This window comes from Pseudomonas silensiensis (assembly GCF_050434865.1).
In the GTDB taxonomy this organism is placed as follows: Bacteria; Pseudomonadota; Gammaproteobacteria; order Pseudomonadales; family Pseudomonadaceae; genus Aquipseudomonas; species Aquipseudomonas fluorescens_W.
On record NZ_JBNDJH010000026.1, the window covers coordinates 1 to 57,671 of the forward strand.

The 57,671-nt window shown below is 56.2% G+C and carries 39 protein-coding genes, 1 other RNA gene and 2 pseudogenes; 26 read left to right on the plus strand and 16 right to left on the minus strand.

Features of this window, described 5'->3' with window-relative positions:
- Nucleotides 1–306: 306 nt before the first annotated feature.
- The 3 genes from QF010_RS27875 to QF010_RS27885 are packed head-to-tail and all read right to left on the minus strand — an operon-like array spanning nt 307 to nt 2,459.
- Complete coding sequence (locus QF010_RS27875) at nt 307–621, minus strand: RnfH family protein (protein WP_429534339.1); 315 nt, start codon at nt 619–621, stop codon at nt 307–309.
- On the minus strand, nt 614–1,048 hold the full coding sequence (locus tag QF010_RS27880) for a type II toxin-antitoxin system RatA family toxin (RefSeq protein ID WP_033058141.1): 435 nt from the start codon (nt 1,046–1,048) through the stop codon (nt 614–616). The genes QF010_RS27875 and QF010_RS27880 overlap by 8 nt, the downstream gene beginning before the upstream one ends.
- 7 nt (nt 1,049–1,055) lie before the next feature.
- A complete protein-coding gene (locus QF010_RS27885; RefSeq protein ID WP_429534340.1) occupies nt 1,056–2,459 on the minus strand; it encodes a sodium-dependent transporter in 1,404 nt (467 codons plus the stop codon).
- 118 nt (nt 2,460–2,577) lie between these two features.
- On the opposite strand from QF010_RS27885, the gene smpB reads away from it, so the two are divergent.
- Complete coding sequence (gene smpB, locus QF010_RS27890; RefSeq protein WP_008149046.1) at nt 2,578–3,060, plus strand: SsrA-binding protein SmpB; 483 nt, start codon at nt 2,578–2,580, stop codon at nt 3,058–3,060.
- A gap of 116 nt (nt 3,061–3,176) precedes the next feature.
- On the opposite strand, the gene QF010_RS27895 is transcribed toward smpB, so the two are convergent.
- Nucleotides 3,177–3,944: a GntR family transcriptional regulator gene (locus tag QF010_RS27895; RefSeq protein ID WP_008149047.1), complete on the minus strand. Its 768-nt coding sequence runs from the start codon at nt 3,942–3,944 to the stop codon at nt 3,177–3,179.
- Between the two features lie 262 nt (nt 3,945–4,206).
- On the opposite strand from QF010_RS27895, the gene QF010_RS27900 reads away from it, so the two are divergent.
- From QF010_RS27900 to QF010_RS27940, 9 genes are all read left to right on the plus strand, one after another.
- Nucleotides 4,207–5,898 (plus strand): lactate permease LctP family transporter, encoded by a 1,692-nt coding sequence (locus tag QF010_RS27900; protein ID WP_429534341.1) that lies wholly within the window; start codon nt 4,207–4,209, stop codon nt 5,896–5,898.
- 151 nt (nt 5,899–6,049) lie between these two features.
- Complete coding sequence (locus QF010_RS27905; RefSeq protein ID WP_429534342.1) at nt 6,050–6,874, plus strand: (Fe-S)-binding protein; 825 nt, start codon at nt 6,050–6,052, stop codon at nt 6,872–6,874.
- Entirely contained in the window at nt 6,871–8,325 is a 1,455-nt protein-coding gene (locus QF010_RS27910) for a LutB/LldF family L-lactate oxidation iron-sulfur protein (protein WP_033058150.1), read from the plus strand. The genes QF010_RS27905 and QF010_RS27910 overlap by 4 nt, the downstream gene beginning before the upstream one ends.
- Nucleotides 8,325–8,996 (plus strand): LutC/YkgG family protein, encoded by a 672-nt coding sequence (locus QF010_RS27915; protein ID WP_033058152.1) that lies wholly within the window; start codon nt 8,325–8,327, stop codon nt 8,994–8,996. Before QF010_RS27910 ends, QF010_RS27915 begins: the two co-directional genes overlap by 1 nt.
- On the plus strand, nt 8,993–11,812 hold the full coding sequence (locus QF010_RS27920; protein ID WP_429534343.1) for an FAD-binding and (Fe-S)-binding domain-containing protein: 2,820 nt from the start codon (nt 8,993–8,995) through the stop codon (nt 11,810–11,812). Before QF010_RS27915 ends, QF010_RS27920 begins: the two co-directional genes overlap by 4 nt.
- Before the next feature lie 119 nt (nt 11,813–11,931).
- Nucleotides 11,932–12,204 (plus strand): hypothetical protein, encoded by a 273-nt coding sequence (locus tag QF010_RS27925; RefSeq protein ID WP_033058154.1) that lies wholly within the window; start codon nt 11,932–11,934, stop codon nt 12,202–12,204.
- Nucleotides 12,205–12,501: 297 nt separating this feature from the next.
- Nucleotides 12,502–12,780 carry a hypothetical protein gene (locus QF010_RS27930; RefSeq protein WP_429534344.1) on the plus strand — a complete coding sequence of 93 codons (279 nt, stop codon included), beginning with the start codon at nt 12,502–12,504 and terminating at the stop codon, nt 12,778–12,780.
- Between the two features lie 95 nt (nt 12,781–12,875).
- Nucleotides 12,876–13,269, plus strand: a transfer-messenger RNA (tmRNA) gene (ssrA, locus tag QF010_RS27935).
- 185 nt (nt 13,270–13,454) lie between these two features.
- Nucleotides 13,455–14,711: an integrase domain-containing protein gene (locus QF010_RS27940; RefSeq protein WP_429534345.1), complete on the plus strand. Its 1,257-nt coding sequence runs from the start codon at nt 13,455–13,457 to the stop codon at nt 14,709–14,711.
- A gap of 166 nt (nt 14,712–14,877) precedes the next feature.
- On the opposite strand, the gene QF010_RS27945 is transcribed toward QF010_RS27940, so the two are convergent.
- From QF010_RS27945 to QF010_RS27965, 5 genes are all read right to left on the minus strand, one after another.
- Nucleotides 14,878–15,147: a hypothetical protein gene (locus QF010_RS27945; protein ID WP_429534346.1), complete on the minus strand. Its 270-nt coding sequence runs from the start codon at nt 15,145–15,147 to the stop codon at nt 14,878–14,880.
- Nucleotides 15,144–16,124, minus strand: coding sequence for an integrase domain-containing protein (locus QF010_RS27950; protein WP_429534347.1), 981 nt, complete (start codon nt 16,122–16,124; stop codon nt 15,144–15,146). The genes QF010_RS27945 and QF010_RS27950 overlap by 4 nt, the downstream gene beginning before the upstream one ends.
- On the minus strand, nt 16,108–16,461 hold the full coding sequence (locus tag QF010_RS27955) for a hypothetical protein (RefSeq protein WP_429534348.1): 354 nt from the start codon (nt 16,459–16,461) through the stop codon (nt 16,108–16,110). The genes QF010_RS27950 and QF010_RS27955 overlap by 17 nt, the downstream gene beginning before the upstream one ends.
- The gene (locus QF010_RS27960) at nt 16,454–17,845 is read right to left on the minus strand and encodes a YfjI family protein (RefSeq protein WP_429534349.1); all 1,392 of its coding nucleotides are present in this window, start codon (nt 17,843–17,845) and stop codon (nt 16,454–16,456) included. Before QF010_RS27960 ends, QF010_RS27955 begins: the two co-directional genes overlap by 8 nt.
- 1,067 nt (nt 17,846–18,912) lie before the next feature.
- Complete coding sequence (locus QF010_RS27965) at nt 18,913–19,449, minus strand: LasR-specific antiactivator QslA (protein ID WP_429534401.1); 537 nt, start codon at nt 19,447–19,449, stop codon at nt 18,913–18,915.
- A 972-nt stretch (nt 19,450–20,421) separates the two neighbouring features.
- On the opposite strand from QF010_RS27965, the gene QF010_RS27970 reads away from it, so the two are divergent.
- From QF010_RS27970 to rimJ, 10 genes and pseudogenes are all read left to right on the plus strand, one after another.
- A complete protein-coding gene (locus tag QF010_RS27970; protein ID WP_429534350.1) occupies nt 20,422–21,963 on the plus strand; it encodes a type I restriction-modification system subunit M in 1,542 nt (513 codons plus the stop codon).
- Nucleotides 21,960–23,189 (plus strand): restriction endonuclease subunit S, encoded by a 1,230-nt coding sequence (locus tag QF010_RS27975; protein ID WP_429534351.1) that lies wholly within the window; start codon nt 21,960–21,962, stop codon nt 23,187–23,189. The genes QF010_RS27970 and QF010_RS27975 overlap by 4 nt, the downstream gene beginning before the upstream one ends.
- Nucleotide 23,190: 1 nt before the next feature.
- Nucleotides 23,191–24,366 carry an anticodon nuclease gene (locus tag QF010_RS27980; protein WP_429534352.1) on the plus strand — a complete coding sequence of 392 codons (1,176 nt, stop codon included), beginning with the start codon at nt 23,191–23,193 and terminating at the stop codon, nt 24,364–24,366.
- Complete coding sequence (locus QF010_RS27985; RefSeq protein WP_429534353.1) at nt 24,359–27,463, plus strand: type I restriction endonuclease subunit R; 3,105 nt, start codon at nt 24,359–24,361, stop codon at nt 27,461–27,463. The genes QF010_RS27980 and QF010_RS27985 overlap by 8 nt, the downstream gene beginning before the upstream one ends.
- A gap of 536 nt (nt 27,464–27,999) precedes the next feature.
- Nucleotides 28,000–28,113, plus strand: a pseudogene (locus tag QF010_RS27990) (hydrolase); the annotation flags it as partial.
- Between the two features lie 64 nt (nt 28,114–28,177).
- Nucleotides 28,178–29,584 carry a DUF2252 domain-containing protein gene (locus QF010_RS27995; protein ID WP_429534354.1) on the plus strand — a complete coding sequence of 469 codons (1,407 nt, stop codon included), beginning with the start codon at nt 28,178–28,180 and terminating at the stop codon, nt 29,582–29,584.
- Between the two features lie 385 nt (nt 29,585–29,969).
- Nucleotides 29,970–30,404 (plus strand): hypothetical protein, encoded by a 435-nt coding sequence (locus tag QF010_RS28000; RefSeq protein ID WP_429534355.1) that lies wholly within the window; start codon nt 29,970–29,972, stop codon nt 30,402–30,404.
- Nucleotides 30,401–31,858, plus strand: a complete 1,458-nt coding sequence (locus QF010_RS28005) for an ATPase domain-containing protein (protein WP_033058161.1) — start codon at nt 30,401–30,403, stop codon at nt 31,856–31,858. Before QF010_RS28000 ends, QF010_RS28005 begins: the two co-directional genes overlap by 4 nt.
- A 9-nt stretch (nt 31,859–31,867) precedes the next feature.
- A complete protein-coding gene (locus QF010_RS28010; protein ID WP_033058162.1) occupies nt 31,868–32,890 on the plus strand; it encodes a sensor histidine kinase in 1,023 nt (340 codons plus the stop codon).
- A gap of 57 nt (nt 32,891–32,947) precedes the next feature.
- Complete coding sequence (rimJ, locus tag QF010_RS28015; protein WP_033058164.1) at nt 32,948–33,514, plus strand: ribosomal protein S5-alanine N-acetyltransferase; 567 nt, start codon at nt 32,948–32,950, stop codon at nt 33,512–33,514.
- On the opposite strand, the gene QF010_RS28020 is transcribed toward rimJ, so the two are convergent.
- The 3 genes from QF010_RS28020 to pmrG form a co-directional block, all read right to left on the minus strand.
- Complete coding sequence (locus QF010_RS28020; protein ID WP_429534356.1) at nt 33,511–34,578, minus strand: metallophosphoesterase; 1,068 nt, start codon at nt 34,576–34,578, stop codon at nt 33,511–33,513. The two genes, rimJ and QF010_RS28020, sit on opposite strands and share 4 nt — an antisense overlap.
- A 247-nt stretch (nt 34,579–34,825) precedes the next feature.
- Nucleotides 34,826–35,659 carry a phosphatase PAP2 family protein gene (locus QF010_RS28025; protein ID WP_429534357.1) on the minus strand — a complete coding sequence of 278 codons (834 nt, stop codon included), beginning with the start codon at nt 35,657–35,659 and terminating at the stop codon, nt 34,826–34,828.
- A 26-nt stretch (nt 35,660–35,685) separates the two neighbouring features.
- Nucleotides 35,686–36,357: a lipopolysaccharide core heptose(II)-phosphate phosphatase PmrG gene (gene pmrG, locus QF010_RS28030; protein ID WP_429534358.1), complete on the minus strand. Its 672-nt coding sequence runs from the start codon at nt 36,355–36,357 to the stop codon at nt 35,686–35,688.
- 394 nt (nt 36,358–36,751) lie between these two features.
- Here pmrG and QF010_RS28035 point away from each other — a divergent pair.
- The 6 genes and pseudogenes from QF010_RS28035 to QF010_RS28060 all read left to right on the plus strand — a co-directional run.
- Nucleotides 36,752–37,678: pseudogene (locus tag QF010_RS28035) on the plus strand (methyl-accepting chemotaxis protein); the annotation flags it as partial.
- A 144-nt stretch (nt 37,679–37,822) separates the two neighbouring features.
- The gene (locus QF010_RS28040; protein WP_429534402.1) at nt 37,823–38,536 is read left to right on the plus strand and encodes a methyl-accepting chemotaxis protein; all 714 of its coding nucleotides are present in this window, start codon (nt 37,823–37,825) and stop codon (nt 38,534–38,536) included.
- Between the two features lie 193 nt (nt 38,537–38,729).
- The gene (locus QF010_RS28045) at nt 38,730–42,059 is read left to right on the plus strand and encodes a Tc toxin subunit A (protein WP_429534359.1); all 3,330 of its coding nucleotides are present in this window, start codon (nt 38,730–38,732) and stop codon (nt 42,057–42,059) included.
- Between the two features lie 26 nt (nt 42,060–42,085).
- A complete protein-coding gene (locus tag QF010_RS28050) occupies nt 42,086–45,976 on the plus strand; it encodes a Tc toxin subunit A-related protein (protein ID WP_429534360.1) in 3,891 nt (1,296 codons plus the stop codon).
- On the plus strand, nt 45,973–50,514 hold the full coding sequence (locus QF010_RS28055; protein ID WP_429534361.1) for a SpvB/TcaC N-terminal domain-containing protein: 4,542 nt from the start codon (nt 45,973–45,975) through the stop codon (nt 50,512–50,514). The genes QF010_RS28050 and QF010_RS28055 overlap by 4 nt, the downstream gene beginning before the upstream one ends.
- Complete coding sequence (locus QF010_RS28060) at nt 50,511–53,294, plus strand: RHS repeat-associated core domain-containing protein (protein WP_429534362.1); 2,784 nt, start codon at nt 50,511–50,513, stop codon at nt 53,292–53,294. The genes QF010_RS28055 and QF010_RS28060 overlap by 4 nt, the downstream gene beginning before the upstream one ends.
- 42 nt (nt 53,295–53,336) lie before the next feature.
- On the opposite strand, the gene QF010_RS28065 is transcribed toward QF010_RS28060, so the two are convergent.
- From QF010_RS28065 to QF010_RS28080, 4 genes are all read right to left on the minus strand, one after another.
- Complete coding sequence (locus QF010_RS28065) at nt 53,337–53,705, minus strand: glyoxalase superfamily protein (protein WP_033058177.1); 369 nt, start codon at nt 53,703–53,705, stop codon at nt 53,337–53,339.
- 120 nt (nt 53,706–53,825) lie between these two features.
- On the minus strand, nt 53,826–55,283 hold the full coding sequence (locus tag QF010_RS28070) for a D-aminoacylase (protein WP_429534363.1): 1,458 nt from the start codon (nt 55,281–55,283) through the stop codon (nt 53,826–53,828).
- Nucleotide 55,284: 1 nt separating this feature from the next.
- On the minus strand, nt 55,285–56,145 hold the full coding sequence (locus tag QF010_RS28075) for a MurR/RpiR family transcriptional regulator (RefSeq protein ID WP_429534364.1): 861 nt from the start codon (nt 56,143–56,145) through the stop codon (nt 55,285–55,287).
- A gap of 15 nt (nt 56,146–56,160) precedes the next feature.
- On the minus strand, nt 56,161–57,510 hold the full coding sequence (locus QF010_RS28080) for a GntT/GntP/DsdX family permease (protein ID WP_429534365.1): 1,350 nt from the start codon (nt 57,508–57,510) through the stop codon (nt 56,161–56,163).
- Between the last annotated feature and the right edge of the window lie 161 nt (nt 57,511–57,671).

Here is a 57,671-nt window from a genome sequence, read left to right on the forward strand (position 1 = left end):
GCGGCCAGTACGACCCACATCCGAACGCTTGAACGTACAGCTTTAGCACCGGCTTTTGCGACGTCACTGACTGATGACAGTAAACGGCAAACGGCCCGACTGCGAACCTGGCAATAAAATCAGCTTCAGAAGCTGAGGGTTTTTTCAGGACAGTCGGGAGCGGCTACTCATCGAGGGCCGAGCGTTGTGGCGCAACGCTCACAATGAGCCCGGATACATTAGCGCAAGCCAGCTTTACCGAAAACAGCCCATGAGGTTGCAGGAGATGGGCTGACCATACATTTTATTGTCCAGCGTTTGAGCGAATCAATGATTCCGGGTTTTGGCCTCAGCAGCCTTGGCTGCGCGCAACCGACGAACTTCTTTTGGATCAGCCAGCAATGGCCGGTATATCTCGATACGATCTCCAGCCTGGACAGGATGCTTGTCCGGATCAGCGATCACTTTACCGAAGATCCCCACCGCGCAACTGGCCAGATCCAACTCGGAAAACGCCTCGCCGATGCCTGACTTCAGCAAAGCCACCCGCACGGTTGTTCCTGCCGGTACCGACACCGACAGGAGCACCTGACGATCAATGGCGGCATACACCACCTCAACGTCGATCACGGCCTCAACCATGCATCTGCTTGGCGCGCTGGCAGAAGGCATCCACCAGCGTATTGGCCGCCTGATTGAACAACGGCCCCAAGGTTGCGCGGACAATCGGCCCGGCGTAATCGAACGACAGGTCCAGGCTGATCTTGCAGGCTTTCTCGCCCAACGGCTTGAACACCCAGACGCCATGCAATTGATTGAACGGGCCTTCCTCGAGGTTCATCTCGATCGAATGCCCAGGCACCAGCGTGTTGCGCGTTACGAAATGCTGGCTGAGACCGCCCTTGGCCACGCCGACGCTAGCGCGCATATGCTCAGGAGAACTCTCCAGGACTTCGGCCGATGAGCACCACGGCAGAAATTCCGGGTAACGCGCCACGTCGTTGACAAGGTCATACAGCGCTTGTGCCGGATACGGCAGCAGGGCCGAACGTTGAATGTGTGTCGTCATGTCAGCGTCACTTCCACAGCTGGGCGGCAAACACTACGAGAATGCCGATGGGCGCCACATAGCGCATCAAGAACAGGGACAAGGCGAACAATACGGGGCTGCGGATCGACAACTCGTCGCGTACCGCTTCACGCCCCATCACCCAGCCAGCAAACACCACGAAACACAAACCACCGAGTGGCAACATGATCCGCGAGGTGAAGAAATCGATCACACCAAAGAAGTCCAGGCCACCGGCCGCACCCCATTGATAGAGGTGGAACATCCCGCCTTCGTTCACGAAAAACTTGGCTTCCTTCCAGATATTGAAGGAAAACACCGTGCCCAGACCGACAAACCAGCAGATAAATGCCAGCCAGAAGGTGACCCACGCGCGGCTGACTTTCGTGCGTTCAACCAGGTAAGCCACCATCGGCTCAAGCAAGGAAATCGCCGAGCTCCAGGCTGCAATCGCTACCAGCACGAAGAACACTACGCCCATCAACTGACCAAACGCTACGTTACCAAAGGCAAATGGCAGGCTGACGAACATCAGGCCAGGGCCCTCGCTCGGGTTCAGGCCCGCGGCAAACACGATCGGAAACAATGCCAGACCAGCGACCAGGGAAACGAAGGTATCGAGCAGCGCCACGCCGACGATGGTGCCGGAAATCGATGAATTCTTCGGCATGTAGGCGCCGTAAATCATGATCGAACCGACGCCCACGCTCAGGGAAAAAAACGCGTGCCCCATGGCAGGCAGCAAACCGTCGAGGACTTTTTCCGGGTGGAAGTCGAACATGAAGTGCACGCCTTCCATGAAATGGCCGGTGGTCATGCTGTAACCCAGCAGCACCAGAATCATCACAAAAAGTAGCGGCATCATGATGCGCAGACTGCGTTCAAGCCCGGCAACTACACCTTTTGCAATGACTACAGCCGACAGCAGCATGAAAATCGTGTGCCAAAGTGTCAGCCTCCAGGGGTCGGCGATCACATTGCCAAAGTACGCGCCGACCTGATCCGGCGTCACCCCCTGGAAGTCGCCACGGCCCATGTCGATGATGTAATCCAGCGACCAGCCGCCGACCACACTATAGAAAGACAGGATCAACAACGCCGTGATCATCCCGGCAAATGCGCCCCAGGACCACTTCGTCGAATGCCCGGCTTCCAGTGCCAATACCTTCAAGGCGTTGGCCGGGCTCTGCCGTGCACGGCGACCGATCAGGGTTTCGGCCAGCATGACCGGCACACCGATCAGCGCGATACAGGCCAGGAACATCAGCACGAAGGCGCCGCCACCATAGACGCCGACCATGTACGGGAATTTCCAGATACTACCCAGGCCCACGGCCGAACCGGTCGCGGCGAGTATGAAGACCCAGCGGCTAGCCCAACTGCCGTGGACAGAAACCTTGTCTGTCGACATCGTTATCACGTCCAAGCGTTCAAAAAAGAGGCCGCATTGTCCGGGATTCAATCAACCTGCTCAAGCACGTAGCGATACCGTAGCCGACTCGCGTGCAACTCCCTATAATGCCGCCCCTATGGCTAAACAGAAGAAACACCCAACAGGGACCATCGCGCAGAATAAAAAGGCGCGACACGATTACTTCATCGAGCATAAGTTCGAGGCTGGTCTGGTCCTGGCCGGCTGGGAAGTAAAAAGTCTGCGGGCAAGCAAGCTGCAACTGGTCGACAGTTACGTGCTGCTCAAGGATGGCGAAGCCTGGCTGCTCGGCAGCCACATTACGCCGCTGATGACCGCCAGCACCCACGTCATCGCTGATCCGACCCGCACCCGAAAATTGCTGCTCAACCGGCGCGAGCTGGAAAAGCTGGCCACGGCCGTGCAGCAAAAAGGTTACGCCTGCGTGTGCCTGTCCTGGTATTGGAGCAAGCACATGGTCAAGTGCGAGATCGCTCTGGGCAAGGGCAAGAAGGAATACGACAAGCGTGATACCGAACGCGAACGCGACGCCGGCCGCGAGTTGCAGCGTGCGGTGCGCAACAAGGGCAAGGAAGATTAATCTTTCGGCCTGAGTGTTGTGGCGCTAGCGAAAAGATCGCAGCCTGCGGCAGCTCCTACATAGATCGCGTATCCATGTAGGAGCTGCCGCAGGCTGCGATCTTTTGCTTTAAATAATCACATCCCTTTGCGCCGCTCCGCCCGAGCCATGCGCTGTACTTCCTGACGCACTTCTTCCAGCACTTCCTGCACATACAAGATATGTCGGCTGGAGACTTCCCGCGCCTGCTCGGCCCTTCCTTCGATAATCGCCAGGTACAACTCACGATGCTGGGTAATCAGCATGTCGCGGGTTTCCGTACGCTGCTTGTACATCCCGCCGATGTTGGTCACCACGTTACGCTTGAGCAGATCGAACAACCCACGAATGGTGTGCAGCAACACCGCGTTGTGACTGGCTTCAGCAATTGCCAGGTGGAATTTCGCATCCGCCGCCCCCTCTTCCGCCCGACTGACCTCGTCGTGACGCGTATAGCAGTCCTGCAATTCGTTGAAGGCCGCGGTCAATCGCTCGCGATCAACGTCCGTCGCACGCATGGCGGCGTAATAGGCGCAGGAGGCTTCCAGGGTATGACGAAACTCCAGCAGATCGCGCTGCGCTTCAGGGTTGCTTTCCAGCAGATGCAGCAACGGATCACTGAAGGTTGACCCCAGCGACTCCACCACATAATTGCCACCGCCCTGGCGACTGACCAGCAAGCCCTTGGCCGCCAGTTTCTGAATCGCTTCGCGCAACGAAGGGCGTGACACGCCGAACTGCTCGGCCAACGCACGTTCAGCCGGCAAACGCTCACCCGCCTTCAGCGTGCCCTCGAGAATCATCCCCTCGAGCTGCTCGACAATATCGTCAGACAAACGGCGCTGACGAATTTGATCAAACCCCATAACTCATTTCTCCACGATCCCGACGGCTCGCCGGGGTCTCTATTCTGGCCTATCAGGGCTGTGTCAGCACCTGCCAGACGGCATTTGGTCGAGCGGACCAGATGACTTCTGCACCACGCATTCGACAAAAGTTCTAGGACGACAAATTGACACATCGCCTACAACGCTTTTACCCTAGCCAACAGCGATTGTAAATTGGTATTACCAATTATCCAAGAACGCTGACCAGTGCCTGACCAACAACAATTAGGGGCCACCCCATATGCAAACCTGGCAACAGCTCTATTCTCCGCTCGGCAGTCTCGGCGTGTCCGCGCTCGCGGCCGTTATCCCCATCGTGTTTTTCTTCCTGGCATTGGCCGTGTTCCGACTCAAAGGACACGTGGCCGGCAGTATCACGCTGGCCTTGTCCATTGCCGTGGCGATCTTCGCCTTCCAGATGCCGGTCGACATGGCCTTCGCTGCCGCCGGGTATGGTTTCGCCTACGGTCTGTGGCCGATTGCCTGGATCATCGTGGCAGCGGTGTTCCTCTACAAACTGACGGTCAAGAGTGGTCAGTTCGAAGTGATCCGCAGCTCGGTACTGTCGATTACCGACGACCAGCGCCTGCAAGTGCTGCTGATCGGCTTCTGCTTCGGTGCCTTCCTGGAAGGTGCCGCCGGTTTTGGTGCGCCGGTCGCGATTACTGCCGCCCTGCTGGTAGGGCTGGGCTTTAACCCGCTGTACGCCGCAGGCCTGTGCCTGATCGCCAACACCGCGCCGGTTGCCTTCGGTGCCTTGGGGATTCCGATCATCGTCGCCGGGCAAGTGACCGGTATCGACGCGTTCAAGATCGGCGCCATGGCCGGTCGGCAACTGCCATTGTTGTCGGTGTTCGTGCCGTTCTGGCTGGTGTTCATGATGGATGGCCTGCGTGGAGTTCGGGAAACCTGGCCTGCCGCACTGGTGGCCGGTTTGAGCTTTGCCGTCACCCAATACTTCACTTCGAACTTCATTGGCCCGGAGCTGCCGGACATCACCTCGGCGCTGGTCAGCCTGGTTTCTCTGACCCTGTTCCTGAAAGTCTGGCAGCCAAAACGCGCCGCAGGCGCACACATCGTCGGCGCCGTCTCGGCTTCCGTGGTGGCCAGCACCGGTGGTTTCGGCCAGAAGCGCACCACCGTGGCTTCGCCTTACAGCTTGGGGGAAATTTTCAAAGCCTGGTCGCCGTTTCTAATCCTCACCGTGCTGGTCACGATCTGGACGCTGAAACCGTTCAAGGCCATGTTCGCTGCAGGTGGCTCGATGTATAGCTGGGTGTTCAACTTCGCTATCCCGCACCTGGATCAAATGGTGATCAAGATCGCACCGATCGTGACCGCACCGACGGCGATGCCAGCGGTGTTCAAACTCGACCCGATTTCCGCGACCGGCACGGCGATTTTCTTCTCCGCGCTGATCTCGATGCTGGTACTGAAGATCAATGTCAAAACTGGTCTGACCACTTTGAGAGAGACCTTCTACGAGCTGCGCTGGCCGATTCTGTCCATCGGTATGGTGCTCGCCTTTGCCTTCGTCACTAACTACTCGGGCATGTCCTCGACCATGGCGCTGGTTCTGGCAGGCACCGGTGCCGCATTCCCGTTCTTCTCGCCGTTCCTCGGCTGGCTGGGTGTGTTCCTGACCGGTTCCGATACCTCGTCCAACGCACTGTTCAGTTCGCTGCAAGCAACCACTGCACACCAGATCGGTGTGAACGATGTGTTGCTGGTTGCGGCGAACACCAGCGGTGGCGTGACCGGCAAGATGATCTCGCCACAATCGATCGCCGTCGCCTGCGCCGCGACCGGGCTGGTGGGCAAGGAATCGGATCTGTTCCGTTTCACCCTCAAGCACAGCCTGTTCTTTGCAACGATCGTCGGCTTGATCACTTTGGCTCAGGCCTACTGGTTCACCGGCATGCTGGTGCACTAAGTACTACACGAAAAAAAGCAAAAACCGACGCCGGACCACGATTCCGGCGTCAGCTATTCACTACCCGGTCTGTAAGGCTGCTGAAAGTTTGCCTCTCTATATTCAGCAGCCTCAGCGGACGGATAACCGGGCCCACCCGGAGACACGCCTGATGAGCGAGCTTTTTTACAACGCCGTGCCGAACGCGACCCGAGTCGCCCCGCCACTGCCCGAGCCTCGGCAATACCCCAGCAAAAAACCGTCACGGGTCTACCTGTTCGGAACCTGCGTGGTGGATTTGTTCTACCCTGAAGCCGGGATGGACGCGATTCACTTGCTGGAACGCGAAGGCATTCGTGTCGAGTATCCGCAGGGGCAAAGCTGCTGCGGGCAACCAGCCTACACCTCGGGTTACACCGAGCAGGCGAGGACCGTGGCACGCTCGCAACTGGCGCTGTTTGCCGGGGACTATCCGGTGGTGGTGCCGTCGGGATCGTGTGCCGGAATGTTGCGCGAACACTATGCCGACTTGTTCAAGGACGAGCCGGACACGCTGAAACAGGTTCAGGCGCTGGCTGCCCGGACTTATGAACTGGCCGAGTTTCTGTTGTTTGTCTGCAAGGTGCAGCTCAAGGACAGTGGCGAGCCAGTCAAAGTAGCGTTGCACACGTCGTGCTCGGCACGCCGTGAGATGAACACCCACTTGCATGGCCGCGAGTTGTTGGCGCAGCTGAGCAACGTGGAGCGAGTCGACCACAGCCATGAAAGTGAATGCTGTGGCTTCGGTGGGACTTTCAGCGTCCGTATGCCAGACATTTCCGGCGCGATGGTGGCTGACAAGACCCGCTCATTGAAGGAATCCGGCGCGCACAAGGTACTGAGTGCCGACTGCGGTTGCCTGATGAACATCAACGGCTCGCTGGAGAAACAGAAGGAAGCGTTGCGCGGCCAACACCTGGCCAGCTTCCTTTGGCAGCGAACCGGAGGTGTTCTATGAACGCTTCCGCGATTATTCCTACGGTTGCCGTAGAAGAAGATTTCCGCACCCGTGCTCACAAGGCGCTGGGTGACAAGCAACTGCGAAATAACTTTCGCACGGCGATGGATTCGCTGATGACAAAACGGGCAGCGTCCTTCAGCGATGCCCACGAAAGAGAACATTTGCGAGTGCTGGGCAATGCGGTCCGTGCCCGTGCTCTATCCAAGTTGCCCGACCTGCTCGAGCAGCTTGAACAGAACCTGACCCGCAACGGTGTGACAGTGCACTGGGCGGAAACGGTGGACGAGGCCAATGGCATCGTCCTCTCGATCATCCGCGCTCACGAGGGGCGGCAAGTGATCAAGGGCAAATCGATGGTCAGCGAAGAGATGGAAATGAATCACTTCCTCGCTGAACAGGGCATTGAATGCCTGGAATCGGACATGGGCGAGTACATCGTCCAGCTCGACCACGAGAAGCCTTCACACATTATTATGCCGGCGATCCACAAGAATGCCGGTCAGGTCGCGTCCTTGTTCCACGACAAACTTGGCGTGGAATACACCAAGGACGTTGACCAACTCATTCAGATCGGTCGCAAGGTCTTGCGGCAGAAATTCTTCGAAGCGGACATCGGCGTCTCCGGCGTCAACTTCGCCGTGGCCGAAACCGGCACCTTGCTGTTGGTGGAAAACGAAGGCAACGGGCGCATGACCACCACGGTGCCACCGGTGCACATCGCCGTCACCGGCATCGAAAAAGTCGTGGAAAACCTGCGCGATGTGGTGCCACTGCTGTCACTGCTGACCCGCTCAGCCCTCGGCCAACCGATTACCACTTACGTCAACATGATCTCCGGCCCGCGCAAGGAACATGAGCTCGACGGCCCTCAGGAAGTGCACCTGGTATTGCTCGACAACGGTCGCAGCCAGGCCTTCGCCGACAGCGAATTACGCCAGACCCTGAACTGCATCCGCTGCGGCGCCTGTATGAATCATTGCCCGGTCTACACCCGAATCGGCGGCCACGCCTATGGGGAGGTTTACCCTGGGCCTATCGGAAAAATCATCACCCCGCACATGGTCGGCCTGGCGAAAGTCCCGGACCACCCGAGCGCCTCGTCGCTGTGTGGCGCCTGCGGTGAAGTCTGTCCGGTAAAAATTCCGATTCCGGCGCTGCTGCGGCGCCTGCGGGAAGAGAACGTCAAAGCCCCTGACAGTCCCCATCAAGTGATGCGCGGCCAAGGCAGCAAGTATTCGCGCAAGGAACGCTTTATCTGGAACGCCTGGGCCAGGCTCAACAGTTCACCAACGCTCTATCGTCTGTTCGGCTTTTTCGCCACGCGCCTGCGTGCGCTGACGCCGAGCAACGTCGGTCCCTGGACGCAAAATCACAGCGCACCGAAACCCGCTGCCCGCTCACTGCATGACATGGCCCGCGAGCATCTGGGCAAACAGGGAGATCGTTGATGAGCGCCAAGCAAAATATCCTCGCCAAATTGCGTAAAAGTCTGACAGGCACCACGCCGGTGCCTGACGAGTTCGACGTCGAACTGGTGACAGCGCCCTACACGTACACCGCCGAGCAACGCATCCCGCAGCTGCGCAAACTGATGGAAGCGGTACACACCGAAATCCATCTGACGTCTGGCGAAGGTTGGCCTTCGTTGCTTGCTCAGTTGTTGCGGGACCGTCAGCTGCCGAGTTTGTTGATCGCACCGACTACACCGCACGGGCAACGCGTCACTCAGCACTGGGCGAAAAATCCTGGCTTGCCAACACTCAAAGCCTACGACCGTCCGGTTGAAGAATGGAAGACTGAATTGTTCAACGACACGCCGGCCAGCCTGACCGGCACACTGGGCGCAATCGCCGCGACAGGTAGTCTGATTCTCTGGCCGACGCGGGAAGAACCACGCTTGATGAGCCTGGTGCCGCCGGTGCATTTCGCCCTGCTCAAGGCCAGTCAAATCCGCGACAACTTCTATCAAGTGCAGCAGGAGTTCGAGTGGGCACAAGGCATGCCGACCAATGCCCTGCTGGTGTCCGGTCCTTCAAAAACCGCTGACATCGAGCAGGTCCTGGCTTACGGCGCTCACGGTCCGAAAGACCTCGTGGTCATGATCCTGGAGGACCAATGAATCTACCCGCGGCTTTCCTGCGAGATGCGCAGCAACTGATTCCCCAGGAGCGACGTTTCGACGACCCGCTGTCGACCTTGGCCTTCGGCACCGACGCCAGTTTCTACCGGCTGATTCCGAAACTGGTGATTCGTGTCGAATCGGAAGATGAAGTCGTCGCGCTGCTCAAACTGGCACAACGGGATAAAGTCCCGGTGACCTTCCGCGCCGCCGGCACCAGCCTGTCAGGCCAGGCCATCAGTGACTCGGTGTTGATCGTCCTCGGGGATAACTGGAACGGTCGCGAGATCCGTGGGCAAGGTACGCAAATCCGTCTGCAACCGGGTGTGATCGGTGCACAGGCCAACGCATGGCTGGCACCGTTTGGGCGCAAGATCGGCCCGGATCCGGCGTCGATCAATGCCTGTAAAATCGGCGGCATCGTCGCCAACAATGCCAGCGGCATGTGCTGCGGCACGGCGCAAAACACCTATCACACGTTGGCTGGCATTCGTCTGGTGCTGGCCGACGGCAGCCGTCTCGATACCGAAGATGCGGCGAGTGTTGTGGCGTTTCGTGAGAGCCACGCTTCGCTGCTTGAACGCCTGGCAACGTTGGGCCGCGAGACCCGCGCCAATGCCGAACTGGCTGCAAGAATTCGCCACAAATACCGTCTGAAAAATACCACCGGGCTGTCACTGAATGCGCTGGTGGATTTCGACGAGCCTGTGGATATCTTGAGCCACTTGCTGGTGGGCTCCGAAGGCACCCTCGGTTTCATCAGCGCGGTCACTTACGACACGGTGATTGACCATCCGAACAAGGCCTCGGCACTGATCGTGTTTCCGGACGTGGAGACCTGCTGCAACGCCGTGACTGTGCTGAAAAGCCAGCCGGTGTCGGCCGTCGAACTGCTGGACCGACGCAGTCTGCGTTCAGTGCAGGACAAACCCGGCATGCCGGCTTTCGTACAACAGCTGTCGAACAATGCCTGTGCGCTGCTGATCGAATCCCGCGCCGCATCGTCCACGTTGTTACAGGAACAACTGGCGCACATCATGGCGTCGTTGACTTCTTTCCCGGTGGAAAAACAAGTCGACTTCACCGAAGACCCGGTGGAAAACGCTCGGCTCTGGGCGATCCGTAAAGACACCTTCCCTGCCGTCGGCGCCGTGCGCAAAACCGGCACCACGGTGATCATCGAAGACGTGACCTTCCCGGTGGAACAACTGGCCATCGGCGTAAACCGCTTGATCGAGCTGTTCGACAAACATCACTACGACGAAGCGATCCTTTTCGGACACGCGCTGGAAGGCAATCTGCATTTCGTCTTCACTCAAGGCTTCAACAACCCGGAAGAAGTCGCACGCTATCAGGCGTTCATGGACGACGTGGCGCAGTTGGTGGCGGTGGAGTTCGGCGGCTCGCTGAAAGCCGAACACGGCACCGGCCGCAACATGGCGCCCTTTGTCGAACTGGAGTGGGGCAGCGATGCCTACCAGTTGATGTGGCAACTAAAACGTCTGCTCGACCCCAACGGCATTCTCAACCCGAACGTGGTGCTCAGCGAGGATCCGCAAATCCACCTCAAGCACCTGAAGCCGTTGCCGGCCGCCGATGAGATTGTGGATAAGTGCATCGAGTGCGGCTTCTGCGAACCGGTCTGCCCGTCTAAAGGCCTTACCCTGAGCCCGCGCCAGCGCATCGTGATCTGGCGTGACATTCAGGCGAAGAAACGCGCTGGCGTAGACACCACCGAACTCGAAGCCGCTTACGAATACCAAGGCATCGATACCTGCGCCGCCACCGGCCTCTGTGCGCAGCGTTGCCCTGTAGGAATCAACACCGGCGAACTGGTGAAAAAGCTCCGCAGCCGCAAGGCAACTCATACAAAAACCGCCAATTGGCTGGAAGGCAATTTCGCCACCGCGCTGCAAGGTGCACGTTTCACCTTGCACGTGGCCAACGGTGCGCGAATGCTGCTGGGGGCGCCACGATTGGCAAAGCTTTCAGCAACATTGACGCGCCTATCCAAAGGTCAGGTCCCGCAGTGGACCAACGCCATGCCGCAACCGGAAAAAGCCATTCGCTTCAGCCCGACGGTGTCGGACGAACGCCCTCGAGTGGTGTACCTCGCGGCCTGCGTATCGCGGGCAATGGGCCCGGCAGCGGGTGATAAAGAGCAAATGTCGCTGTACGACAAAACCCGTGGGCTGCTGGAAAAAGCCGGCTACCAAGTGGTCTTCCCGGACAACCTGGACAACCTCTGCTGCGGGCAACCGTTCGCCTCCAAGGGCTACGCCGAACAGGCCGAACACAAACGCCAGGAACTGATCGGTGCCTTGCTGCACGCCAGTCGCGGTGGGCTCGATCCGATTTATTGCGACACCAGTCCGTGTACGTTAAGACTGGTTCAGGACCTGGGCGATGTGCGACTGGACCTGTACGACCCGGTGCGTTTCATTCGTACACATCTGATGGATCGTCTGGATTTCACGCCGCAGGAAGCGCCAATCGCAGTGCACGTCACCTGTAGCACCCAGCACCTTGGGGAAAGTCAGGCGCTGATCGATCTGGCGCGCAAGTGCAGCAAAAACGTGGTTATCCCTGAAGGCATTCATTGCTGTGGGTTTGCCGGCGACAAGGGCTTCACCACGCCTGAACTGAATGCTCATTCGCTGCGCACGCTCAAGGATGCGGTTCAGCAGTGTAGCGAGGGGATTTCTACCAGCCGTACGTGTGAGATCGGTCTGACGCAACACGGTGGAATTGATTATCACGGGCTAGTCTATTTGGTGGATCGGGTAACGCAGGCGAGGGTTATGCAAGAAAAATAGAACCCTGATGCGCTGCCATAGTCCACAGAATTAGCCCGGCCGTTACCGGGCTTTACCCAAACTCGGCAGCCCGTCCTGATGGCCAGCGATGCCTGGACCCTCAGTTCAAGGAGATACTCATGAAACGTTCTGTACTGTTAGGTCTGTTCGTTACTGTCTCGCTGATGGCGTCCACCTCGTTTGCCGCTGAAGACCTCTGTGCGGTCAACTTGAAAACCATCGAAAATGCCAAGGCACAGACTCCTCCGGAGATGACTGATCAGGTAATGGACAGCGTCAAAAAAGCCAAAGCCGATCAGGCAAAAGGCACCAAGGAAGGGACTGATGACTGCATCGCCGAGACCGAACAAACTATCCAGCAAATCAAGAACGCGAACAAAGGTGCGAAGTAATCCAGCACTTGGCCAACCTTCGGGTTGGGCTTGTGGCCCCCGGTGGCACCCAATATGAAGCAAACCAAAACCCGCCAATCGCGGGTTTTGTTGCATCTGCGGTTGGCCATGTGTGCCCACTTTTAATGCCATTGTTTCTATCAAACAATTTTTTCATAGCCCTTCTGCCAAAACCGAATTCTTGCGTCGTGCCGTAGTCTTTTAAGTAGGCCTCTTCAATCGTGGCTTATTTTCCGACCTCGGCCGAGCCGCCCGCACATACGGCAGCACCGAGACCATCAGCTCAAGGTGATATCCATGAAACGTACCGCACTCGCTGGTCTGTTCATCTCTGCTGCAATGTTGGCCTCCCCCGTATTTGCTGCGGACAACGACCTTTGTACGAGCAAGCTGCAAGAGCTCAAAAACAAAGTGACGTCATTGCCGGTGACCTCCAGCAACACCGCCATGGAGGTCAAAAGACTGATGTCCAGCGCCGAAGCTTCAAAAGCCTCCGGCGACGACAAAAAATGCGTCACCGAGGCCACCCAGGGATTGTCTCTCGCTAACAACCTGAGCAATCAACCCGCCCCATAATCTGCTGGAGCCAACCTTCGGGTTGGCCTTCTGAGGCGTGTTGGCGTACACTGCGCGTGCTTGTTGCTCACTTTGATTCACAGAGCAACAGGCTCGGGGCCGTTTAGGATTCGACGCCGGTTGCGAAACTTTAGGTGCATGCCGAGTTGGTAACAGAACTCGTAAATCCACTGTTGCAACTTTCTATAGTTGCCAATGACGAAACCTACGGGGAATACGCTCTCGCTGCGTAAGCAGCCTTAGCCCTTCCCTCCTGGTACCTTCGGGTCCAGCAATCATCAGGGGATGTCTGTAAACCCAAAGTGATTGTCATATAGAACAGAATCGCCGTGCAGTACGTTGTGGACGAAGCGGCTAAAACTTACACAACTCGCCCAAAGCACCCTGCCCGTCGGGTCGCTGAGGGTTAACTTAATAGACACGGCTACGCATGTAGTACCGACAGCGGAGTACTGGCGGACGGGGGTTCAAATCCCCCCGGCTCCACCACTCATACATCTAAAGACGTCCACGGACGTCTTTTTTTGTGCCTGAAATCCAGCAAATACAAGGGATTCAGCGCTTATGAGAGCTTTGGAGAGTTTCCGAGTTCCAGCCCGTTTGGTATCCCAGGTGGTATCCCGAACTGCCAAATGCTATTTTCAGGATACCAAAACGGTGCTGGAGGTAGCCCCATGCCTACTAACGCAACCCGCCTCTCCGATCGCCAGCTCAAGGCAGTCAAGGCAACTGGTAAAGATTTCGTCCTCAGCGACGGCGATGGCTTACAGCTTCGAGTCCGCGCGAGCGGCTCAATGATGTGGAATTTCAATTACCGAGAACCCCTGACCAGAAGCCGTATCAATATGGTTCTTGGTCCATACCCCGATCTTTCGCTAGCCAACGCCCGGAAGAAAGCCGCAGAGGCGCGTGAACTGCTCGCTTTGGGCACTGATCCCAAAACCCAGCGTGATGAGGTAAGGCAAGCCAAACTTGCTGAGACTGAACACACTTTCGAGAAGGTGGCCACCGCCTGGTTCGAGCTGAAGAAAGACTCAGTAACCAAAGCCTACGCAGAAGACATTTGGAGATCGCTGACGCTTCATGTTTTCCCAAGCATGAAAACAACGCCGCTCTCTCAAATCACTGCTCCAATGGTTATCAAGATCCTTCGCCCAATCGAGGCCAAAGGGAGCCTCGAAACCGTGAAACGATTGAGCCAACGACTCAACGAGATCATGACCTACGGGGTCAACTCCGGGCTGATATTTGCGAACCCCCTCAATGGAATTCGGGCGGTGTTCAAGAAACCCAAGAAAGAGAACATGGCTGCGCTTCCACCTGAGGAGCTTCCCGAGCTCATGATGGAAATCGCGAACGCCAGCATCAAGCGCACGACCCGCTGCCTAATAGAATGGCAGTTGCACACGATGACCCGCCCTGCCGAAGCAGCTACCACACGATGGGCAGATATCGACTTCGACAAGCGCATTTGGACCATTCCGCCAGAGCGCATGAAAAAGCGTCGGCCGCACACAATCCCTCTTACCGATCAGGCACTTTCGTTACTGGAGACGCTCAAGCAACTCAGCGGTAACAGAGAGTACGTGTTCCCCTCAGATAGAAATCCCCGCACCCATGCCAATAGCCAGACCGCCAACATGGCGTTGAAGCGCATGGGCTTTCAGGACCGTCTAGTCAGCCACGGCTTGCGCTCGATGGCGAGCACCATCCTGAATGAGCATGGCTGGGATCCGGAGCTGATTGAGGTCGCACTGGCGCATGTCGACAAGGACGAAGTTCGTAGCGCCTACAACCGGACGGATTACATCGAACGCCGGCGTCCGATGATGGCTTGGTGGAGTGAACATATCCAGAAGGCGGCCACCGGCAGCCTGTCGGCATCGGCCATCAATCAAACTAGAGATCGCAACGTCGTACCGATTCGCTGAATATCCAAAAGGGATGCGACACCGGCTACGATCCGTGTCGTGTAGTAGGGCGAAAGGAGTGACGACAGTTGCCAGATCTCTGGTATGCCTGCGCTTTTTCAGCCAAGCCCCTGAGTATGGGAAGGCTCCGCATTCCCATACTCAGGGGCTTACGCTTAAAGATCTATTAGGCAACCACGACTTTTGCCTTTCTACGACGGATCAACCCTGCTGTTAACTCGTAGTAGTAGATGGTAGCTGGAGCTGAGCACCGCAAATAGTGCTCCAGAAACCATCTCACGTGCTTTTCTCTCCAGGACCAGGGAGTCGCGCCCCCCCAGCGTTCACGAATCACCTTGTGCATCCTTTCTGCTTGCCTGATATGCCGCTGCCGCGTGGCATGCGCACCTTTGAGCACAGGACGCAGAAACAACGCTATGTCGAACTCGGACGTCATCGCCGACCTCCGATGTAAGCACTCACCACATCAATGCGGTTATGTCCCAATTCGTGGCTGATCTGCTGTCGTGCACGCTGATCAAGCTCTCGATCTTCTCGATGAACACGGCCATCATTAACGGGTGCAGGAAAGCCTGTCAGTTGCTCATAGCGCTCACAGGCGTAAGCCGCCCGCAGTTCATGAAAACCTTTCAAACCCTGTTCATGCAGGAGGTCTCGTGCCGGCCGCACGTTTTTTTGCATAAAGTCTTTGTAGCTTTCATCGGGTGCCAACAAATTTCGACTGCCACTGGGTGAAGCCTCACTGGCCCTGTCGAGGGCGCCACGAACTTGATCCGTGACCGCAATCCAACGCGGTGCCGATGCGCCTGATCGACCGCCTTTGGTGCCGTCCTGGATATTGATCTTGCCCAGTTGCCGAGCCTCACGTTGCAGCCGGGGCAAGTCCGCCAAGATCGCTTCACGCAGACGCATGCCGGTCTCCCGAGCAAGGAGCACAATGGCACTCACCCTCGATTGCTGACGATCTGACAGCGCCCGCGCGATCAACTCGACCTGGGCACGGTCTTGGCCATGCGGAGCCTCACTACGCACGCTTGAGCGCTGCAAGCCCAGCGCCTTACTCGGACTCGGGATTTTGACGTACTGATCACCGCGCAGCGCGGCCATCGTTCGGTTCACGCTGGACAGTCGGTTCTGCGCGGTGGCAATGCCGACGTTGCCCTGATCAACCTGTTCCCGCACGTGGACGGCGTACCGCATGAGGATCTCGCGGTCTATCTGGCGCGCGTCGTTGACCCTCGGTCCTTCATCGGATCGACACCAATGCACAAACGCCTGCCAGCGATCACTATGGGCTTTGACGGTCGCAAAATGGCCATCGCCAAACAGATCTTTCAGTGCTTGCGGTCCGGCATAGCTGAGCTGGCGACCGAAGCCGAAATTGCGTCCAGCTCGCTTACCGATGCGAGCCATTTTTCTGTTCCTGATCGACTGCAGCGAGCTCATGTAAAAGGGCTCGCCAGTGTGCACTCACGATAGCGAACTGGGCCCAATCAGTCGGGCGGAAACACAGCGTGTTGTCGGCGACGTAGAGATGCGCGCCTTCCTCTTTCAACCACTGAAGGATGGCTGTCGTCGAGGTGATAGTTTTACGGAGGGTGGCGACATCGGCGACACCGGCGACAACCCCTGCCTTGTCTGCCTTTGAGGGTGGCGACAAAGTGGCGACACTCGCGGCGACAAACCGCGCTTTCGGCTCCTTTTGACGCTGAGCCAGATGGTTGCGCAGCGCTTCATCAAGATTAAACATGGCACACCTCGAAGGTGTGGCCATCGGTGATCAACCACTGATGATCAATCAACTCGACCAGCAGCTTGGCGGCATGACGACTGCTCTTGCGGGCAAAGCGGGGACCGTTGCGATTCAATTCACGAATACTGAAACGCTTCCAATCTTTGACCTGTAGCCATCGCAGCAGCCGGTCTGCCTCCTCTTTTACTCGACACACTGGCTCCTGCTCTGTCAGGCGCTGGATCTCGGTGAGGTAGTAGCCGACTAAAGCGGAGGCCCGCTGGATATGGTCGACCTCCACGACGCTGCTCTCCTCCACAACTGCAAGAATGCCGGCGACGCGCAGCAGGTTATCGGCGGCCTTTGATCCGCTGGGCCGTACGCCGGCCAGCTCGCCAAACTCCCCCAGTTGAGCTTCGATAGCATCATGCAAATCAATCCAGCGACGACGCGCCAGCGGACTGAGGCTCAGCTTTGACAGTTGCAAGGCTCCGTCAGCGGAAAGTGACCAAGGCTGATAAAACAGTGCCGAAAGGCGGTGATGATAACGCTTGAGGGCGGCGTCTTTGGACAAGTCGACAGCCTGGTAGCTACGTTGCCCGGCTAGACTGGTGGGCCAGGTCATCAAGCAGCGCCCTAGAATGCCTTGCCCCTGCAGCAACGGATCACTGAGTAACTGCATGGCCAAATACGGTTGCAGCATCAGGTGCAGGCTCAGGCGTCGGTCATAGGCTCGTAGGCTTTCGCCTGCCATAGAGCGAGCACGATCAATCGGACTGCCGTCCCAGAGTGACGACAAAGTCGTGACCGCTTTCAAACGGTTGTCCCGACTCATGGTGCTGCTGCCGAGGAATTGTCCCCCTTCATCGCAGAACAACCCCATGCTCGGCAGGTCATGGCAGAGCCCTTTGATCAGCGCTTCAATAGTTGGGTCCGTGGTAATCAGCCTGGGTGCAGAGGGCTCCGCTTCGAGCGGTACACCGTTCGCGGAGTCGGGATCGGCAGGGTTGATACGCTGCATCTGGCGCTGTGCGGCGCGGTACCGGGAGAGCTGTTCGCGGTAGCGCTGCCACTGCTCGCGCTCCCATTGGCGTGCTGGCAGCAATGCAGATCGGTCTGCCGCAGTCTTGCGATCACCGGACGCTGCCACCGTGATCAGGTACAGCGAGAGGGGATAATTTCTCCCGTCGAGTTGTAAGCCCGCATGACATTGGGTGGCCAGGGCCGAGGCGGCCAACGCCGACTGAGCGGCCAGCGCCTGGGGTACGCCGATGACCTCGGCCATGCGCTCCACCGCAGGTCCAAGAAGCCCACCCAGTGCATGCACCGGATAAGGTTGGGCCACGGAATTCGCCTCAATCAGCGGTCGCGGTAGTTCAAGCTTCGGATCTAACTGCTGCATGGGTCCTCTCCTCGGTAGTTGCTGGCTGTCCTCACATACTCCCGCCACGCTTGTTGAGTGTTATCAGGGATCAAGGCCCCTGCGACCTGTGAGGTGTTCACTGACGCGGAACGTACGGCTCCTTACGACCGGGAGCGAGGGCATGCCCCCATGAATCTGGCCTCCTTAGACGCATCCGAAGATACGGGCGGGTGGAGGCTGTGCCGACTGACGAGTTCGGCACCTAGAGATCCTGGGTGGGAGAAGGCAAAACATCGACACCTGGGGCATGCCTGACTGTCAGTCAGGTGCAGCCTTTCCATGGGCTGCGGCACCGGTGCCTGTGTCATTGCGGCTGGCGACGAATCGGATTTGTCGGGCCGATTGTCACGAGGAGAGTTGCGGCAATGCCCCGTACGACTTGGCTTGCAGCAGTGGTACGAGCGCCCGTCTCTTTCCATGAGAAAGAGACGGGCGCAGTATGGCGCCGCGAAATGTGCCGAAAGGTAAGGTTGCTGCAGCGCAGCGAGGAAGGTCCATCGTCTGCCGCAGTGGACAGATAAGTCGAGTAGGCATCCATCACTTTTGGGGAGTGACCGTGCGAGCTGCCGGACGCTAATCGCACTTCGGGAAAACCACCACGCAAGTGGCGTAGCCTTGAAGGTTCTGGCTACCTGGGCTGGTGCTGTCAACGACAGCGATCCGTGCGCCAATTGTTATACCCACTCCAAAAGGCGGTCAAGCGTCATGGCCAAAGCGTGCAAAAAGTGGCGACTGTCGCCACTTTTGTCGCCATGCTCCAGACCACGTTCTACATGCGTTGTCGCCGCTGTCGCCGCTGTCGCCATCTATAGCCATGTCCCTAAGACAAGCTCGGCTCTGACGTCGAAACTGCGTTGCACTCGATAGAGATCGAGGGCAATTACTGACGGGGAAAGGAAAGCGTGGTGCTAATCAGATATGAAATGAGGCGGTGGATAGCGGTGGCCTCGAGAAAAAACGAGTGAACCCTCCGACCGGCGCGATCAAAGATCGCTAGATCGGAGGGTTTGGCGGGAAAAGCAAAGTCTCAAACGTCAATTACAGACTCAGGCATCGAGGCTGGTTGATTGGGAGGTGACGGCTTCACGCCGCATGATCAGCGTCTGCTGCAACCGCAGCAGAAAACCTGCTTCAAATGCTTCCTGGGGATCACCTGGACGATGATGCTTTCGGTTCTGCGCCAGTGCCCACCATAGCGGTAGTGATGAGCCGTCAAGCCAAGTCTCCGCACAACGAACGCCGTCCTCAATCATAGGGCCGAATTCATTGCCCCATGGGGTTCGGATGCCGGGATGGCCTTCAGCGGACGGGACAGAGCAGTACTCACCAATCTGATGATGAACGCGCTGAGCAGGAATCCCTGTCAGATATCGGAACGCCTTATCAAACAACACGGCGGCATCATCCAGCAGCTCCACTGCCAGCTCAACGTCCTGCGGAAAATGAAGCAGAATACTCTGTGCTCCATTAAGCCGAAGAGTGGCAGCCTGCCGTAGTTTAATCGCGGCATCTTCGGGGGTAAGCGATGCAGTATCGATGGTGTTGGGTTTGGGAAGGCTGATTAGAAGCGAGAGATCAAACATCACGGAACCCTCCGGAATAGTTTGCACCTTGAATCAAATCGCCAGGGTGGCGCACGAGCTTAAAAAGGGGGGCATGCCATTTTCCTTATCTCCTCGGACAAGTAAAAACTGCCATCAACCGTTGTCACGCGATTGGGTGGCAGACCGTACGGGGGTGACAAACCGGCGTCCGAGGGTACCGGCCAGGCGTAAGCCTGCCCCGCACGATCCGCCATAGAAAAGCAGCAGCTAAGCCTGTGTTAGCACTTGCTAGTAGCTATGGCGCCATGCGCCTCGAACAATTCAGGTTGTCACACCCAGTCGCGGGATTGACCACGACGGAGCAAAGCGTAAATGTGATGCCGCGACAACACAAGCATGAGTGTCAATAAGCTCCGCATTCGAATGTGCGCTCCGGGCAGAAACTCACGCTCGGCCGAATTCAGTGGCTATTGCCAGTCAGATATCACGCAAGCCTTCTTCTTTCCGAAGCCGTCCACAGTGATAGAATCGGTGACGCTACCCGGCATCTGGGCGTAGTGAAGGACGCAAGTACCGCGAGCTGGAGCACCATGGCACACCAGCGCACAGAATCGAGCGACCGTGGAAAATTCAGCGCGCCGTGACTGATGGATCAGTGCACGCGGGTGGAGCCGACGACGATATTGAAAGCGGGAGCGTACAAAAGTGAATCCAGCGAGGGGGTATCGTACGCCAAGAAGGCCGCACCTCGACAAGAAACGCTTACCGCCAGTAACCAGCAAAGCAATGGAGCCGGGGCGAAATCGCCAAAGATGCATTGCTTTGCCAGTGCAATTGATGAACGGGCTGTTAACGGGCGCGTAGAAGCTTAAGATGCGCCGCTAATGACTACGCCACGGCACATCCGCTCGATACACCGCAGCGCCAGCTAACCAAGCCCACCAACACCACCCAGTCACTTCCACTCACGATGGAGGGACCAAGTAAACCGAAGGGATTAGGCACAACAGTATGACAAGCACCCAACAACGCGCCGCACTGCAACGCCAGATTTGGCAAATTGCCAACGATGTTCGTGGCGCAGTCGATGGCTGGGACTTCAAGCAGTATGTGCTCGGCACCTTGTTCTACCGTTTCATCAGCGAAAACTTTGCCAGCTACATCGAAGGCGGTGACGACAGTATCAACTACGCAGAGCTGCCAGATAGCGTCATCACGCCGGACATCAAAGACGACGCTATCAAAACCAAGGGCTACTTCATATATCCCAGTCAGGTGTTCGCCAAGGTGGCTGCCAGTGCCCACAGCAACGAGAGCCTGAATGTCGAACTGGCTGCCATCTTTGCCGCCATTGAAAGCTCGGCCAACGGCTACCCTTCCGAGCGCGATATCAGAGGTCTGTTTACCGACTTCGATACCACCAGTAACCGTCTGGGCAACACCGTCAAAGACAAAAATACGCGCCTCGCCGCCGTGCTTAAAGGCGTGGCTGGGCTGGACTTTGGTAGATTTGATGCCAGTCACATCGATCTGTTTGGCGATGCCTACGAATTTCTCATCTCCAACTACGCCGCTAACGCCGGCAAGTCCGGTGGTGAGTTTTTCACACCGCAGCATGTGTCCAAGCTGATCGCCCAGCTTGCCATGCACAAGCAAACCACGGTCAACAAGATTTACGATCCGGCCTGTGGTTCGGGCTCACTGCTGCTGCAAGCAAAGAAGCACTTCGATGCACACATCATTGAAGACGGTTTTTTTGGCCAGGAACTCAACCACACCACGTATAACTTGGCGCGGATGAACATGTTCCTGCACAACGTTAACTACGACAAATTCAATATCCAGCTGGGCGACACTCTGTCCGAGCCACACTTTGGCGATGACAAACCTTTTGATGCCATCGTCTCCAATCCACCATACTCGGTGAAGTGGAAGGGGGCGGGGGACCCCACCTTGATCAACGACGACCGCTTTGCCCCGGCTGGCGTGCTCGCGCCCAAATCCAAAGCCGACTTCGCCTTTGTGCTGCACGCACTCAGCTACCTGTCGGCCAAAGGCCGTGCTGCCATCGTTTGCTTTCCCGGCATATTCTACAGGGGCGGAGCCGAGCAGAAAATCCGCCAGTACCTGGTGGACAACAACTATGTAGAAAGCGTGATCTCGCTCGCACCCAATTTGTTCTATGGCACCACCATCGCAGTGAACATTCTGGTGCTGTCCAAACATAAGACCGACACCACCACCCAGTTCATTGACGCCAGCGGCCTATTCAAGAAAGAAACCAACAACAACATGCTGCTGGACACGCACATCAACCAGATCATGCAGGTGTTCGATAGCAAGGCGAACGTGGATCACTTTGCGCTGTCCATCCCTTTTGAGCAGGTGGCTGCCAACAGCTACAACCTGTCTGTCAGCAGCTACATCGATGCCAAGGACAACCGTGAGGTGGTGGAGATTGCTCAGCTCAACGCCACCCTGAAAGCCACGATTGCCAAGATCGATCTACTGCGAGCGGAGATTGATGCCATCGTCTCGGAGATCGAGGCATGAGCAGCGTGAATTTCATGGAAAAACTGCTGGATGGTGTGGCAGTGGAGTGGGTGACTCTTGGATCTGTGGCGGATATTGGTACCGGAAGCTCAAACCGTCAGGATGAAAGCGAAAACGGAATCTACCCGTTCTATGTTCGCTCAAAGAAAATCTTAAAGTCAGATATTTTTGAATTTAATGAGGTGGCAATAATCATTCCTGGCGAGGGCGGGATTGGCGATATATTTCACTATGTAGAAGGAAAGTACGCTCTACACCAGAGGGCTTACAGGATTCATGTTAAATCAGATGTCGTGAGTACTAAGTTTTTGTTCCACTTCATGTCCTCTAGGTTTAAGCAGTACATTTTGACGAAAAGCGTGGGAGCAACTGCTTCCTCGATTAGAAAGCCCATGCTTGAAGAATTCCAAATACCCATCCCCTGCCCAGGAACGCCGGATAAATCGCTTGAAATCCAAGCCGAGATCGTCCGCATATTGGACGCTTTTTCCGAGCTGACCACCGAAGTAAAAGCCGAGCTAACCGCCGAGCTGACTACTCGCAAAAAACAATACGAGCACTACCGCGATGAGTTGATGAGTTTCAAAGACGGGGAAGTGGAGTGGAGGGCGCTGGGAGAGATTGGCGAATTTATTCGTGGAAAGCGTTTTACCAAAGCTGATTTTGTTGAAGATGGTATCAGCGCTATCCATTACGGAGAGATATATACGCGTTACGGCGCTTTTACGACGCAAGCTTTTTCTCAGGTTAGAAATGATATGGCTGGGTCACTGCGCTATGCAGAGCCAGGCGACGTAGTGATAACCGACGTAGGCGAGACAGTTGAGGATGTCGGTAAGGCCGTTGCATGGCTCGGAGAAGAAAAGGTCGCAATTCACGATCATTGCTATGCTTTTCGACATTCAATGGATCCGAGATTTGTTTCCTACTGCATGAATACGTCATCTTTCGTTGCTGACAAGGCAAAATATATCGCCAGAACCAAAGTAAACACACTGCTGATTAATGGGTTTTCAAAAATTAAAATTCCTGTTCCGTATCCAGCGGATCCAGAGAGATCCCTTGCAGAACAGGTTCGCATCGTTTCTATTCTTGATAGATTCGACGCGCTCACTAACTCTCTCGCTGAGCTTTTTCCGCGTGAAATTGGTTTACACCAAAAACATTACGAGCATTACCGTGACTTGCTGTTGAATTTCCCCAGACTAGAAAAGGTAGTGGCATAACATGAGCAAGGAGCTAACGGAAATCGCCCGACAGCTACAAAATACCAAAAAAAAGGTGCAGCTGATCTACGCCTTTAATGGGACAGGTAAAACGCGTCTGTCGCGTGATTTCAAGCAGCTAATTGCTCCAAAAGAGAACGGTAATGAAGACGGCGATGAGACTGAGCAAGCCGGGTTGTCGCGCAACAAAATTTTGTATTACAACGCATTTACTGAAGACCTGTTCTACTGGGACAACGACTTGGCCGATGACCTCGATCCGAAGCTGAAAATTCAGCCTAACTCCTTTACGGATTGGGTGTTGATTGACCAGGGTCAAGATCAGAATATCATCACGACCTTTCAGCGTTACACCAACGACAAGCTCACACCAAGGTTCAATGCGGAAAGAAAAGAGCAAGACAAAGACGGTAAAGATTTTACCGTCAGAGCCTTCTCGGAGGTCACTTTCTCGATGGAGCGCGGTGATGCGACGCACTCGGGAAATCTGAAAATCTCCAAGGGTGAAGAAAGCAACTTCATCTGGAGTATTTTCTACACGCTGCTTGAGCAGGTGATTGGCGTACTCAATGTAGCTGAACCGGCTGATCGAGAAACCGACCAGTTCAATCAACTGGAATATGTATTTATTGATGATCCGGTCAGTTCGCTGGATGAGAACCACCTGATTCAGCTGGCGGTAAACCTAGGGCAACTAATCAATTCGAGTGCGTCGGGTGTGAAATTTGTTGTATCTACACATAGCGCGCTGTTTTACAACGTGCTTTACAATGAAGTTGGTGCCAAAAGCGGATATATTCTAAGTCGCCTGGACGATGGCACCTTTGAGCATGAAGAAAAGCAAGGTGATTCAAACAAAAGTTTTTCTTATCACCTACACATTAAGAACATTATCGAGCAGGCTATCGCTACCAATAGCGTGCAGCGCTACCATTTTGCACTGCTACGCAACTTGTATGAAAAAACCGCCAACTTTCTAGGATATCGGAGATGGTCTGACCTGTTGCCGGAAGACAAGAAAGCGTACGCCAGCCGGATTATGAATTTTTATCCTCACAATACTTTGTCAAACGAAGAGATTGCAGAACCAACACCGCCCGAGAGAGAGATGGTTGGTCTACTGCTTAGGAACCTGAATACTTATGGCTATTGGCAGCAGGAGCCACAAAATGGTTGATTACGCCAAGCCCATAGCTGAGTCCAGCAACTTCATTGTTTTAGATAAGTACAGCAAGGAATGGCAGGTTGCCGAGAGCTACCAAAGCGAAGGTGATCTGGAGCGCGAGTTCATTCAGGATTTGGTCGATCAGGGCTATGAATACCTAAGCGGCCTGAACACGCCGGAGGCTTTGTTGTCCAACGTGCGCGTGCAACTTCAAACTCTGAATACTATAGAGTTTTCTGATAGCGAGTGGTCGCGCTTTGTCGAGACCTGGCTAGACAAGCCCAGCGATGGCATTGTCGAAAAAACCCGGAAGATTCATGACGATTACATTCATGACTTTGTATTTGACGACGGCCGAATCCAGAACATCTACCTGCTGGACAAGAAAAACATTACCCGCAACAAGGTGCAGGTAATCAAGCAGTTTGAGCAAAAGGGCAGCCACGCCAATCGCTACGATGTAACCATTCTAGTGAACGGCCTGCCGTTAGTTCAAGTGGAGCTGAAAAAACGAGGTGTTGCGATTCGCGAAGCTTTCAACCAGGTACACCGCTACAGCAAGGAGAGCTTTAACAGCGAGCACTCTTTATTTAAATATATGCAGCTTTTTGTGGTCTCTAACGGCACCGATAGCCGATACTTTGCTAACACTACCCAACGCAACAAGAACAGCTTCGACTTCACTATGAATTGGGCGAGAGCGGATAACAGCCTGATTAAGGACCTTAAAGATTTTACCGCCACTTTCTTTCAGAAACGCACCCTTCTCAATGTGTTGCTACACTACTCGGTATTTGATGTTAGCAATACATTGCTTGTGATGCGCCCTTACCAGATCGCCGCTACGGAGCGCATTCTGTGGAAGATTAACAGCTCGTATCAGGCAAAGAACTGGAGTAATACCGAAAGCGGCGGCTTCATTTGGCATACCACCGGCTCGGGAAAGACCCTGACCAGCTTTAAGGTTGCGCGACTCGCTACTGAGCTGGACTTCATTGACAAAGTGTTTTTCGTGGTGGACCGCAAGGATCTTGATTACCAGACCATGAAGGAATACCAACGCTTCTCACCGGAAAGCGTGAATGGTTCTGACAGCACGGCTGGCCTCAAGCGTAATCTGGATAAGGACGACAACAAAATCATCGTCACCACTATCCAGAAGCTCAACAACCTTATGAAGAGTGAGCCCGACCTAGCTATCTACGGCAAGCAAGTTGTCTTCATTTTTGATGAGTGCCACCGCAGCCAGTTTGGTGAAGCGCAGAAAAACCTAAAGAAACGGTTCAAGAAGTTCTATCAGTTTGGTTTTACTGGTACACCAATATTTACAGGCTATAATGCTTTGGGCGCGGAAGATACCGCGAGTGTATTTGGCCGTGAATTGCATTCGTATGTAATCACCGATGCAATTCGCGATGAAAAAGTGCTTAAATTCAAAGTCGACTACAATGATGTGCGACCGCAGTTCAAGGCTATTGAAACTGAGCAGGATGAGAAAAAGCTTAGTGCGGCTGAAAATAAGCATGCTTTGCTACACCCCGACCGTATCCGCGAAATAGCCCAGTACATACTGAATAATTTCCGACAGAAAACCCATCGCCTGCAAGCGGGCAATAAAGGTTTTAACGCCATGTTCGCAGTAAGCAGCGTGGACGCTGCAAAACTGTACTATGATTCTTTCAGGGACCTACAGAAGGGCAACGACAGGCCATTGAAGGTAGCCACCATCTTCTCGTATGCGGCCAACGAGGAGCAGGACGCGGTCGGCGAGATTCAGGACGAAAGCTTCGATGTTTCTGCTATGAACAGCAGCGCCAAAGAATTTTTGGGCGCTGCCATTGCAAACTACAACGCAATGTTCAAAACTAACTTCAGCGTGGACAGCAATGGCTTCCAGAACTACTACCGCGATCTGGCTAAACAAGTCAAAGCCAAGGAGATCGACCTGCTCATTGTGGTGGGCATGTTCCTGACCGGCTTTGATGCCCCCGCGCTGAACACCTTGTTTGTCGACAAGAACTTGCGCTACCACGGCTTGATGCAAGCCTACTCACGTACCAACCGCATTTTCGACGCCACCAAAACCTTCGGCAACATCGTCACCTTCCGCGACCTGGAGCAGGCGACCATAGACGCCATTACCCTGTTTGGTGATAAAAATACCAAGAATGTAGTCCTAGAGAAGAGCTATACGGAATACATGGAAGGTTTTACCGATGTAGTGACCGGTGAGGCGCGGCGTGGGTTTGTGGACGTAGTTCGAGAGTTAGAGCAGCGCTTTCCTGATCCTTCTGCCATTGAAAAAGAATCGGATAAAAAAGCTTTCGCAAAACTGTTTGGCGAGTATTTGCGCGTTGAAAGCGTACTGCAAAACTACGATGAATTTGCCAGCCTGAAGGCCTTACAAACCGTAGATATGAATGATCCGGTGTTGGTTGAAGCATTCAAAGCTCAGCATTACTTAAGCGATGATGATCTAACTGCATTGAAATCGATTAGGATACCAGCTGAACGGAAAATCCAGGACTACCGTTCAACCTATAACGATGTTCGTGATTGGTTGCGCCGGGAAAAATCTTCCGCCGAAAGGGAAAAGTCCTCCGTCGATTGGGATGACGTGGTCTTTGAGGTAGACCTGCTCAAATCGCAAGAAATCAATCTGGACTACATTCTAGAACTGATTTTTGAGAACAATAAAAAAGCCAAAAACAAAGCATCACTGGTTGAAGACGTGCGTAGGGTTATTCGTGCCAGTCTAGAAAATCGTGCCAAAGAAGGCTTGCTGGTCGACTTTATTAACCAAACAGACCTAGACCAAATTGGTGACAAGGCTAGTGTGATTGACGCCTTCTTCACCTTTGCCCAAGCGGAACAACAGAGTGAGGCAGAAGAGCTAATCAGCGCAGAGAGTTTGAATGCAGAGGCGGCTAGGCGCTATATCACCACTTCATTAAAGCGGGAGTTTGCCAGTGACAGCGGCACTGAGCTCAATGCTCTTCTCCCCAAGATGAGTCCGCTGAACCCGCAATACCTGAAAAAAAAGCAGGCTGTCTTCCAGAAAATCGCTGCTTTTGTTGAGAAATTTAAAGGCGTGGGTGGTCAGGTCTAACAAGATCATTCCGTCCGCCTGTAGAACTCCAAGGCGGCCGTGTGGCCAACCCCAAAGCTGCTGACGTCCGCCCCGGACCGTGTTGTTTTGTGCGGCGTCAGATTCGCCTGCATTTGGCCGGTTTCTGCCAGACACCACCTTCAGCCTCTTATCAAGCGTAACCTGGGTCCCGACAGCGACAGAAAAGTCACCCCTGATAATAGGATAAGCAAGGGTGCAAAATCGAAAAAAAACGACGGGCCAGAGCATGGCTATCTCGTGAGGTATTCCAATCGGTATTCCAATCAAAATTAAAAAAGAAAGTTAACGATAACAATCAACAATATAGATTATGAATTCAGATTACCCCGGCCCAAATACGAAGCAAAACAAAACCCGCCAAGTGCGGGTTTTGTTGCATCTGGGGGATCGACAATCGATAACCCACCGCGCCCCTCTGTGGGAGCGGGCTTGCCCGCGAAGAGGCCAGCCAGATCAATACAAATACCCAGCAGCCACAGAAGCCTCCGTCGCCGCGACCTTCCCCGGAGCCTCGCATGCGCCAAGCCCTCCTCATCCTCGACGTCCAGCCCGGTTTCGCCCCACCTCAATGGCTCACCGAAGGTGTCCAGACACTCATCGGCACGATGCCCAGCGTGATTTCCAGCGAAGGCGACCCAAAGCCCTTCTACACTCATCTCTCACACGTCTGAAACACTCACCAAACGAGCCCACATGACCACCCTCAAAGACCGTTTGAAGCAAGGCAAGGATGCTCGCAAGAACTGCTCCCGCGGTTCGCAGGCGTCCATGGGGAAAATAAATCGCGACCCGCTGCCGCTGATCAAAACGTCCAGTGAAGGCCGGATCAAGTCGCTGGTCGAATTGCGCTACGGCCGCATGCTGGTTTCGCCCTTCACCTTCTATCGCGGCAATGCGCTGCTACACGCCCACGACTTGGCCGCAACATCCAGCATGGGTCTGGTATCGCCCATCTGCGGTGACAGTCACTTGATGAACTTCGGCGGTTTTGCAACGCCGGAACGCAATCTGCTGTTCAGCGTCAACGATTTCGACGAAGCCCATCCCGGCCCTTGGGAGTGGGACTTGAAACGGCTGGTGGCAAGTTTCGTGGTGGCGGCGCGCGACCTTCGTCATGGCGACACGGTCGAAGAAACGGTCTGCCGCCAGGTGGTCGGCGCCTACCAACAGACCATGCTCGAATGCGCCGAGCAAAGCGCCTTGGAAACCTGGTACGAGTCCATCAGTTACAGCGATCTGCGGCAGCAGGCAAGCAAAGCGACCCTGGAGCATGTGGAGCGCGCCATCGAAAAAGCCGAGCGGCGTACCCATGCTGAACTGCTGCCGAAAATCAGTGAACGTGACGCACATGGCCGACTGATCATTCGCGATGACCTGCCGGAAATTTTCCATTTACACGAAAACACCACGTTGCTGGATGCCGACGACGACTGGCTGCGCTTGTCGAACTGGCGTGCGCTTTACGACGCGTTCATGCGCGACTATCCCGGCACGCTGCAAGCCGACCGTCGCGAGCTGTTGTCGCGTTTTCATGCCCACGACATGGCGTTCAAAGTGGTCGGTGTGGGCAGCGTCGGGACTCGGTGCCTGGTGGCCCTGCTGACTGACGATCAGGAGTTCCCGCTGTTCCTGCAGTTCAAGGAGGCACGTCGTTCGGTGCTTGCCGATTATGTGAAGACTAAATCGCGGGTGCGGCATAACGGTCAGCGCGTGGTCGATGGCCAACGGTTGATGCAATCGGCCAGTGACCTGTTCCTCGGCTGGACCACCAGCCCCAGCGGGCGACACTTCTATGTGCGCCAGTTGCGCGACATGAAAGTCTCGGCTGAGCTCGAGACGTTCGATGCGGACACCTTCGCCGCCTACGGACGCGTTTGTGGTCGCGCGTTGGCCCGCGCACACGCCAAATCGTCGGGAAACGCCGCACACATCAGCGGCTACATCGGCAAGAGCGATGCGCTGGCCGACGCGTTGTTCAAGTATGCGCAAAGCTATACCGCGCAGAATGAGCGCGACTTCGAACAATTCCAGCAGGCCTGCCGCAAGGGCCGTTTGCGGGCGCGCTCGGAAGCGGACTTTGCGGCGGATCACTTGCCTTAGGCATGTCTCAGGGCGTGAAGCGGGGGGCACTCATCGACATGAATTTTTCTTCACCCCACGACCTTTCACCAACGGGTACATTGCGCTCGCTCATTCAAGAAACTACGGTTTGCCCGCCCTCCCGCGGGCTTTTTTTTGCCTGCTGTTTTGTTGTCAGTGGGTTTAAAACGGTACTACGGGCGCTCCAAACGATACAAAGCGGATTCCATATTGGCCAAAAAAGGCGATGTTTGCTTGTTTGTGCAGCTAACCGGAAGGACTTTATAGAGCCATGCACTAGAAAGAGTCGGGGTTTCGGGCCCTGTCGCAATCCCCTGACGCAAACCACTTCCAACACCGCCATTGGGTGTACCATCAAACACTGTCCTTCAGATATCAGTTAGCCATGTCCACGCTAAGCGATGAGAGCCGCCAGATCGTAGCTTCTCTGGCGCACCGCGTTGGCCCCAACGCTGACATTGCAACAGTCGCGCAAGCGATCGCATCAATATTGCAGGATATGGACGCAGCCCTCACGCCCATCATCGGCCAACAAGGGGTTGCCGCGCTTTATCGCCGCAGCCTTCACCTGTGCGCCTCCAACCATCCGCGCCTGGTCGGCACCTATGACAGTGTGCTGGCCTCCCTGGATCTGACTGCCCTCAAGTCCGTACTCGTCGAGCAAAGCGAAGCCGATGCGTTGTTTTTCGGTGAAGTAATGCTGACCACGTTTTACGAGCTGCTGACCACGCTGATCGGGCCCTCGCTCACCGCACGTTTGCTTCGTGGCGTGTGGGAACCTTCTTTGAGCGACACCCCATCGCAGGAACTTTCGCCATGAGCACCAAAGTGACTATCAACCGCCTGGCCACCGGCGTGCCAGGACTGGACGAGGTGCTGGGCGGAGGATTGCCGGAGTTTTCGTTCAACCTGATCGCAGGTCCCCCTGGCTGTGGCAAAACCACCCTGGCGCATCAGATGATGTTCGCCCTGGCGACGCCCGAGCGCCCGGCACTGTTTTTTACGGTACTCGGCGAGCCGCCTCTGAAGATGCTGCGCTATCAGCAGCAATTCGACTTTTTCGACAGCGAAGCGATCAACCAGTCGATCCGCTACATCAACCTGGCTGACGACACCCTGGCCGGGAATCTGGACGAAGTGCTGCGGCGCATCGTCAGCGAGGTGGAGGCTCACTCCCCCTCACTGGTGTTCGTCGACTCGTTCCGTTCGGTGGTCCTGGCGAGCCAGACCCAGGACAACCCCAACAACAACCTGCCGCAGTTCGTTCAGCAACTGGGTATGTTGATGACCACCTGGCAGGCCACGACCTTCCTGATCGGCGAATATTTCACCGAAACCGACACCAACCCGATTTTCACCGTGGCCGATGGCCTGATCTGGCTGCGCCAGAGCGTTCAACGCAATTCCATGGTGCGCAAGATGGAAATCATGAAGATGCGCGGCCAGCCGACATTGCCGGGCCTGCACACCTTCCGCATTGCGACGTCGGGGATCAAGGTCTTTGCGCCTGCGCCACTCAATCCGGTTGAAGCGCCGCTGGAGTTCCCGATCAAGCGCCTGAAAATGGGCGTGCCACAGCTCGACGAGATGCTTGGCGGCGGCCTGCCCCGTGGTTATTCCTTGCTGGTGGCCGGGCCGTCGGGCTCGGGCAAAAGTATTCTGGCAGCGACCTTCCTCGCCGAAGGCGCGCGCAATGGCGAAACCGGTGTGATCGCGGTGTTTGAACAACGGCCCAATCACTCCCAGAACGCCACCCTTGCGGGCCTGATCCAGAGCGGACAGGTCGGTCTGGTGGACAGCCGCGCCCCGGACCTGTCCATCGACGAGATCGTGCAATTGCTGCTCAGCGAGATCAGCCGACTGAAAGCCACCCGTGTGGTGATCGATTCGTTGTCGGGCTTCGAACTGGCGCTGGCGCCGACCTTTCGCGAAGACTTTCGCGAGTCGCTGTCGCGCATGGTCACTGCTTTGACGAGCGCCGGGGTCAGCGTGTTGATGACCTCAGAACTGGAAGACCGCTACACCGATCTGCGTTTCAGCCCTTACGGCACGGCATTTCTCACCGACGCCATCATCGTTCAACGCTACATTGAAGTGCAGAGCCGTTTGCTGCGCATCATGGCCGTGGTCAAGGTGCGGGCCAGCGCCCACTCCGATGAATTGCGCCTGTATCGCATCGACGATAACGGCCTGCAGATCGGCGAGATGTTGCCGGATCAGGAAGGCTTACTCGGCGGCCGGCCAACCCGGCAGCTCAGCAAAGACAAGGTATGAATCAGGACCATGACTGAGGCCAATGGCACGAACGCGCAAACGATGGCCACGGCCGCTCGTGAGTTGTTCCTGCTCGGCCAGAAAACCGTAGAAGCGCGCGCAGTGCTGGCGGCACTGCAAAAAGAGTTGAGCGATACCAATAATCGGCTGGTGGACGCCCAGCAAATCGAACAATTGGTCGAAGCCAATCAGCAATTGGTACTGGCCATTCTCCTGGCGCAAACGGATGCGGAAAAACCCCATCGTTCACAGGAAGAACAGAAGCTGTTCCTTGAGATGCGCGAGGCTAACGCGCAATTGGTGATCGCGGCCCTCAGCGCACAAAACCTGCAAGCCTCGGCAGAACACACGCTGGCGCAGCAACGCAACATCCTCACGCTGGTCGCCCATGAACTTCGCAACCCGCTGACGCCCATCAGCATGATCGCCGGTCGACTGGTGCGGGTGCCCAGTGAAGAGCTGCCGCGCATGCAGGCGCTGATCGAAGGCCAGGTGCAGCACATGTCGCGGCTGGTGGATGACTTGCTCGACGTGTCCCGCGCCAGTACCGGCAAGCTGCGCCTCGATTGCCGGATTGTGGACATGGTGCAGATCATCCATCAGGCCATCGAAGTGTGCAGCCCGGTGATGACGGCTCACCATTTGCACTTCACCACTGAACTTCCCACGTGCGCGCTGGCGGTGAACGGAGACCCGGTGCGGCTCACGCAGATCCTTGGCAACCTGCTGGGTAATGCGGCCAAGTACACACCGGAGGGAGGCAATGTCACGCTTTCGGTCACGACCAAGGACGACGTGCTGCAGATGAGCATTTGCGATGACGGCATCGGAATTTCCACCCAGGCCCTGCCGTTTATCTTCGAGCCGTTTGTGCAAGACGTTCACGCCATCGGCTTCAACGGTGCGGGCCTTGGCATTGGCCTGACGGTGGTGCGCGAGCTGGTCGAAGCCCATGGCGGCACGGTGATCGGCATGAGCGATGGCGACGGCAAAGGCAGCACCTTTATCGTGACATTGCCGCTGGCGATTTGAGTTTTCCCGCTGGCCACGCAATGCTTGCGCGACGATCCCTGTGAACCGGAGCGCCCTATGCCTCTGCTATCCCTGCCCTGCAAACGCTTGACGCTGGCGGTGCTCGCCCCTGAACAGGCGGCGCTGGAAAGCGACTTCTACCGGCGCAACCTGAGGCATCTCGCCCGGTGGTCGCCGATTCGCCCCGTCGATTATCACAGCCCTGAACGCATCCGCCCGCGCCTTGAGGTGCAAGCCAGCGCTTTCCAGGCCGGTCTGGCGGTGCATTTCGCGTTGCTGGATCCGGACAACGGCCAGATGATCGGCGCCTGCAACTTCAGCGGCATCACTCGCGGGGCGTTTCAGGCCTGCTATCTCGGTTACCACATCGACGAATCTCATCAGGGCCAGGGCTTGATGCAGGAAGCCCTGGAAGCGGGAATCGGCTACATGTTCGATGAGCAGAAACTGCACCGGATCATGGCCAATTACATCCCTGGCAATGAACGCAGTGCGCGGCTGCTGGAGCGCCTGGGATTTGAACGCGAGGGCTACGCCAAGGCCTACCTGAGTATCGCAGGGCGTTGGCAGGATCATGTGTTGACGGCGTTGATCAACCCTGCGCCAAGTGCCGAGTACCACTAAGCGCTCATGGTGTTATTGACGACCACCTTTTGCGCACCATCGGGCAACAGGCAGCCTTTGGCCATCCACTGACAATCCCGGTCCCAACGATAACCGGTTTCCAGGTTGCCTCGATCGTCATAGTAGGCCAGCCGCAATTGGCCGGGATTCAGATCAAGTTTGGCAAAACCGGCGTGTCCGGTGGCAAACGAGGTGTCCTGCGATCCGGCGCCAACGGCGTAGAGTTTCTGGCCCCCGGCCCCGGAAATCACCCAGGCTGGCTCGGCGGCGCGTAGCAGCAGTTGCTGGTTGTGGTCGTGCCCGGCCAGGAACATGTCGACCTTGTTGCGCTCCAGTGCGGGCAACAACAGGTTGACCAGTTCACCGTCCTCACCATGCTGGCCATGATTGCGGACCGGGTGATGGGCCGCCGCGATGCGCCATACAGGTGCCGGTCCCGGTTGCTGGAAGGCTTGGTCAAGCAAGTCGATCTGACGCTGAAAGGTTTCCCGTGGCGCCGAGGTGTCGAGGAACACCATTCGCACTAACGGGCGACCATCGACGCTGCCGAAATCCTTGACGTAGAAGTTGCCCGGCATCTGCCAGCGACCCGAGCCCTTGCGCTGCCGGCCATATTCGAGTTCGACCTTTTGCGACGTGGGGTAATCGTGATTGCCCAACACGGCGTAGAACGGCACATGACTCAGCCACTGGCCCCAATAGACGCGCTCGAATTTCATTTGCCAGCCGAGGTCGTGGGTACTGGTCAGCGGTTTGCCATAGAAGTTGTCGCCCAACAACACAACCATATCCAGCCGCCCGTCTCTGGCCGCGACTCGCTCCATGGCCTGCCCCACTCGCCACTGTTGCAGATCGCCGCTGCCCTGGTCGCCCAAGGCAATCATCGACACGGCGGAAGGATCCAGACCGCTCAACGGAACAAACGGCGCCGGCGGTGTAAACATCCAGTACCCGACCATCGCTGCACCAATCACCAGGATGACCGCGACGATGCTTAGCCTGCGAACAGCTTTTCCGGGCACAAAACGTTTTACAGCCGGCGATGGAATTGGAGGGCGTTTCAATCAAGGGCTCACTTGGCATGGCCAGCCAGGCACTAAGGGGAAGCAATGGTTGCTATTAATAGATCACACCAGTTGTTCACACTTTGTTAAGAATTCGCCCCGTATACCTTTTTTTTGGCCCGTTGTTTTTCTGTAGGAATGAGCCTGTTCGCGAAGGCAATCTCCTGACTCCGCCCACAAGACGGACCAACAAAAAACCCGCCACCCTTTTCAGGGTTGGCGGGCTTTGTCGTTCAAGTCTTTTGAATCAGCTAGCCGTCTGCGGCTGTGCAACGCGTTCAGGCCGTTCATGCGCCTGGAGCACCGGTTGCTCCAGCCGCGCTCGCCCATAGAACGCCAGCGCTGTCAGCAAACACGCCAGCCACACGAAGATTCCCGCCCAGAAGGTGTGGGACATGTAGTGCCAGCCTTGCAGAACCCGCGTCGTGCCGTAGACGAAACCGAGCAGCAGCGAGCCGTACATCACCGCTTTGGAATAGCGCCAGCGGTAACGACGCGCCACGAAGTACAACGCCAGCATGGTGAAACCACCCGAAGCATGTCCGCCCGGCCAGCAGCGACCTTCCCCTGCGACTTTCAGCAGATCAAAATTCTCATACCACTCCTTGTGCTCGATTTTCCCGCCGTACTGGGTCGTTTCGATCGGGCAGTACACGCTGGTGTGGCCCTTGAGGTAGTGGATGACACCCGTGCAGATAGAGAACGCGAACACCACGTAGAGGAAGTCCCGACGGTGCTTGGTGGCGAACCGAAGCACCGGCGCGACTTTGATTTTTTCCAGGAATGCGATGATTTTCGAATGCTTTTCGGCCTTCAGGCGCGGCCAGAGAAACGACAGCAAGGCACCGACGATCGCTATCTCTCCGGTCCAGTTCGGGATGATCCGTGCCCATTTATGGGTGATCTTTTCGAACAGGTGGACATGATCCAGCGGAAACGTCTGCGTGACCGGATCATAAAAAAGATCATTGAAAGCGATGTCGATTTTGGTCAGATCGAACATCAGGAAAACCACGACCGCACAGGCCAACGGAATACCAAAGTTCACCCAATAAAAGCGGTAACGGGAAGACGTCAGCATCGTGTGTCCTGATCCAGAAAGTGAATTCATTCGGTGGTCACCGAGCGCCAGTCCGAGGCTTCGATGAAACCGAGCATGCGTGGTGCTTGAGGCGTTTCGGCCGAGATAAACAAAGACGCGCCATAACCGAGGGTAGAGGTCGGCAACTTGAGGTCTTTCTCCAGTTGCGACATGCATTCGCTGTGGGTCACCAGAATCAGGTTTCGCCCGGCCACCTTGTGCGCCAAAGCGTCACGCAGCATGGTGCCCTTGCAATTGATCAACCATTCTTCACCCATCCCGACCTTGTTGAACATGTAGCCAGCGGTCTGCGCCGTACGGATCATGGGGCTGTTGTAGATGTCAGCCTTGTTCAGCCCCAGTTGTTCGAACTGTGCACCAACACCCACCGCGACGCTGCGAGAACGATCGGTAATGCCATCGTTACCACTCAGGCAGGGGGCGCTGGAGTGATCGCAGCGTTCGACGTGCCGCACCAGCGCGATCACATTGCCTTTGGCCCAATCAGCCGTCAACCCCCGGGCGCCGGTTACATTGCCATGGGCCAGGTCCGGTACAGCGGCCGGCTGCAACAGCCACACCGTCAGCGGAATCACCACCAGTGCCGAGGCGAGCACGACAGCCGCATTGCGATAGCGGGCAAAACGGCTCAGATCAATCGAGCGTTTTATCCCGAACAGACTCAGTCTCAATTCCACATCAAACCGCCTCGCCGGCACGCATTACTGTCATTCGATGCCGCGAGGTTAGAGAGGCTGGCGTCGGCAGCCGGTGAAACTCATGTGAAAAAAAGCTTAAGACCGCACGAAAGTCTTGTTACACATCTGCCTGCAAAAACCATTCAGCTCTCGCAATTGCTGCCGATACAGTCCTGCTACACACCTTGCTGGCGACCAAAAACAACAATCTTCCAGCCAACCGACGATCTAGAAGCACAACGTTCCTGGAGGACTTTTGATGAATAGCTGGTTCGGCAATATCAGCGTGAACATGAAGCTGGGCTTGGGGTTCGGCCTGGTCCTGGCCCTGACCTGCGTCCTCGCCCTGACCGGTTGGACGAGCCTGGGCGGATTGATTGACCGCAGCAACTGGATGAGCGACATCACCCAGCTCAATGCCGGCCTGACCAAGCTGCGTGTGGTTCGCCTGCAATACATGCTGACCAACGGCGACGAAACCGCCGCGCAGAACGTCCACACCACACTCGAGGCGTTCTCCGCTCAGCAACAAGCGCTGCTGGTGAAATTCAAGAGCCCGGAAAACCTCAAGCTGCTCAAAGAGCAAGGCGCCGTCATCGACGCCTACAAGACGTCCCTGAACAAAATGCGCAGCGCGTACCGCACCGGTAACAGCGCGCGCGACACCATGGGCGCCAATGCTGACACCGCGAACACGCTGATCAATGCCATCAACACCAACGTGCAGCAAATGCCTCTGAGCGACCAACGCTTCGAACAATTCCAGGCCATCACGGCGGCCAAGGAAGCGTTCTTGCTCGCCCGCTACGAAGTGCGCGGCTACACCGCGACCACCAACGCCGAGACCGAGCAAAAAGCCGTCGGCCAACTGGACGTGGCCATCGCCAGCCTGAAACCCCTCAATGTACATTTCGCCGACACTCAGCAAGACGCCCTGCGTCAGCTGGAAACCGCACTGACCAACTACCGCAGCGCCTTACAGGCTTATAAAGCGGCGAACAGCGATGCGGTGCAAGCGCGCAAGGAAATGACTGACCAGGGCGCAGCCATCGTGAGCCTCAGCGAGCAGCTGTATCAAATCCAGCTCGACCGTCGTGACGCCGAAAGCGCACAAGCCCGCACCCTGCAACTGATCAGCACCTTGCTGGCGTTGCTGGTGGGCATCATTGCTGCCGTGATCATCACCCGTCAGATTACTGGCCCGCTGCGTGACACCTTGGCCGTGGTTGAACGCATCGCCAGCGGCGACCTGTCCCAGGACGTCAAAGTGACTCGTCGCGATGAACTCGGCGTGTTGCAACAAGGCATCGCTCGCATGGGCGTGACCTTGCGCGACTTGATCAGCGGCATCCGCGACGGCGTCGCCCAGATCGCCAGCGCTGCCGAAGAACTGTCCGCCGTGACCGAGCAAACCAGCGCCGGCGTGAACAGCCAGAAGATCGAAACCGATCAAGTGGCCACCGCCATGCACGAGATGACGGCCACCGTGCAGGAAGTGGCGCGCAATGCCGAAGAAGCCTCCCAGGCGGCGGCCGCTGCTGATGGCGAAGCCCGCGAAGGCGACAAGGTTGTGAACGAAGCCATCGCCCAGATCGAACGCCTGGCCACTGAAGTGGCGCGTTCCACCGACGCCATGAGCGTGCTGCAACAGGAAAGCGACAAGATCGGCAGCGTCATGGACGTGATCAAGGCGGTGGCCGAACAGACCAACCTGCTGGCGCTCAACGCCGCCATCGAAGCGGCCCGTGCCGGTGAAGCCGGTCGTGGTTTTGCCGTAGTTGCCGACGAAGTCCGCGGCCTGGCTCAGCGCACGCAGAAATCCACCGAAGAAATCGAAGGCCTGGTGGCCGGTCTGCAGAACGGCACGCAACAAGTGTCGGCGGTAATGAATAACAGCCGCGCCCTCACCGACAGCAGCGTCGCGCTGACTCGCAAGGCTGGCGTGTCACTGGAAAACATCACCCGCACGGTGTCCAACATCCAGTCGATGAACCAGCAGATCGCCGCCGCTGCCGAGCAGCAAAGCGCCGTGGCCGAAGAGATCAGCCGCAGCATCATCAACGTGCGCGACGTGTCCGAACAGACCGCCGCTGCCAGCGATGAAACCGCTGCGTCCAGTGTTGAACTGGCGCGGTTGGGTAATCAGTTGCAGATGATGGTGAGCCACTTCCGGGTGTAGGTCTCAGCTTGCTCCCCCCCACCAGCACTCGTGCCGACTGGGGGAGCAAGCGTGTCGAATTCTTACAGGCTAATAGGCGTTTCTCCCGTCCAAACGGCGCCTTTTCCAGCTATCCATGCAATGGACGGCTGACGGTTCTCAATCCTCCCGTGCAGTAATGTCGATAACTCCACTTCATAGGAGATTTATCGGCATGGACGGCTATCCATTACTCCAGGCACTTATCACGGCCAACAGTTCCGAGAAACACCGGGATCTGCAAAAACTCTTCAAAGACGCACTGAAGCTCACTTCAGTGTTCGATATCACTCGACTGACCGAAGCCAGCTTCAAGAAAAAAGTCGGGGACGCGATCAACCGTGACAGTACGCTCAAAGGGCACGCCTCCAGCATCGACATCGGGAAGCTCTACGACAACGCCAAGTGTCTTGCCGCCCAGGTCAGCCATTTATATCGGGAACAACAACTCTCATCTGGACAAACGCAACACCATTGGCACCCCCCAGGTATTCGTGCGGTCGAGAAACAAGGCCCCACCTATACCAATCTGTTTCAGGAAAACTGGGACGAGTCCTGCACAGTAGATTCGATCGCGGCAATCGACTCGCCAGTCGCTTACCTCAGAGCGCTGTACCTGTTTGCCAAGCAACTGGAAACCAGTGCCTCGCAATCAGCAACTGAGACCGTCAACCGAATCCTGCTGGAAAAGCGACGCCCGGATCTCGCAGCTCTGTCGATCGATCAGCAAAATACCTTCACTGCACAGCCCATGCTCAAGATCGTCAATGACATCCTGAACGCGAATATTCAGGAGGCACTGAAGAGCACCGCCGACAAAAACAAATCAACGTATGACGTATTGGCGCAACGACGTTATCCCTTCGCTCTTCCCTACAACATTTTTCATCATCAGTGCCTGCTGGGCCTCAGTGGAAAAACACCTTCGCTGGGAGAATTGAACTACCTCATCAGCACCCACCTTCCCATCACACAGACAGTCAACATTCAGTATGGCCAGGTACGGACATCCACCCCTTTCGAAGCCCAACAACTGTTGTCCGGGCTGAGTCCACAGCAGCAGGCATTACTGACAGAAGTCCCAAGAGAGGATGAGCAGTCTAAAGATAGCTATTGGCAAAGCCTCTATGGCACCGATGCACTTGCCAGCCTGAAAAACTTGGCAAGCTTTATGGAGCGCACAGAACTGAATGCAGGGCAAATCGAAGCGCTGCTCTCGCAAGGCAAACATGCCCCACGCCAATCCAGCAATGACCCAACGGCCGTTTCACTTCCCGGTCCGTATGGCGCTAGTTATATAAACGGCCCTTTCCCGGTAGGCACCACCACTGCCAACAACATGGCAATCATCAAAGTTGAGGGGGTTAAACAGATAGCCGAGGCGACAGACCCGCGACTTGTACGCTTGCAACGAATGATCCGCTTGCAACGCTGGCTCGATATCCCTTTCGCCGAGCTGGATACCCTGATCATCGGCGCGTTTGAATCACAAGTGCCGCGTAACACGCTCATGCAACTCGACACTTATACAGTGTGTACTTTGGGTGTTTATCGCTACTTTAACCGTCGGTACTCGATCAATGCCGAAGAGTTTGCTGCCTTGCTTTATCGAGTATCCCCCTCTGCCACCGGTGATGCCCCCGCCTTATTCGACCGGGTATTCAATCCGGCCCGACTATTCGATACGCCACTGGTACTCGATGGTCGAACCTTCAGCGCTGACGGCTCCGACCCGGCCTCGCATACCATCCTGCAACACCTGAGTGCCAGCCTTGGTCTGCCTCTGACCGAAGACTCGTTATTACTGATCGTCAGGAACACGAAGCAATACCTTGGCCCGCTGAAGTGTGATCTACGCACCCTGTCCTCGATCTATCGGCAGGCGCGGATTGCCCGAATGCTCGGCATTTCAATTGCCGACAGTGCGATGCTCGCAAACTTACTGGGGGGTGAAAGCATCTCTAAATGCTTGGCAAACGGATACGCCCTAGACAGTCGAACAATCCAAATAAACATCAGAAATTCCAGTCAGTATTTCAATCTAGTCGCACGTTTTCGCGCACCCAAGCAAGTCGACCCAGAGAACCCTCCCCTGCTTCTGTCAGGATCAACACTTACAACCAATACTTCATTGTTCGCCGATAGAAATCTCATAGGAAAAATTCACATCCGTTTCCCCGGCGACTCAAGCAATAATGATGACTCCGATGATGAACCCAGCATCACTATCAACCAGATCCCGACCGTTGCCGGTGATACGGTGATCTCTCTTGAGGGTTGCCCAATAGAGCTGCCCAACCGCGATCTCAATGTATTAATACGCAGTGCAACCAAGTTAGCGACCGTGATACAGAGCCCACTCAGTCAAACTAGCAACGACCTCGATAACACTAGCAACTACACCGATGTCACGCTGACGCAGAATGAGCCCCAGGGGCTTGATGTACTCAACTTGCTTGATGTGCTGATGCAAATGGACTGGATAACAAACTGGCTCAGTGAGTCCGCCTACGACATTCCCAAGCTGCGACGCCTCCTGGAGCCCATGGGCAGCGATGATCATTCGTTTCGAGATTTGCGGCAACATCTCACCAAGCTGAACGGCGATACCTTGCAGTGTGTGGTAACCCCACGAGAAGTAGCAGAACTGTCGCTTCCAAAAGACTTCGGGTGGCGTGCCCTACTGGCTAAAACATTGCTTGATGACAACGGCCTGGTAAAAAACTTCGCGCCTGCAATCAAAGACGATGTGCCGCAGAAACTGGCCACCGCACTGAACGACGTTATCGACCCACTGAAATTGGGTAACGTGCTCAAAGATGACTGCAAGCAAAAACTCAAAGACCTGCTACTGCGTGCCCATGATCGACAGCAGCACCTGATAGAGAAGCTCTTGCAGGAAACTTCTCAGCTCCCCATGAACTGCGCAAAGGGGGTGCTGTTATGGGCAAACTCCTCGACCCACGCGGTCCTCGCCGCCGCGCTGAGTGATGCACACTCAACCAGGCTCCCCACAGCACTCCACCCGGTTCTGCGCCACGCCGAAGCTGCCGTTCAACTGCATCTGAGCAACAGCGCCCTGCGCTTGTTCCTGCGCCATCCCGAGTGGCTGGAAACAGCAAACACGCAGCTGAAACTGACACTCAGCAGCTTGTACCTGCTGGATCGTTTCAACCACTGCATGAGCACCCATCAGCACCCGGAGGAAAGCCTTCTGAGCTATCTGGGGCTTGCCAATTCGACTGCCGATACCACGACAACGAACAGTTTCCTGGCCAAATTGCTGGGCTGGACGCCGACCGAAGTCAGTGTGGTGACCGCAACGCTGGCGTCCCGCAAAGCCAAAACAATGAAGGATGTGGATTGGGTAATGCGTTGTCATGCAACCTGCAAGACAACGGGGCTGAGCGCCACCTCACTCCTCGGCGCAACCGCCCTGAACAACGCAAGCGCGTCAGACGCCTGGAAGAAAGTCGGTGAAGCCGTCATGGCCGCCAGTCATTGATCCTGTTACAGGCTCAAGGAATGAACATGTCTATCACCATTGAAAAGCAACTTAATGAAAGTTTGCGTGATGCTCAACTCGCACTCTATCTGTCAGCGATCGTACCTGAAGACGAGATGTTGAAGTCGCTGAAGATCGCCGAACATCTCAAGACGCCTAACGACCTCTATCACTACTGGCTTCTCGATGTGCTGGTCAGCCAGGACGTACCCACCAGCCCGGTGGCTTGCGCCATTGCCAGCCTGCAGCAATACATCAACAGCATTCTGGCCAACATGGAGCCCGGATATCACACCGCGAATATCCCGGCCGACCAGATCGAGACCTGGCGTACCGTGATGCATCACTATCCGACCTGGGTAGCCAACCAGCAGTTGCATTATTTCCCTGCGGTCTATCTGGACCCGACACTTCGCAGGACCAGGACCGACAGTTTTCAGCAACTGGAAAACGACATCAACCAGCACCAACTCACCTCCGAGTCCGTTCAGGCGGCCGTCTTGGCCTACCTGACAAGACTCGAAGAAGTTGCCAACCTGACACTACTCAATGGTTACATCGACGGAAACGATTTCGCCAACAGCACCTATTACTTCATTGCCAAATCCCGAGCCGCGAATACCTACTATTGGCGCTCGCTGGACATGGCCAAGCGTCCCCATACGGGAAGCTCTGCAGTGTCCCTCGCCTCGCCCTCCAAGTTCGATGCCCCCGAGCCAGAGGCCTGGTCGGACTGGAAACGCGTGAATCTGCCGATTTCCGAAAGTGCCATCGAACATACCATTCGCCCGGTCATGTTCAACAATCGTCTGTACGTGATCTGGGCCGAGTGCATCGGCCAGGAAAGTACGGCGGTAACCAAGACGGCAAAAGACAGCGCAACCAGCACAGAAAGACCTGACACCAATCCGCTGTTTCGTTTGAACCTGTGCTACAAAAAATATGATGAGAGCTGGAGCACCCCGCAGACCTGTCTACAGGGTTACGCTTCACGTGCACTGTTTCACAATAAGACCTTGGCTAATATCAAGCTGGACACACACACCATTGCCCTCAATGACGAGCATCACTCAACGCATTCATTGCACATTGGCCTGTATGTAAACGACCAGCTCCCCAAGTCAGATATTGCGCCGCAGTTCCAACTATCGGTAGATATCGATAAAGACTCGATTATCACAACGAGTCCTACACGATCCAATACTGAAGAACTTGCCATAGCAATAATGCATAAACTTCTTCATTCGGGCATTCCCATCACGGCTGCCAGCGAGTGGAATAAGGCAAACAAAAGAACGCTCCAGTTCAGCCGAATAAACGCGGACAGCGTAAAACTTAAAGCCCCTCGATTTAACTTCCGCCTGGCCGATAATTCAGGCACGACAGAATTTATTGATTTTGCAAATTCTACAATAGAAAAAAGTGACGTCTCGACCGACGAAAATCGCAATCCTGTTCGAATGAACATCACCTTCGCCAGGCATCTGATCGAGCGCGCCGAAACGGGCATGGACAAACTGCTGAGCTGGGAAACTCAGCACCTGCAGGAGCCTGCTTTCAGGGAAAACGGTACGCCTGAGAACGTGGATTTCTACGGCGCCTATGGTCGCTACTTCGTGGAGTTGTTCCTTTATCTTCCATGGCTGGTGGCACACCGCTTTAACCTGGAGCGCCAATACGGTGAGGCCGAACGCTGGTTGCAATACGTGTTCAACCCCGGCCGCAAAAAAGTCAATGAAGGCAACCCCGACTATTGGAATGCCGTGCCATTAATCAGCGCCAGTCCATCCCCCGGCCAACCCAGCTACGCCATCCAGGACCCACAAGACCCGCATCAGATTGCCCTTAGTTATCCCGTGCACTTTCGCAAAGCCTTGTACATGCTCTACATCGATATCCTGGCCAATCGCGGTGACACGGCCTACCGCACGTTGACCCCCGATGGGCTGGCGCAAGCCAAGCTCTGGTACATCCGCGCACTGGACCTTCTGGGCCCTCGCCCGGATCTCAGGCAAACCGACCTCTGGTCTACCGTCACACTGCAAAAATTCAGTGACGAGACCAACAGCGCTCTGCGCGCTTTTGAGAATGAGCTTGGCATAAACAAAAGAAACCAACCGACAGCAACCTCCCCCAACATTGCGCCCCAGGTGTGCGTGCGTCCGTATGCACCGCCCCCCTCGGTACACGCGATTGACACGCCACACTTGCGACTACCGTTCAACCCGGTGCTGATCTCGCGCTGGGAAAAGCTGGAAAGTCGCTTGCACAACCTTAGACATAATCTCGACATTGTCGGCAAGCCACTGAGTTTCTCCCTCTTCAAGGCGCCCGCTACACCAGGCGATTTATTGCGCTCCAATCCTCAGCGTGCGGCAGAACCCGGCATTGAGCGACGCCCAAGTCTGGATATCCCGCCCTACCGCTTCAGCACCCTGCATGCCCATGCCATAAGCGCGGTAGATACCGTGATTCAGTTCGGTACAACGCTGTTGTCATTCATCGAGCGTACCGAGCAAGCCAGCTATCAGGAAATTCAGCAACAACACCTCTGGGATCTGGCAAACATTACGGTAGACCTACAAACCCAGGCGTTGAAGATCGACCAGAAGAACAAGGAGGCCTTGCTAGCCAGTAAAGCCATTGTCGAAGGGCGTGTGGATTATTACAGTCAACGGGTCAATGAGGTGGTCAATACAGAAGAGGTCGCCGCCGCCACATTGCACCTCACAGGGCGTATTGCTGAAGCCTCTGCCTACGCGGCCCAAGTGGTCGGCCATGGCCTGAAGGTCATTCCCAACATTTTTGGCCTGGCAGACGGCGGTCATCGCGTCGAGGGTGTGCCCTTTGCGGTCATGGCCGGAGCTCAAGGCGTGGCAGCTGCTGCTCATGGCGCTGGCGACGCCCTCGAACGTGCTGAGCAATACCGTCGTCGCCATCAGGAGTGGACACTCGCTCGCGATCAGGCAAGACTCGAAATCGCACAAATCGATGCACAACTGGCACTTGAAGCCGAACGGGAGACAGCCTCCCTGCTGCTGTTACGACAGACTCAAACGGCACTCAACCAAGCCAGAACCACCTACGACTTCCTCAGCAAGCGCTTTACCAGCTCGCAGCTTTACCAGTGGTTCACTGGCCAGCTGTCCATCTTCTATTACCAGGCGTATGACGAAGCCTTGTCGCTGTGCCAACTCACCGAGTCATGTTGGCGCTACGAGATGGCCGAGTATTCCACACAGCCGTTCTTCCAACCCCAGGGCTGGAACAGTACCTACCGCGGACTCGGCCCTGGGGAGTCGATGAAACTGGGCTTGCTGAAGATGAAGAGCGCCTACCTTTTGGGTCATGAGCGCGAGCTGGAAATTCGCAAGACCGTGTCGTTACGCCTGCTCAAAGACAAGGACAAGACCCCTGAATCCATTAATAAGCCCTGGAACGATACGCCTGCGCAGGGTGTGAAACCTGCGGTCACAGGCCTCAAATCAGGTCTTGTAAATAATGGCTCATGTGAATTCGAACTGACCCAGCCCCTGTTTGACAATGACTACCCAGGGCACTGCCTGCGCCGGATCAAGAGCATCAGCATCTCCCTGCCGGCGATCCTGGGCCCTTATGAGGATATCCGCGCTATCCTGACCCAGACCAGCAGCGATGTTGTCATGCCCAACGGCAGCAAAATGAGTAGCCGCCGAGCCAGTCAGCAAATAGCCCTTTCGACCGGTATCGACGACAACGGTCTGTTCACGTTGAACTTTCAGGACGAACGCTATCTGCCCTTCGAGTACACCGGCGCAATTTCAAAATGGAAGCTGTCGTTCCCTAATCACGCCGTTCAGAAAGCCATGCTCGAATCGCTCACCGATATCATCGTGCAGGTGCAGTACACCGCCAAGGCTGATGGGGGTGCCCGATGAGCGAACAAACCTCCATACCTGTCGATCTTCCGGCTCTGCCCAAGGGCGGCGGGGCGATTCAAAGCATTGGTAATGGCTTAGGCCCGATAGGGTCCAGCGGTGCGGCGTCCTGTGAGATCCCCCTGCCTGTTTCACCGGGTCGCGGATATGCCCCAGCCCTGGCCCTGAGCTACAGCAGTGCTCAAGGCAACGGTATTTTCGGCCTCGGCTGGAAATTGTCCCTGCCTACCGTTACACGACACACCCGTCTGGGCGTTCCGGCCTACACCCACGATGATTTGTTCGTCGGCCCCGGTGGTGAGGTCTGGATGCCTGAACGGGACAGAACAACAGGCGCAATCAAATCCAGCCACAAAATGTGCAGCGACGGCAAACAGCTGGTGCAACATGCTGTCGTGCGTTATCGACCTCGGATCGAAGCCGCCTTCGACTTGATCGAGCATTGGTCCAGCGCCACGAACAAACCGGGCTTCTGGCTGATACACAGCGCCGATGGCAGCCAACACCTGTACGGAAAAACATCGTCGGCACATCGCGCAGATCCCGACGCATCAGTGCGGGTAGGCGAGTGGTTGCTCGAAGAGAGCATGAATGCTCATGGCGAGCATATTCTTTATGAGTACACCGCTGATGAGGTCGCGACTCAGGGCTCCGCCGATTACCGCGCCCAGCGCTACCTGAGTCGCGTGCGCTATGGCAATTTCCACGGTGACTCACAGTTGTACCTGTGCAAGGTCGATGGCCTCAACGATAAGAAATGGCATTTCGAGCTGTGTTTCGACTATGGCGAACGCAGCGTTAGCCTGGAAGACACGCCTGGTTACGAAGGGACGCTGCCGTGCTCTGTACGCAGTGATCCGTTCTCGGAGTTCGCCTACGGTTTTGAATTGGGCACTCAACGCTTGTGCCAACAGGTTCTGATGTTTCATTACTTCCCGGATGAAACATCGATGGGCCGCGAACCAATACTGGTGCACCGCCTCCTGCTCCAGTACCAAACTGGCGCTCTATCCTATAACTGCCTGAGCGCAGCGTTGAACCAAGCCTTTGGCGACAATACCAATGAATATCAACCTCCACTTGAGTTCACCTACACCGGTTTCACGCTCAAGCCTGAGGCTCGCCACTTCAAACCCTTCGAGGCGCTGGCCAGGCTCAATCACCAGGAGCAGTTTCAGTTCGTCGATCTGCTGGGAGAAGGACTGCCGGGCATTCTTCATCGAACAGACAAAAGCTGGCGTTACAGCCAGCCTTTGCGGGACGACAACGCAGAAGATCACGTCATGTACGCACCATGGCGCGAGCTGCCACGAATCCCGCTGGCCGACAGCCGAAAGTCTCCTCGACAATTTCTCGGTGACCTCAGCGGTGACGGCCGTCCGGACTGGATCGTGGCACACCCCGAGTTCAGCGGTTTTTTCACGCTGAGCCCGGATGGAGATTGGTCGAATTTCACCTCATTCACCGCTGTTCCGACCGAGTTTTTCCATCCTCAAGGACAATTGGCCAGTCTGATGGGGACCGGGCGCAGCGATCTGATCATGATCGGACCGCGCAGTGTTCGCCTGTACGCCAACCAGAACAAAATCGGCTTCGCCCCCGCAACCGAGGTGTCACGCCACACCGATGAAGATGATCTGCCGCAGCCCGGCAACTCATCCTGTGAACTGGTGGCCTTCAGCGATCTTCTGGGCAGCGGCCAACAGCACTTGATCCGTATTCGTCACAACGAAGTGAAATGCTGGCCCAACCTGGGCCAAGGACGCTTCGGGAAGGGGCGGGTGATCGCCACCCTGGATTTCTCATACGAGCAATTCGATGCATCCCGCGTCCTGCTGGCCGACCTGGACGGCTCGGGGGCCGCTGACCTTGTTTATCTGCAACCTGATTGCGCGCGCATTTTCATGAACCACGGCGGTAACACACTGGGGCCTGCGGTCGACTTACCCTGGCCCGAAGGCCTGCGCCATGACCGACTTTGCAAGGTCAGCGCCGCAGACCTGCAGGGGGTTGGCTGCTCCAGTCTGGTTTTCAGCGTACCTGGAGAGGAAAGCCGGCATTGGCGCTATGACTTCATTGACACCAAACCCTACTTGCTCAAGTCGACCAACAACAACATGGGCGCTAGTGGCAGCGTCAGCTATCGCAGTTCTGCACAAGAGTGGCTGGACGAAAAAAAGCAGTTACTCAAGAACAACAAACCAGCGATTTCACGTTTGCCATTTCCTCTGTTCCTGGTCAAGCAACAGACTCAGTACGACGAAATCACCGGCAATCGGCTGACCCAGCGGTTCAAATATCGACGTGGCTTCTACGACAGCACCGAACGAGAGTTCCGGGGTTTCGGCCTGCTCCAGCAAACCGATAGCCCAACCAGCCGTGGCAGCACAGAGAACAGTCCTCACACCTCAGCGACACTGACCAAGACCTGGTTCCACACCGGTGAAGAGGTAGACCCGTCCAACCTTGGTTACAACCGTAGCGATGCGACAGCCGCAGCCCTGAAGGCAACAGTTCTCGAGATGGGAGAAAGCTGGGGGCCAGCTGAACACACGCCGGCCGTTGACGCCATCAGTCACATGCTGGCCCGAAGGCGCGAGTTCGCTCGAGCGTTGAGCGGCCACACTTTGCGGGTAGAAACGTACGGTCAGGACCAGTCCCCGAAAGCAAAGCACCCTTATTCGGTGCAACAACATCGGTACCTGATACGTGAGTTCAGAGGCCTGGGGAAACACAGCCCCTATTCAATCGTGCATCCCGCAGTCGTGGAATCCATTAACTATCAGTACGAGCGCATTCCTGATGATCCTCGCTGCACCCACACGATCAATCTGGAATGGGACTCCTATGGTCACCTCACCCACAGCCTGGAGATCAGTTACGCACGGCGTAAAACGGCTACCGATCCCCCCCCTTTCACGGATACCTGGCAAAACAAATGGTGGGGCGATGCCCATGACGAGGACCAGCAGTATTACTACCTGAACGAAACAAAAGCTCAATTTATCAACGTTAACACCCAGGGCAGGCGCCTGGGCCTGCGTTACCTGCAACGCACCAACGCGCTGAGGTTGCCCAAGACACCCTCGGCCGGAGGCCTGACCCCCAACACCATTAACTATGAAAACATATTGGAACTGAGCAATTCAGCGACCTGGGAAACCAGGCGGGTCATGACCGACCTGTCTTTACAGCGTTACAGAAAACCAGACGCAAGCGACACCTTCGCTGATGGCCAGGCCAGCGTCGAAGCCTTGTTTGATCACCTTGAAACAGCCGAACTCAATGAGCTGGCGTTGAAGGCCTACGACGTGCTCAAACTTATACCGAGCAACGCGTCTTTTGATATGACGAAGAAACTCCAGGGCAGTGGCTACAAAAAAATGTCCATCACTTTAGCGGCCGACAAGGAGTGGGATAAACAGGGCAACCTCTGGTCTGTACGACGCGGTTTCACCACTTACGCAAAACTGGACGGTTTTTTCAGGGCGCTGACATTCAAGGAAAGCCAACAGCATGGCTCAACGGCTATCACCTACGACGCTTATTACTGCCTGACCACCACTGTCAAACTACCGGACATCTGCACCACCACAGCGTCAAATATTGACTACCGAATACTCCAGCCAAAACAGATCACCGACCCCAACGGTAATGTCCAGGAAGCGTTGTACGATGTAGCCGGACAAGTTCAAGCCATCAGTTACCACAAAAGCAACTCCGGTAAGGATATCGGCTTCAAACCCATTGCCACCTATACCCGCCATTACGATGAGCGGCCCGACATCGCCATCGAAAATCCCGGCAGGGCACTCCAGGATGTCGCCAGCGTCTACTTTTACTCTCCGCTCAGTTGGATGGGACATATTGCGGCCACCACAACGCAAGAGCAGGACTGGCGCAAACAAGCCGTTGCGCAAGGCGATCTGTTGCCCAGCGGGCATGTCCGCGCCAGCGCTCGTACTCGTCTGGCCGACCTCAGTACCAAAACACCTTACGAGCAAAAACTCCAGACGCTGATAGAAAGCGTGGCACGCGAACCGGTGCACTGCGCCACGATGCAGGCAGACCGATTCCACAGCGACTCTGAACGACAAACCCGCATCGCCGTCGTTTGCTGGGATGGTTTTGGCCGGCAGTTACAAAGCAAACAAAAAGTCGAGCCAGGAATGGCCTGGATCGTTAATGAAGGCGGCACACTGACGCGGTTGAATGACAAACCGCAAGAGCGCGAAGTCAATCTTCGCTGGCGTGTCAGCGAGCGTATCGAATACGACAATAAAGGCCTGGTAATTCGTACCTATCGGCCCTACTTCAGTGACCGGCATCGGTACATCAACGATGAGTCGCTACGTCAGTCAGGACTTTGCGATCAGCATTTCCATGACCCACTGGGCCGACTCATTCGCGTCATCAATGCCAACGGCGACGAGCGTCGGTACACCTACCACCCCTGGTATTCCATCACCGAGGACGAGAACGACACCCGGCCCGACACGCCGTCCGATGATTCAACTACGCATGGAGGCGAAGTATGAGTACCACCATTCATCATCACACCCCGACACTGAACGTCGTCGACGGTCGTGGCTTTCAGGTTCGCGAAGTCACCTACCTGTGCAATGAATCCATCGCACAACCTCAGGCCCGTATTGCTCGTTACGTACATGAAATCAATGGTCAGGTCGTTGAGCAACGCAGCAGCGCCAGCGTAATAACCGCTGATTCAAAGCAGCTCCGCAGTCTGTCGGGGGCTTTGTTACTGACCCAAAGCATCGATGCAGGCTGGCGCCTGACCTTCTTCGGCGAAGCCGGTCAGGTGGCGGAAAAATGGGACTCTCGCGGTAACCATTGGCAAACGCACCATGACAATCAGTTGCGCCCGACGGTGACTTACGAAAAGCCCGACGGAAAAAACCGCCAGGCCATCGAGCGTTTTACTTATGCAGATAACTCAACCGACCATGCGAAAACGAACCAGTGCGGTCGGTTGATTCGCCATGATGATCCGGCAGGCAAACTGCTTTTATCCGAGTATGACCTGACGGGAAAGTTGCTCAGCGAAACGCGACACTTTCTGAAAGATCTACAAGCACCGGACTGGCCGGAAGAACTCGACAAACGTGATGAGCTGCTAGAAAACGATACCGCGCACACCACCCACTGGCAGTACGCCCCCACTGGCGAGACCCTCAAACAAAAAGATGCCAAAAGGCATACACAATACTTCTGGTTCGATGTCGCCGGACAGCTCAAAAAAGTCACCCTGCAACTCGATGGTGTCATCAAACACACGCTGATTCTCGATCAGGTCAGGTACAACGCCCTGGGTCAGATCGAATCGCAGACCCTGGGAGGAAAGATCACCAGTGCAGCGGTTTACACGCCTGAAAATGGCCGCATGAACCAACTGAAAACGTCGCGAGCAGGAAAGGCTCTCCAAGAGCTGCACTACGCCTATGACGCTGTCGGCAATGTGTTGAACGTCGAGGATCACACCAAACCCGAACAGCACAACGCCAACCAACGCATAGAGCCGATCAGCACTTATGTCTACGACAGTCTCTATCAACTGACCCAGGCTTCGGGTCGTGAAGAGCACGGAGCACGGATTCACGCACCGCTCCCCGATTGGTTGCCGAGTCCGGGTGACCGGAGCCGGCTACGCAACTTCACTCAGCGTTATACCTATGATGAGCGCGCGAATCTGATCAAGCTGCAACATCAGTGCGAGGGAAATAATTACACCCGTGAGATGGGCATCGCCCCTGACAGCAATCGCGGGCTGTTATGGAAAACGGGCGATCCGACACCCGACTTTGCAAAGGGCTTCGACACCAACGGCAATCTACAACTGCTGCAAGCCGGGCAACCTATGGAGTGGAACGCACGCAACCAATTACAACGCGTGACACTGGTCGAACGCACAGAGCAAGCAGCGGATGCGGAAAGCTACTTCTACGACGGCAACGGTCAGCGCGTTCGCAAACGACAAATCCAAAAGGCACACGCGCTCATCCACTGCAATGACGTCACCTATTTGCCGGGCCTGGAGATCCGTGAAAGCACTAAGGAGAAACTCGATGTCATCACTGTGCAAGCAGGGCGCTGCAGTGTGCGTTGTCTGCATTGGAGCCAGGGAACTCCCTCGGCTATCACGAATGACGCTTTGCATTACAGCTTCGATGACCATCTGGGCTCCAATACAATGGAGCTGGACGCCGAAGGCAACCTGATCAGCGAGGAAGGTTATTACCCCTATGGCGGCACGGCCTGGAGGGCTGCCCGTACAGAACTGGAAGCGAAGTACAGAACCATTCGCTACTCAGGCAAGGAACGCGATGCCAGTGGGTTGTATTACTACGGCCAACGGTATTACGCGCCATGGTTGCAGCGCTGGATCAGTCCTGATCCGGCCGGTGCGGTTGACGGGTTGAATCTGTATTGCATGGTCGGGAATAACCCGGTGAGATTCATCGATCACCAGGGCCTGGGAAAAGACGATATCGTCACTGACTTTGCGGCTAAGGGCCGGGCCAGATCACAACAGATCATGTCATCAGCCTCTCAAGTGTATCCCGGCACAACACCGGCGAAGCGGGAGAGTTTCCGCAAGAAGAACATCGGAACGAACCCGGACTACAAATTCACCAAAGGCGTGCTGAAGGATCATCTTGTTGCTCATTCCTATGCGGTAGACACAGAGCATGAGCAAACATTTATGGACTATTTCAACATCGCAGCGCCCAAAAAAGGCCCGACTGACTATAAAGGTGTAGACGCTGGCTATAAGGGCAGTGCTACGAGCACAGAGTTCTACCTGAACTTCGGAAGTTACAAAATCAATAATACTGCCGAGTACATGATGGATTTATCAACGCGGTACAGCGCAGCGAACGACGACTTGCTACATAAAAGAAGCTTCACCGAAGCTGAACTGATAGCTGATCCAACCCTGAGCAGGACGACCAGTCAAAGCAATGAACTACAACCGTATACGCGAGAGCTTATCGCAACGCATATCGAGCACAGCGACGGAATCATTCCGATAAGAGCTGGCGGTCCAGGGGCTCACTCAGAAGTCAGGCTCTTGAACTCGGTCGTTGCACTCTATCCAAACCGTGCTGAAAGGTTGCTTACTGACTTACACCTGTTCACGGACACCTTAATGAAAGGTGACGTCCCCGTGGCATTTCCAGCCTGCCACAATTGCAGCGGCATCATTCCTCAAGGCATCAATATCCCGACCGGGCGCAGTATTAGAGACTATCAATCGTTCAATGCTCATGTCCTGAGCATCAGGAGTGCTGAGCATTGACAGTCTTTGGCACAGAAGCCGCTAACGCAAAACAGTCCTAGCTCAAATACTGATCGCACTGGTAAACACCAACCGATTCCCAAACGGATCAGCGATGGTCATGTCCTGGCTACCCCAGGGCATGGCCTGGATCTGTGGGTGCGCAAACTTATATTCCTTGGCCAGCAACTGCTGCTGGAACACTTCCAACTCATCAGTCTCGATCCGCAACGCCGAGCCCGGTGTGCTGTCGCCGTGGTGTTCGGACAGATGCAGCACGCACTCACCACGAGAGACTTGCAGGTACAACGGAAAGTTGGGCTCGAAGCGATGCTGCCAGTCGATCTTGAAACCCAGGAAGTCGACGTAGAACTCCACGGCCTTGATTTCATCGAAAATCCGCAGGATCGGGGTGGTTTTGCCGAAGCTCATGGAGTTGCTCCCAGACTGATAAGGCCCAGAGTGTAGCTGGGCGAGATGTCAGCGCTTCGGCTTGGCGATGCCTTTCTTTAGTCTCAATGTGCCATCACTGTGACGCAGCACTCGGAATGTTTACTGGAATCCGTCACGCAAGTCCCCTTGCCGCGCCAGAAACCGCCCTTCCCTTCTTCCGTTTGCCTGGCCTTCGCTGTAACTCAAGACACCGTTGACCCACACCCCATCGATACCTTCCGCCGCCCGTTGCGGATCATTGAAATCAGCCACGTCGCGAATGGTCACAGGATTGAACAACACCAGATCCGCCCAATGTCCTTCACGGATGTCGCCACGTTCCTTCAAGCCAAATCGCGCCGCCGACAACCCGGTCATCTTGTGCACGGCGGTGTGCAGCGGAAACAGCCCTACATCGCGACTGAAATGTCCGAGCACGCGTGGGAATGCGCCCCACAAGCGTGGATGCGGAAACGGGTCTTCCGGCAATCCGTCAGAGCCCACCATCGACAGCGGATGCGCAAGGATTCTTCGTACATCCGCCTCATCCATTCCGTAGTAGACCGCGCCGGCCGGTTGCAGGCGTCGAGCGGCATCAAGTAGCGGCACGCCCCATTCGGCGGCGATGTCCATCAGGTCACGGCCACCCACTTCAAGGTGAGGCGTTGACCAGGTGATGGTGATGCGATGAGCGTCGGTGACTTGCTTGAGGTCCAGCGTCGATGAACTCGCCGCGTAGGGATAACAGTCGCAGCCTACCGGATGGGTTTTCGCCGCGTGTTCGAGGGACGCCAGCAGTTGTGGACTACGCCCCCAGTTACCGGCGCCGGCACATTTGAGGTGGGAAATGATCACCGGGGATTTCGCGTGGCGGCCAATCTGGAATGCCTCGTCCATGGCCTCCAGCACCGGCTCGAATTCGCTGCGCAAATGGGTGGTGTAGACCGCGCCGAAGGCGGTCAGCTCTTCAGTCAGCTGCATCACTTCATCGGTGGAAGCCGAGAAGGCGTTGGCATAGGCAAGCCCCGTGGACAAACCCAACGCACCGGCCTCAAGACTTTCACGCAGTTGCTCGCGCATCGCGCTGATTTCGCCCTGCGTGGCAGTGCGAAACAGATCGTCGAGGTGGTTGCTGCGCAGCGCCGTGTGGCCGACCAGTGCGGCCACGTTCAGCGTGGTATTCGCCGCTTCGACGGCGGCGCGGTAGTCGCTGAACCTCGGATAAACGAACGCTGCTGCGGTGCCGAGCAAGTTCATCGGGTCGGGAGGATCGCCGCGCAAACTCACCGGCGAAGCGCTGATCCCACAGTTGCCGACAATCACGGTGGTCACGCCCTGGCTGAGCTTGGGCAGCATCTGCGGCTGGCGGATCACCACGGTGTCGTCATGGGTGTGCACGTCGATGAAACCTGGCGCCAACACGCGGCCGGCGGCGTCGATTTCTTCGCTGGCGCTGGCATTGTGCAAGTCGCCGATGCGCTCGATGCGCCCCTTCAGAATCGCCACGTCGGCGGGATAACCGGGGGCGTTGCTGCCATCGATGATCAGGGCGTTGCGAATCAGCGTGTCGTACTTCATGTCAGTCTCCCAGCGGCAAGTGATCGTCGCCGCCGCGGTAATCGTCGAGGGCGAGTTTGATCCGCCGCAGACGCTCTTGATTGTGTTCGGGATTGGCCAGCGCCAGCTCGGTGGCAAGCACGTCGATGGCCAGCAACATGCCGTAGCGTGCCGCCGTGGGTTTGTAGATGAAGGAGGTTTCGACGCCTTGCAGCGGCAGCAGCACATCCGCCAATTGCGCCAGCGGCGAGTCGGCCCGGGTGATGGCGATAATCCGTGCGCCGTAGTTGCGGGCCAGCTCGACGGCCTCGAGCAGTTCGGGCGTGATGCCGGTCAGCGAGCAGGCAATGACTGCGCGTTCGGCATCGAGGCTGGCGGCGGTGACGCGCATCATCACCGGGTCGTGGCACACCGCAATCGGGTAGCCGAATCGCACCAGCCGCACTTGCAATTCATCACTGCACAAGGTCGAGCAACCACCCATGCCGAACGCATGAATCATCCGCGCCTTGCCCAGCAATTTCACCGCGTCGGCGAAACGCGACTCGTCGAACGCCGACAGGTGCTGGCGCAAGGTCGACTCGATATCGCCAACGATCTGCCCGTAAAACGCCGACTGATCGGGCGTGCCCGCCGGGTCCAAAAAACGGCTGCCGACGCCGCTGGCCTGGGCCAGTTGCAGCCGTAGATCGCGCAAGTCGCGGCAGCCGACGGTGCGAGCAAAACGCGAGAGCGTGGCGGTGCTGACTTCCGCTCTCTGCGCCAGTTCATCGAGGCTGGCGGCGGAGGCAAATCCTACGTCGTCGAGCATCAGCCGAGCGATGCGTCCTTCGCCCGCACTGAAGGAATCCTGACGGGCGCGGATCTGGTAGAGGATGTCCATGGCAGGCGGCTCCGGCTAAAGCAGATAAGAAAGACCCACGGTCAGGCCGAAGGCGACCACCGAGATAATGGTCTCGAGCACTGTCCAGGTCTTGAAGGTCTGGGCGACGGTCATGTTGAAGTATTCCTTGATCAACCAGAAGCCGCCGTCATTGACGTGGGAAAAGATAACCGACCCCGCGCCCGTCGCCAGCACCAACAGCTCTGGATGGGGATAACCCAGACCAATGGCCACCGGCGCGACGATGCCCGACGCGGTGGTCATGGCCACCGTGGCAGAACCGGTGGCGACGCGCATCAATGCAGCAAACAGCCAGCCCATCAGCAGCGGCGACAGGTGGAATACCTGGGCCAGGCTGACGATCTGATCGGTGACGCCAGCGTCCACCAGAATCCGGTTCAAGCCACCGCCCGCACCCACCAGCAAGGTGATGCTGGCGGTCGGTGCCAGGCATTCGTTGGTGAATTTGAGGATCGATTCGCGGTTGAAACCCTGAGCCAGACCGAGGGTCCAGAAACTCAGTAAAGTCGCCAGCAGCAAGGCAATTACCGAATTGCCGATAAACAACAGAAACTGATTGAAACCGCTGCCCGACGTGGAGATCAGATTGGCCCAGCCACCGACCAGCATCAGCACCACCGGCAACAGAATAGTCGCCATGGTGATGCCGAAACCCGGCAAGCTGTCGCGCGGTTCACGCTCGAGGAACTGCCGCTCCAGCGGATTATCTTCCGGCAGTTGAATGCGCGGCACGATGAACTTGGCGTAGAGGGGGCCGGCGATGATCGCGGTCGGAATCCCGATCAGGATCGCGTACAGCAAGGTCTGCCCCACCGAGGCCTGATACGCCTGCACCGCCAGCATCGCCGCCGGGTGTGGCGGCACCAGGGCGTGGACCACCGAGAGCCCGGCGACCATCGGCAAACCGACCATCAGAATCGACACGCCCACGCGCCGCGCTACCGTGAAAGCGATCGGCACCAGCAGTACAAAACCGACTTCGAAGAACAGCGGCAGTCCTACAAGGAAAGCGATGCAGACCATCGCCCAGTGCGCATTTTTCTCACCGAAGCGCTCGATCAACGTTCGCGCCATCTGCTCGGCGCCGCCGGACTCGGCCATCATTTTGCCGAGCATGGTGCCCAGTGCGACCACCAGCGCGATATGGCCCAGCGTCTTGCCGACGCCCGCCTCGTACGCCCCCACCACGCCCGACGGCGGCATCCCCGCCAACAGCGCCAGGCCGATGGACACCAAGGTGATAACAATGAACGGATTGAGTCGGTAACGGGCGATCAGAACGATCAGCGCGATGATGGCGATGGCGGCGTAAACCAGCAGCCAATAGCCGAAGGACGGTGTCATGCGGTACTCCTCGAAAGGGTCACGTCGAATGGGTTGTGAAACTCATAAAACATTTCGAGGTGTGATTTTCAAACGAGGTGAAAGTAATTTTCGTGCAGGGATAAGGGTTGTCGCGCAGAGGTATGCGGGGTCGTGTGTTATGAAAATCGGGCAGGCGGATT

Bases quoted from the DNA above. Each gene is read 5' to 3' on its own strand.
- QF010_RS27910 (WP_033058150.1), top strand. From the start codon at position 6,871: ATGAACGCTTCCGCGATTATTCCTACGGTTGCCGTAGAAGAAGATTTC.
- rimJ (WP_033058164.1), top strand. From the start codon at position 32,948: ATGCCTCTGCTATCCCTGCCCTGCAAACGCTTGACGCTGGCGGTGCTC.
- QF010_RS28045 (WP_429534359.1), top strand. From the start codon at position 38,730: ATGGACGGCTATCCATTACTCCAGGCACTTATCACGGCCAACAGTTCC.
- QF010_RS27905 (WP_429534342.1), top strand. From the start codon at position 6,050: ATGAGCGAGCTTTTTTACAACGCCGTGCCGAACGCGACCCGAGTCGCC.
- QF010_RS27955 (WP_429534348.1), bottom strand. From the start codon at position 16,461: ATGTTTAATCTTGATGAAGCGCTGCGCAACCATCTGGCTCAGCGTCAA.
- QF010_RS27880 (WP_033058141.1), bottom strand. From the start codon at position 1,048: ATGACGACACACATTCAACGTTCGGCCCTGCTGCCGTATCCGGCACAA.
- QF010_RS28065 (WP_033058177.1), bottom strand. From the start codon at position 53,705: ATGAGCTTCGGCAAAACCACCCCGATCCTGCGGATTTTCGATGAAATC.
- QF010_RS28010 (WP_033058162.1), top strand. From the start codon at position 31,868: ATGACTGAGGCCAATGGCACGAACGCGCAAACGATGGCCACGGCCGCT.
- QF010_RS27915 (WP_033058152.1), top strand. From the start codon at position 8,325: ATGAGCGCCAAGCAAAATATCCTCGCCAAATTGCGTAAAAGTCTGACA.
- QF010_RS28000 (WP_429534355.1), top strand. From the start codon at position 29,970: ATGTCCACGCTAAGCGATGAGAGCCGCCAGATCGTAGCTTCTCTGGCG.
- QF010_RS27975 (WP_429534351.1), top strand. From the start codon at position 21,960: ATGAGCAGCGTGAATTTCATGGAAAAACTGCTGGATGGTGTGGCAGTG.
- QF010_RS28060 (WP_429534362.1), top strand. From the start codon at position 50,511: ATGAGTACCACCATTCATCATCACACCCCGACACTGAACGTCGTCGAC.
- QF010_RS27980 (WP_429534352.1), top strand. From the start codon at position 23,191: ATGAGCAAGGAGCTAACGGAAATCGCCCGACAGCTACAAAATACCAAA.
- QF010_RS28050 (WP_429534360.1), top strand. From the start codon at position 42,086: ATGTCTATCACCATTGAAAAGCAACTTAATGAAAGTTTGCGTGATGCT.
- QF010_RS27965 (WP_429534401.1), bottom strand. From the start codon at position 19,449: ATGTTTGATCTCTCGCTTCTAATCAGCCTTCCCAAACCCAACACCATC.
- QF010_RS27930 (WP_429534344.1), top strand. From the start codon at position 12,502: ATGAAACGTACCGCACTCGCTGGTCTGTTCATCTCTGCTGCAATGTTG.
- QF010_RS28080 (WP_429534365.1), bottom strand. From the start codon at position 57,510: ATGACACCGTCCTTCGGCTATTGGCTGCTGGTTTACGCCGCCATCGCC.
- QF010_RS27945 (WP_429534346.1), bottom strand. From the start codon at position 15,147: ATGACGTCCGAGTTCGACATAGCGTTGTTTCTGCGTCCTGTGCTCAAA.
- QF010_RS28025 (WP_429534357.1), bottom strand. From the start codon at position 35,659: ATGCTGACGTCTTCCCGTTACCGCTTTTATTGGGTGAACTTTGGTATT.
- QF010_RS27885 (WP_429534340.1), bottom strand. From the start codon at position 2,459: ATGTCGACAGACAAGGTTTCTGTCCACGGCAGTTGGGCTAGCCGCTGG.
- QF010_RS27960 (WP_429534349.1), bottom strand. From the start codon at position 17,845: ATGCAGCAGTTAGATCCGAAGCTTGAACTACCGCGACCGCTGATTGAG.
- QF010_RS27940 (WP_429534345.1), top strand. From the start codon at position 13,455: ATGCCTACTAACGCAACCCGCCTCTCCGATCGCCAGCTCAAGGCAGTC.
- QF010_RS28075 (WP_429534364.1), bottom strand. From the start codon at position 56,145: ATGGACATCCTCTACCAGATCCGCGCCCGTCAGGATTCCTTCAGTGCG.
- smpB (WP_008149046.1), top strand. From the start codon at position 2,578: ATGGCTAAACAGAAGAAACACCCAACAGGGACCATCGCGCAGAATAAA.
- QF010_RS27970 (WP_429534350.1), top strand. From the start codon at position 20,422: ATGACAAGCACCCAACAACGCGCCGCACTGCAACGCCAGATTTGGCAA.
- QF010_RS27875 (WP_429534339.1), bottom strand. From the start codon at position 621: ATGGTTGAGGCCGTGATCGACGTTGAGGTGGTGTATGCCGCCATTGAT.
- QF010_RS28005 (WP_033058161.1), top strand. From the start codon at position 30,401: ATGAGCACCAAAGTGACTATCAACCGCCTGGCCACCGGCGTGCCAGGA.
- QF010_RS28055 (WP_429534361.1), top strand. From the start codon at position 45,973: ATGAGCGAACAAACCTCCATACCTGTCGATCTTCCGGCTCTGCCCAAG.
- QF010_RS28070 (WP_429534363.1), bottom strand. From the start codon at position 55,283: ATGAAGTACGACACGCTGATTCGCAACGCCCTGATCATCGATGGCAGC.
- QF010_RS27920 (WP_429534343.1), top strand. From the start codon at position 8,993: ATGAATCTACCCGCGGCTTTCCTGCGAGATGCGCAGCAACTGATTCCC.
- QF010_RS28040 (WP_429534402.1), top strand. From the start codon at position 37,823: ATGCACGAGATGACGGCCACCGTGCAGGAAGTGGCGCGCAATGCCGAA.
- QF010_RS27985 (WP_429534353.1), top strand. From the start codon at position 24,359: ATGGTTGATTACGCCAAGCCCATAGCTGAGTCCAGCAACTTCATTGTT.
- QF010_RS27995 (WP_429534354.1), top strand. From the start codon at position 28,178: ATGACCACCCTCAAAGACCGTTTGAAGCAAGGCAAGGATGCTCGCAAG.
- QF010_RS27950 (WP_429534347.1), bottom strand. From the start codon at position 16,124: ATGGCTCGCATCGGTAAGCGAGCTGGACGCAATTTCGGCTTCGGTCGC.
- QF010_RS27925 (WP_033058154.1), top strand. From the start codon at position 11,932: ATGAAACGTTCTGTACTGTTAGGTCTGTTCGTTACTGTCTCGCTGATG.
- QF010_RS27900 (WP_429534341.1), top strand. From the start codon at position 4,207: ATGCAAACCTGGCAACAGCTCTATTCTCCGCTCGGCAGTCTCGGCGTG.
- QF010_RS27895 (WP_008149047.1), bottom strand. From the start codon at position 3,944: ATGGGGTTTGATCAAATTCGTCAGCGCCGTTTGTCTGACGATATTGTC.